This is a genomic window from Leptotrichia buccalis C-1013-b (genome assembly GCF_000023905.1).
In the GTDB taxonomy this organism is placed as follows: domain Bacteria; phylum Fusobacteriota; class Fusobacteriia; order Fusobacteriales; family Leptotrichiaceae; genus Leptotrichia; species Leptotrichia buccalis.
Map to the genome: position 1 here is coordinate 57,672 of NC_013192.1, position 55,959 is coordinate 113,630.

The following is a 55,959-nucleotide window of genomic DNA, read 5'->3' on the forward strand; positions in this document are numbered from 1 at the left end:
GAATGCTCAAGATTTCTATCAAGTAGGCCAAAAGCATTTTCAAGAAGAAAGATAAAGGCAAGAGCGTTATACCACACTTTCTTTGCAAACTATGGAAAAAACAGGGAAAAGGCGTATGAATTGTACTTTAGCGGCAAAAGAACGAGTTCACTAGAAAAGGCAATAGAGATGGAATGCTTGACAGAAATTGTTAATGAAACAGGAAAAAGCACAAATCTGCCATATTTGAGAGGAGGAGAATGTACGCTTAGGGAAGTTTTGAAAGAAGTATCACAAAGTAAAATATTTTAAAAAAAGCAGTCAAAAAAGTTTGTTGTGGTATTTAATGACTGCCCCTATTTTTTTTACTCTGTCTTTTTTTGTAAAAAAATTGAAAAAAGGATACGTCTATGATACAATTTTTGTATAAAATATCGAAGAGAAATCTTAATGATAAATTTCTAAAGAAATAATTAAAAATAATACTCAAAATCAAAAGGAGGTGTAATTTTATGAAATATAATTTAGCATTCAAATACAGAATTTATCCAAATAAAGAGCAGGAATTATTGATAAACAAGACTTTTGGATGTGTTCGTTTTGTTTACAATACAATTTTGTACACTGCGAATAAAATTTATGAAGAAACTGGGGAAAATAAAATAATTACACCTGCCAGATTGAAAAGTGAAAACCAATTTTTGAAAGAAGTAGACAGTCTGGCACTTTCAAATGCTCAATTGAATGTAAAACGATCGTTTACGAATTTCTTTCAGAAGAGAGCAAAGTTTCCAAGGTTCAAATCTAAAAAGAATAATATTAAAAGTTACACGACAAATTGTGTGAATAACTCAATACGAATTGAGGAAAACAAATATTTGGTTTTGCCAAAATTGAAAAGAGTAAAATTGAAATATCATAGAGAAATACCGGGGAATTACAGGATAAAGTTGGTAACATTGACAAATAGTAATGGAAATTACTATGTTTCTGTTTTGACAGAATTTGAAAAAGAAATTCAAAAAAATCCAAGTAATGATAAAGTGATTGGACTTGATTTTTCAATGTCTGAATTATTTATCAGTTCTGAAAACCAAAGGGCTGATTATCCAAGATATTTTAGGATGTTGGAGAAAAAATTGAAAAAATTACAAAAATCATTATCAAGAAAAGTGAGATTTTCTAAAAATTGGTATAAACAAAAAATCAAAATATCAAAATTGCATGAATATATCAAAAATTGTCGAAGAGATTTTCTACATAAATTATCGAAAAAATTGTCTGAAGCGTATAATGCTGTGGAATTGAAATTGATAGAGATTACAATGCGGCATTGAATATAAAAAACATTGGAAAAGAAATGTTGAAATATTAGGAAATAAAAAAACAGGGTAGGAACTACTCAAAGAGCTTGGTAAATATATTTGGCTAACAAAAGCAGATACTTCCCAAGAAACTCCCGCTTCTAAAAACGGGAGTAGTTCACTTTTAGAATTAATTTAATATTATTCCAGCAAATAAAACTAATAATGCTGTAAGTTCCAAAGAAGCTCCCATAGTGTCTCCTGTTATCCCTCCAATTTTTCTCTTTACATTTTGCATAAACCAAAGTATAAATATTATTGCCAGAAGTAATATTGTCAGACCTTTTATTTTCATAATTCCAAAGGACAATACTGCTACTATTATGATAGAAATAATAGCTTCTTTTTTCCCATTCTGGTCGATAATTCCATTACTCATTCCATCTTTTCTTGCATATTCTCCAAATCCTGCATTCATTGATGTTGACAATCTTGAAATTATTGGATAAAGAAGCAAATATCCAGATTTAACTTGAGAAAGAAACACAAACTTTGCTATAAAATATAATATAAGTATTACCGTTCCATTTGTACCAATCCTTGAATCCTTCATTATTTCAAGCATTTTTTCCTTTTTCGCATAACTGAAAAGTCCATCCGCAGTATCTGCCAGCCCATCAATATGAATAAGCCCTGTTATCAAAATTTCCGCTATTATTAAAGCTATTGCAATAATTTGCCTATTTCCCGTAATCTTTCCTGCCAAAAAATTTACAGCAAAAAGAAAAACTCCTATTATTGCTCCAACTAGTGGAAAATATTTTACTGATTTTCCCAGTTTTTCTTCATCATATTCCATATTTACAGGAATTGGCAGTCTTGTCATAAATTGCATCAAAATTATAAATTCTTTTATCATATTTCTTTTCCTTTTTTTTCTTAAAATATAGTTTCATAGTAATGCCACTTTAAAATCAAGCTCAAAGATTATGGCAATCTGATGAAATCTAGATTTATTTAATTTTTTATCATATTTTAGCATAAATTTAAAAAAATTTACAAAAAAATTGAAATTAAATAAAAAATAATGAAGCAAAATAATAAAAATCCTACTTCATTATATATTTTACTGTTTTAAAATTAAATTGATAAAATTGAATAATCTCAACTCTTTAATTTAAATTCAAACAAGTTTTTCTAGTTTTATCCTATACTAGCTCTTTTATTACTTCCAATGCTTTTTCATAATCTGGATGTTCTCCAATTTCAGGAACATATTCCACATATCTTATGATTCCATCTTTATCCACAATAACTGTTCCACGTGATAATAATCTCAGTTCCTTTATTACAAATCCATATTTTGTCCCAAAATCCAGCTCTTTATGGTCTGAAGTTGTCAAAGCATTTTTAATTCCTTTATCTGCGCAATATCTTCCAAGTGCAAACGGCAAGTCAACTGAAATACTTAATAATTGCACATCATCTCCAAAATTTGCCGCTTCCTGATTAAATCTTGACAGTTGTAATGCACACACACCTGTATCTACTGATGGAAATACCGCAATTACAACAACTTTTCCTTTATAGTCGCTTAATTTTACTTCTTTCAGCTCTGCGGACAAAACTGTAAAATCAGGTGCTACATCTCCTGCTTTCACTTCGTTTCCTACAAGAGTTACAGGATTTCCTTTAAATGTTACTTTATTTTTTATTTCTGACATATTTACATCTCCTTTTCTTTTTTGCAATTATAACATATTTAAAATTATTTGTATAGAAAAAATATTTGTATATCAAATAAAAAATAAAAATTATACGATAAAACTACTTTTACACCTATAAAATTAAAAACTTCTTGCTAAATTTCATTCAAATAACATATGTTATATTATTTCACATATTTAAATTTATTTAAAAGTCAGAAATTTACTAATAATGTTGTAAAAAAATACATAAATGTATTAAAATTTGTATAAATTACAAGATTATTATTTTTATAGTAAAAACACTTCAAAATCGAACTTCAAAATCATAACTATTTTACACAAATTCTAAATTATTTTTTAATAGCTTGAATATTAAAAAATTTGAAAACACATTGAACATAAACTTAAATATTATTATGACTGATTTGAAAAAATCGAAAGATAGGGAAGTAAGTGAGATTCTTACACTGTCCCGCAACCGTGAAAAAACTGTATTTTACAGTTTTTAAGTCGGATAACTATCCATAATAATTATTCATTAATTGACTACGGCAGATGGTTAGATGAAATCCCTGAAATTATTTAGTCTTTTTTTAATATCAGTATTTTTCAACCGTTTGTCTTAGAGAAACGGTTTTTTTATTTTTTTGAAGTAATATAAAAATAATAAAAATATAAAATAGAAGGAGAGAAAAGATGAAAAATTCATTCAAAACGATTATCGTCATGTTGATGATGGGACTTATTTTTGCTTGCCAGCCAAAGCAAAAAGATGCAGCAAAAGGAAAAACAGAAAAATCTGGTAAAATTACATTGGCATTTAATCAGGAGCCTACTGGGAACTTAAATCCTCACGAATACTTGCCAAGCCAGTTTATTACACAAGATATGGTTTATGACGGTCTTGTTTCTTATGGGGAAAATGGAAAAATTAAGCCAATGCTGGCAGAATCTTGGGATATTTCCAAAGATGGAAAAACTTATACTTTTAAATTAAGAAAAAATGTAAAATTTTCAGATGGTTCAGATTTTAATGCAAAAAATGTTGTAAAAAACTTTGATACTGTCTTTTCTAAAGAAAATAAATCAAATCACTCATGGTTTGCATTTACTAATCATTTGAAATCATACAGAGCAATTGACGACTATACATTTGAAATAGTTTTAGATACAGCTTATACTGCAACACTCTATGACTTGGCAATGATCCGTCCTATACGTTTTCTTGGAGATGCTGGATTTCCTGACAATGGAGATACTTCAAAAGGAATCAAAAAACCTATAGGAACAGGAGCTTGGGTATTAAAAGAACATAAAAACAATGAATATTCAGTTTTTGTAAGAAATGAATATTACTGGGGAGAAAAACCTGCCGCTTCAGAAGTTGTAATAAAAGCTATTCCTGATAGTGAAACACTTGCACTTCAATTTGAATCAGGTGATATTGACTTGATCTATGGAAACGGGTTAATCAGCCTAGATAGATTTGAAACATACAGACAAGATAAAAAATACACTACAGCCACTTCTGAACCAATGTCTACAAGAATGATACTTTTAAATACTACAAGCCCTATTTTAAAAGATCTTAAGGTAAGACAGGCATTAAGTCACGCCGTAGATAAGCAAAGCATAGCAAAAAATATATTTGGTGGTATTGAAAAACCTGCTGATACGATTTTTGCACCAAATGTACCTCACACAAATGTAGAAGTTACAAAATATAATTTTGACTTGGCAAAAGCACAGGCATTGCTTGATGAGGCAGGATGGAAAAAAGGTGCTGACGGTATGAGAGAAAAAGATGGTAAAAAAATGATTCTATCTTTCCCTTACATCAGTTCTAAAGTTACAGATAAAAATGTAGGAGAATACATTCAAGGAGAATGGAAAAAAATTGGTATCCAAGTTGACTTAAAGGCAATGGAAGAAAAAGCATACTGGGAAAATGCAACTACAAAAAATTATGACTTAATGTCTGACTATTCATGGGGTGCCCCTTGGGATCCACACGCTTACCTGACTGCAATGGCTGATGATTCAGTTAATGGAACAAATCCAGCTTATGCCGCACAGCTAGGCTTACCTATGAAAGCTGAGCTAGACAAAACTATCAGAGCTTTATTAATTGAACCTGATCAAACTAAATTAAACGAAATGTATAAATACGTATTAACTACTTTACAAGAGCAGGCCGTATATATTCCAATCAGTTATCAGGCTTTACTAAGCGTTTACAGAACAGGAGAACTGGAAGGCGTGAAATTTATGCCTGAAGAAAACAGGCTCCCTGTATGGACAACAGTAAAAGTAAAATAAATTACAAATATTGAAATAATAAAACCTCTTTAAAGCTGAACTCAGAAATTACAACTGCTTTAGCCATGCTAAACTACATTTTAAAAATAGAATAATTAGTTTGTTTCATAACAAGGGGTCTTGACCCCTTGCTAAAAAGAATTTATAACAAAACCATTATTTTAACAAGAAATAGTTCGATTTTAAAGAGGTTGAATATATATTCAATTTTAAGGGATGATTTTGTGATAAAAAAATTAATATCATTATTTTCGATTTTTCTGGCAATATCAGTTATCACATTTTTTCTTGTAAAACTGTCGCCAGGAGATCCTGCCCAAAATTATTTAAGGGCATCACATGTAAGCATAACCACAGAAACATTAGCAGCAACCAGAAAAAATCTGGGACTGGACAAACCTTTGCACATTCAGTATTTTAACTGGCTCACAGACATATTAAAAGGTGATTTTGGAACATCATATACAAAAAAAGCTCCTGTTACAGAACTTGTAAATGAAGCTATTGTTCCAACTTTTCAGCTTGGGATTTTCTCATTTGTAATTTTGATTATATTATCTCCTTTATTAGGAATCCTAAGCGCAATTAAGAGAAATACAGCTTTTGACTACATAATCCAAGTTTTATCGTACACAGGAGTATCTCTTCCCACTTTTTGGCTAGGCTATATACTAATTATTTTCTTTTCAGTTTCATTAAAAATCCTGCCTGTTTCAGGAAGAGGCGACTGGAAAAATTTTATATTGCCTTGCATAACGCTTGTACTGCCTTTAATTGCACAGACGACTTTTTTTATAAGAAAAAATATACTTGAAGAAATGGAAAAAGCTCACGTTGAGAATGCGATCATTCGAGGTGTTTCCAAAAAAAGAATAATTCTCAACCACTTACTAAGAAATACATCTATTCCAATTATTACAGTTCTAAGTTCAAATATTATGTATTTACTGACAGGAAGTGTATTAATTGAGGAAATTTTCGCTTGGCCGGGTATTGGAAAATTATTTACTACAGCAGTAAAAACTGGGGATTTTCCATTAATTCAAATTTGTCTTTTATTTTTTGGAGTAATGTCTATTATTGTAAATGAATTTACTCAAGTACTTGTAAAATATATGGATCCAAGATTAAGAATAAAAGAAAAATCCAAAGCTGGAGGTGTATTATAATTATGAAAAAAAGAAAATTATTTTGTTTTTCAGTATCATTACTTGCTGTATTGATTTTCATTGCTATTTTTGCACCTTTACTTGCTCCTTATGATCCGCAGTTCACCGATATTTCACAAAAACTGCAGCTTCCAAGCAAAATTCATAAACTGGGAACAGATCATATGGGAAGGGACGTTCTTTCAAGATTAATTTACGGAACAAGGCTATCACTTATGATTTCAGCCCTAATTACAGTTGTTACTTTATGTATAAGCTTTCCTGTGGGAATTTTGGCAGGCTGGTTTGGAGGGAAACTAGATAAAATATTTTTATGGATTGTAAATGTCTTCATGGCTTTTCCGAGTTTTCTTTTGTCAATGGCATTTGTCGGCATTTTAGGACAAGGAATAGGAAACATTGTAATTGCTGTAAGCGCTGTTGAATGGATTTACTATGCAAGAATTTTAAGAAATACAGTTTCTAGCGTCAAACAGCAGGAGTATGTTCAGGCAGCACAGGCAATCGGAGCTTCGCCCTTTTTCATAATAAGAAAACATATTCTTCCTTTTGTTTTCAAGCCTGTCTTAATTGCAGCGCTAATGAATATTGGAAATATAATTTTAATGATTTCAGGATTTTCCTTTTTAGGAATAGGAGTGCAGCCAAACATATCCGAATGGGGAATGATGCTAAACGACGCAAAGCCTTACTTCAGACGAATTCCAGGGCTGGTACTATATCCAGGACTTGCTATCTTCATAACAGTTTTAACATTTAACCTGTTAGGTGAAACTTTTGATAATAAAGGAATTAAAAAATTATGGAAAAATTAAATATAAATGCACTAAAAGTCAGTATTGATAACAAAACAATCCTAAATGATATTTCATTTACATTACTCAAAGGGGAAACTCTCATTATCATTGGTGAGAGTGGTTCAGGAAAAACAATGCTTTCCAGACTATTAATAGGAATAAAGCCTGATAATGCCAGCATAAATGGGAATATATTTTTTGATGGAAAAGATTTATTAAAAATATCAGAAAAGGAATGGAATGAATACCGAGGTAAAAAAATTTCATATATTTCCCAAAATCCTATGGCTGTGTTTAATCCTTTTCAAAATGTGGAATCTCACGCTGTGGAACTGTTTCAAAGCAGGCTTGGTTTGTCAAGAAAAGAATGTATAGACAAAATGATTGAGGAAATGAAAAAATTAAATCTTCCAAATCCAGAAGCATTAATGAAAAAATATCCATTCCAATTAAGTGGGGGAATGTTACAAAGAATAATGTTTTCAATGATGATTCAACTGGAACCTGAGCTCCTGATAGCCGACGAGCCTACTTCAGCCCTTGATTACTATAATACTGAAAAAGTTACTGAATTACTTAAAAATCTACAATCTCAAAACACTTCACTTATAGTAATTACTCACGATTACAATCTTGCAAAAGAACTTGGTGGAAAAATAATTATTATGAAAAATGGAAATTTGATTGAAAAAGGTAATACTTTTGATATGTTAAAAAATCCTCAAAGTGACTACGGCAAATCATTAATATTAAGAAAACGTTACACAAGATACAAAAAAGAAGGAATTTAATATGAAAAAATTAGTAATTGAAAATGTAAGCAAATACTATGATAAGAAAGCCATTTTGTCCAAAATAAATTTATTTGTTTCACAAAACGAATGTCTTGGTATTATGGGAGAAAGTGGTTCAGGAAAAAGTACATTAGCAAAATTGATTGTAGGACTGGAACCCTTTGATGAAGGAAATATCATATTTAATAAAATATCATACAAAAATATCAATAAAAAGCAATTATCCTTAATTCATCGTAAAATTCAGCTAGTTTTTCAAAATGCTTTTGGTGCAGTAAATCCAAAATATACAGTAGAGGAAGTTTTGACTGAACCTCTAAAAATACACTACAAAAAGGAAATTTCATACGAGGAAATGAAAAAACGTGCAAAAAATTTTTTAAAAAAAGTAGGACTTGACCCTGAATTTATGTCACAAAAGTCCATTCAGCTAAGCGGAGGACAACTACAAAGAGTCTGTATCGCAAGAGCATTAATACTGGAACCTGAAATAATCATATTTGATGAATCTGTGAGCGGTCTTGATCCTATCATTCAGGAGCAAATACTTGAACTGCTTGGTTCACTAAAGGAAACTATGAATTTAACATACATTTTTGTTTCCCATGATTTTGAAGCTTGCTATTGTCTATGCGACAAAATAGCTATATTTGAAAATGGAGAAATAGCCGATATTATTGAAAATCTTGATTCTCCTATCATAGTAAAAAATGAACGGATAAAACGTATTTTGGGAAAAGCTGTAGATTTTATTGAAACTATTCAATAAATTTATCTTTATAGTATTTTTCCATTTGAATAATACAAAAGGCTGTTATCACCTTTGTACAATGTAGTGACTAACAGCCTCTTTTTTTGATTATACTATTTTTTTTATAGTTTCTTCCCAATTTGCAGGATAAATTACATATAAAAATCTTGCAAAGTTAGGAGCACTAAATTTTATTTTTGAACCTTTAGGAATTAAAATGGCATCTCCTCTATTTCCTGTAACTTTATTTCCATCAACTATGATTTCTAATGTTCCATCTATTACATAGTCTATCTCGTCATAGTTCAATTCCCAATCAAATGTAGATTCTTCCATTTCCATAACTCCACAGCTTAATCTTCCACTTTCCTCAATTGAAAATACGTCTGTTAGGAATACTTTGTCATTTGGATTTCCTGTATCAAATTTTTCTGGTTTTACAGTAGGAATTTTAACAACCCCAACTCCACTTTTATCAATATGTTTTTCAAATCCTCCAACTTTTTTCTTTAGTTCTTCTTGTACTACTTTTCTAAGTATTTTTTCTAATGTTTCTCTGTCTAAATTTTTTAAATCCATAGTTTTTTCCTCCCAAATTACTATATTAATTTTCAGGAACGAATAATCCTGTTTGTTCACTTCTTATTTGAATTAATGCTCTTGGATCTTTTGCTAAGTCGTCAAGTTTTCCTTTTCTTTTCATAAGAAGTAAAATTTTTGTACCTTTATATTCAGAAAGCATGTTAGCATCTCCTATACTGTCACCTGCAACTAAAATAGGATCTTTTCCACCATGTTTTGGTTTTAAGTATTTGTTTATTACTTCAACTTTTCCTTTAGTTTGTGTTTGTGGATAACCATGTTTGTATTCAGCTCTATATTTATTTCCATTCATTTCAAGACGCATTCCGTAAACGCTGTCAGGACTTAAATTATATCCATAAGATTTGTCACTTGCGAAAACTTTTACTATATCTTCAAGAGAAGCCTAAACTATATACACTTTTATACCATTTTTTTCAAATTCATGAAATAAATTAGCTGTTTCAGGCTGAGTTCTTAATCCACTCTTATATTCGTATTTTACTTTTCCAGCTTCACCTGTTAACTTGTCACTTGATTCAAGAACATATTTCCCAAGTTTATTTCCTATTCCAAAATCATTAGCTTCTTTTGCCAATTTTTGCACTTCTTCTACAGTCATATTATCAAACAAGTAAAGAACCCATGGATAAGCAATATCATGAGAAAAACTTCCACCTATTGCTTCATAAAGAAATGCCAATTTCCCTCTAAAGTCTTTAAATTCTTCTGTAGCTTTTATTTTTTTCAAAGACATTTTTTTATCTTTTATATAATTATTATAAAGGAAAGTATATCTTTTATCTAAATCATTTGCTATTTTTGTAATATTAATAGCTTGCCCCTTCACATTTGAATATTCCTTGTCAAAATTATCTAATGGAATATCTTTTCTAATTGCCTTTGAAAAGGCAGCAGGTGTCATTTCAAATTTCAAATTATCTATTTGGTATCTAAACAGATTTTCTTGAGTATCTTGATAAATTGATGTATAATCCCAGTCAAAAACAACATAGTTTCCTTTATTCTTGTTTTCATCTATAAGTTTTGATAAGGCTTCCCTATTTTTGGGAACCCACCTTAATTCGTCTAAATTGGCAGCTGATAACACTAATGCCATAAGTAAAAATACCAATAATCCAATTAATTTTTTCACATTAAATTTCATCTTTTCTCTTCTTGGATAATATTATTTTATATTTTTATTTTGCAGATTCTTTTTTGCAGAATAATACTTTTGCTACAACTATCGCTGTTACTCCTGCCACTAATTTTCCAACTATCATTGGGAAAATCATTTGAGTATACTTTCCACCTTCAAATCCAGCTGTAAATCCTAAATGGTCTCCAAAGACGAATGCCGCACTTACTGCAAAAGCAATATTCATAACTTTTCCATTCGCATCCATATCTTTTAAAATTCCAAACATTGGAATATTATTAGCCAAAGTTGCAACTAATCCAGCCGCACCAACTTCATTCATTCCAAGTCCTTTTCCTAATACTTCAAGTGGTTTTCCAAATACTTTTGTAATAAAATGTACCAATGGATATGCTCCAGCTAAAACTATTGCAATTCCTCCAACTGTTTCCAATCCTACATCAATTGATTTCATCCCTGGAATTACAACAAAACCTGTTAATTTTTGAATAATTGCAGCCACTAACCCTATTGTAATTATAATTACCACAGCTTGACCAAAAACTTCAAATCCTTTTGTCATTTTTTCAGGCATAAAAATTAAACCTAAAATAATTAATGTAGCAACAATTATTATTGGTATCAAATTCACTAAAATCAATCCTATCGGGAATCCAGACACTAATCCACCTGCAAGTACTCCTAACGGTATTGTAGTAATTCCAGCTAAAATTCCTTTTGCCAAAAATGGCTTGTCATCTTTTTCAATAATTCCTAATGCTACTGGTATTGTAAACACGATAGTTGGTCCCATCATCGAACCTAATATAAATGCCGCTAATCTTCCAGCTTCTGGATTTTTAGCCATTTCTAATGCAAGTGGAGCTCCTCCCATATCATTTGCAAGAAGTGTTGTTGCAAACATAGCCGGATCTGCTCCTAATGCTGAATAAATTGGTCCTACTATTGGTGTCAAAAGATTTTTTAAAACTGGTGCTAAAGAAATAATCCCGACCATGGCAACCGCAAGTGAACCCATAGCCATTATTCCTTCTTCAAATTTTTCACCATATCCCAGTTTATTTCCAAATATCTTATCTATTCCACCAATTGCCATAAAAATAGTCATAATAATAATTATTATTTTATCTATTCCCATTTTACATTCCTCCCAAATTTTCACTCAAATTTTCTATTTTAAGTGAAAATACTCAAAATTATGTTATATTTTTGTTAATTCCTATAAAATATTTTTTATTTGATTGTAAAAAATTGCAAATAAAATTTATATTTAACTATAAGGTTTTTCACAAATATTTTAGAAAAATATAGAATTGCCTAATCAAAATAATTATTTATTTAATGGAAATAATGTTAAAAATTTACAAGGCAATTCTATTTTATATAATGATGATTTACTCATTAATAATTTAATGGATTATCTGCTACAAATTTTACAGCTTCAGCGAACGCATCACAAGCAGCTTTACATGCAGATTGGCTTCCTGTCAAAAGTCCTCCACCAAAGTTTGTTTCTGAAGGCGGTCCATAAAATGCAACCAATCTCACATCAGCAGCTTTTAATGCGACATCCAGAGCATACATTGCTTCTAATGGCGGTGCTATTAAGTAAGCCAAAGATTCACCTTCTGGAATTCCTGCAGTTTTTGACAAATAAGTTCCTGTTCTTGATATGCAATGTGCAAAATATGCGATGCTGTCATCATCATTTGCACTTATAAACGCTGCTTCATTTTCAATAAAATCAACTGCTGCGGCAAGTCCGCTTTTTACTTCAGCAGGAGTAGGTCCTGATAAAATTCCTATTACTTCTCCAGCCAGTTTTGTATTCGCATTTGCAGCTCCACCGTAGAATGATTTTCCATAAGCTACATCCACAACGGCTTTTTTTGTAGCTTCATCCAAAGCAGTATATGTAACATCATCACAATCTGCCGTCAAAATCCCTATACTTCTATGTTCGTTTGGCAATCCTAATTCTTTAGCCATATCACTATCTACATTCGGAATTAATCTCACAGCTAATACATTAGCTTTTAATCTATCGCCTTTCATTTTTCCTCCTAAAAATATTAATTTTATTTTTATTCTTAAATTTCAACTATTTAAATTATTTTTTATAATTTCAAATCTTGTCCACTTGCTTTTGCGTCAATTATTTTCTTGATTAATGTTGCAACGTGTGCCCCTGCTTCTGCTGATGGAGTTCCATCCTTATGAATATTTGACACAACTGTTCTTTTTGCTTCAGAAATTCCTGGACGAGCCTTGTAAGTAATGTAGGCACTCATACTTTCTGCAGTTGTAAGTCCCGGACGTTCTCCGATTAATATGCACACAACTTCAGCGTTCAAGATTTCTCCAACATGATCTCCCGCTCCAACTCTTCCATATTTGATAAAGAACGGCGTACCAGTATCAATTCCATATCCTTTAAGCCCATTTAACATTGCAGGTATTATATTTTTAGCATTCGCTTCAATCGCAGTTGAACTTAGTCCATCTGACACTACTATTTGCACTGTTGGATTTTTTTTACATTTTTCTTCTATGATTTTTATTCCTTCTTGCGAAATTTTTCTACCCAAGTCAGGACGTGTAATATATTGGTCTCTGCTTTCACATTCAGTAGTAATTTCAAATAATCCAAGTTCATCTAGAAATTCTGTAGGAACGTCATTAAATACAGCATCTTGTGCAGCAGCGTGATCTGCTCTCAATCTTAACAAAACTTCCGTTCTCATTCTTGTTCCAGCTCTTCCGATTCCTAGCCTTGCAGATGTTTTTTGTTTTAATTTCATATATTCTTCCCTGTCTTCAGGATTATCCACAAGCATCTGCTCTTTTACATTTATTTTTCCGATATCCCTTACTTCTCCATTTACAATGTGTGGATTTTCACGTGGGTTTTCATCTTGGTCATAAGTGGAACTTGTGCTGACAACTGGTGTTTTTTCTTCCATAACTGTGACAGGTGTTTCTTTTGCTGGCGTTTCCTCTATTTTTATTTCGCTTATTATTTTTTCAATTACGTCTTTTAGTTCTCTTTCTGATAACATTGATTTTTCCTCCCTATTTTAAGAAAATTGAAGCATCTCCGGCTCTATCTGTAAGTTTTCCATCTTTCATTATTCCCATTTTTTCTAACCATTGTTCAAAAGGTTTTATAGGTCTTCTGTTACATATGTCTCTTAATGTAGCATCATCGTGATAAGAAGATGTTTGATAGTTAAGCATGATGTCGTCTCCCGCAGGAATAGCCATAAAGTAGTTACATCCAGCAACTGTCAATAATATTTTCAAGTTTTCAATATCATTTTGATCCGCTTTCATATGGTTAGTGTAGCAAGCGTCAACTCCCATTGAAATTCCTGTAAGTTTACCCATAAAATGATCTTCAAGTCCAGCTCTTATTACTTGTTTGCTGTTATAAAGATATTCTGGTCCAATAAATCCAACAACCGTATTTACAATAAATGGATCAAATTTTTTCGCAAATCCGTAACATCTTGCTTCCATTGTAACCTGATCGCATCCATGGTGTGCATCTGATGATAATTCTGAACCTTGTCCTGTTTCAAAGTACATTACGTTAGGTCCTGTTGCTGTTCCATGTTTTAATGCCAATTCTCTTGCTTCCTGAATCATATCTCCAGTTATACCAAATGCTTCATTTCCTTTTTCAGATCCTGCAATACTTTGGAAAATCAAGTCTGTAGGCGCTCCTCTTCTAACTGCTTCCATTTGTGTAGTTACATGAGCCAATACACATATTTGTGTAGGAATTTCCCATTTAGTTTTTATTTCATGAAATCTGTGCAATACTCTCATAACACTGTCAACACTGTCATCAACTGGGTTTAACCCTAACAATGCGTCTCCTTGCCCAAAGCTAAGCCCCTCATACGTAGAAAGCATAATTCCATCTGGATCATCAGTTGTGTGATTAGGCTGCAATCTTGTTGCAAGTATTCCATCTCCACCTATTTCAGTATTACAGAATTTTTTAATTCTTATTTTGCTTGCTCCTTGAATAAGATCCATGTTACTCATAAGTTTAGCAACTGCTGCTACCATTTCACTTGTAAGACCTTTACTAATTCTCTTTATGTCGTCACCACTTGTATGAGAGTCTAAAATCCATTCTCTTAATTCACTTACAGTCCAGTTTTTTATTTCTCCATAAATTTTTTCATTTACAGCATCCTGTATAATTCTTGTAACTTCATCTTCTTCATAAGGTACTGCAGGATTATTTCTCAAATCTCTCAATGTTAATTCAGCCAGTACAGCTTTTGCGGCAACTCTTTCTTCCGCTGTGCTTGCACTTACTCCAGCAAGTTCATCTCCTGATCTAAATTCACTTGCTTTATTTTGCACATCTTTTACAGATTTAAATTCATACGTATGTCCAAATAATTTAGTTTTTAATACCATTGTTACATGCCACCTCTCTAAATTTTTTATTTAATAACTGAATACCAATGTTTTTATTACAACAGGCAATACATTTCCATTTCCTAGTGGCGCCCCTATGTCAATATAATCTCCATCTCTCACTTTTACACTGTCTATGCAAATTATATCGTAACCATCAAGCGCAAGTTTCATACATTGTCCCAATACTTTTGCCATATCGTTTTCAACTATAACGATTACAGGATGAGTTTTGTTATGTTTTCTTTTTATAACATCTGAAATTACCGAAGATAGCTCCATTATGTCGGTATATGCCATATTGTGTTTCCCTTTAAAGGCAAGTGCTACATTTTCAATTTCATTTTCAGAATTAAACCAGTTTAGTTTCCCTTCAATAACCTTTCCTAATTCATTATGTGGCAAACTTTCATCCGATTCTGACAGTTTCAATACAGGAATATTTTTTATTGGAAAAATTCCTTCAGTATAAGTTATTGTACTTCCACTTATTTCTGTCGTATGGCTTCCTGCACCAACTACTGTCGCTCCAATTGTTTCACTTAATTTTAGAGGCTCTATATTTAACTCTTTTAGGACTTTTACCAGTTCCTCTCCAAGTACTACCCCTATATCGTTATATTTGTACAAGTCCTTTTCAGTTTTTCCATAAACAAAATCTGCAACTCCTCCAGTAAATGAATAATGCTCAATGTTGTTATTATGTTTTCTGAAATCTTTATATGTTACTATTTTATGGTACAAATCTGTTTTTGGCAAAAGTTCAATACTTTCAAGAACAAGCTGTGCCATTCTTCTCGTTATTTTTCTCAAATCCTGCTCGTTTATTTTTCTGCCTAATTCCAATTTTATATTTACATCATCAGCAATATCATACATTTTTTTGAAAATATAACGTGTATTCCCGTTTTCATCAAATTTTATAAGTCTTCCTCCGATGTCAAGACAAGTGGTATCTTCCACTTCCCCTCTATTGAAAACTACAATGTTTGTAGTTCCTCCTCCGATGTCAAAGTTTACGATACTTGTATTTTTCTGTTCGGAATATCCATAAGCTCCCGAACCTTTTCCAGCAATAATGCTTTCCAAATCAGGTCCTGCTGTTGCAACGACGAAATCTCCTGCCATTCCACTAAGAATTTGCAGTACTTCCTTCGCATTTTCCTTTCTTGCAGTATCTCCTGTTATTATTACAGCTCCTGTCGAAACATCCTTGTATTGTATATTGGCTTTTCTGTATTCAGATTCTATTATTTCCTTAACTTTTTTTGCGTCTATTTTTGTTTCATTTTCTAATGGAGTAATATAAATTTCGCTTCTATATACAACTTCTTTTCCTATTATTTTAAGCTGAGGCGCTGTAAATGCAGTTCCTCTGTTTTCTATATAAATTTTTGAGAAAATAAGCTGCGTAGTAGAAGTTCCAATATCTATTCCCACACTTAATATTTCTTCTATCATTATGCTAGACCCCTTTGTCTTCATTGATATTTAAATACTCACAAATCAATTTTCAAATCCAAAACTTATTTCAGTTCCTTTTTTTCCAGTTTTTATATCCAGATTTCCATAAAGTTTTTCCTTTACAAGACTTTTTACTATTCGTAGTCCAATGCTTCCTTTTTCAAAGTCCTTTTCATCCATTCCAATTCCATCATCACTTATGGAAATATGGGATTTCATCTCTCCTCTTTTCACTTTAATTGTTATATGTCCTTTGTCCCGCTTCTTAAAAGCATGCTTTATACAATTTTCCACAAGTTCATTCACTATAAGGGCAATAGTTGTAGCCTTATCTGAATTAATTTCAAAGTTATCTCCTATTACATCTATTTTCAATTTCAGATGCCCTTCCAGATTTTCTCTCACCGAATTTTTCAGAATTTTATTTATGACTTCCTTTATTTTCAGCTCATCAAGTCCATTTTGAGCAAGCAGCTCGTGAGTTACCGAAATACTCAAAATCCTGTTAATACTATCGCTAAATGCAGCCTTTACAGCTTTATCCTCTGTTTTTCTTGCCTGTATCCTAAGCAAACTTGCTATTGTCTGCAAATTATTTTTCACTCTATGATGTATTTCCTTGATTACAACTGATTTTAAGACAAGTTCTTTTTCCTTGATTTTAATTTCGGTAATGTCCTTAATAAACAAAACTACATTTTTAACATTTTTTGTTTCCTTTACCAAGATATATTCCAGACTTAAAACCATATTTGAGATATTTATATCGGATTTTTCTTTGACTTGTCCACTTAGCACATCTTCAAATTCAACATTGTCAATTACAATATTGTCAAACTTTTCTCCAAGGAAAAAATCCTTATAGCCTATCTTCCTGTACACATATTTCGCTCTAGAATTAGCATATATGCACACGCCTTCTTCATTAAAAATTATAATTCCATCATTAATGTAGTCAATTATTTTTCGCTCCCGCAGCATTCCAACGGAACTCATAAGAATGTCATCAGTTGCATTGTTTAAAAAACTTAGCTCCTTATTGATATTTTCTTCATTCATGCCTTCCTCAACTATAAGAACGGCTATCACTTCTCCATTTGTTCTATCACTTCTTATAGGCACTACATTTTGTGTAACGCTTTTATTTTCTTGCGTTAATGCTTTATAATCTCTTGACGGATGTCCAGTTTCTAGTGTTCTTAATACTGCTGGCTCATTTTTTCTATAAGCAAATTTCCCTACAACGCTTTGGGTGTAACTTGATCCTTTTCTTGGATTTGCTTCAGCAACCACAATCGCCGTATCCCTATTTTCCGTCATACAGTCAATAAATACGTCCGCCTTTAGCAGCTTGCTCATAACAGGCAGCCCTTCACATATTTTTTCCAGCTTTTCAATATCTTTATTTGAAAGGTTTGTATATTGTTTACATATCGTTCTAAGCATTTTCATCTCCAGATAAAATTATAATATCAGATATTTTTCCCATATCGCATCTTTTATTCATGCTAAGCGTCCTTATATACTCGTATGCCTCCTTTTCCGTAAAATCTCTTGTTTTCATCAGAATACTCTTGGCAATATCTATTTTTTTTCTGTCTTCCAGTTTTTGACTCGTTTTTAAATATTTTTTTTCCAGTTCCTCGAATTCTTCTTGCTTGTTAAATATAATTTCAAGATTTGGAATAAAAGATTTTTCATCAATAGGCTTTACAATATATCCTATTATTCCTATATTTTTAGCTTCTTCTATAAAATCCTTACTGGAATAGGCTGTAAGTAAAACAACACCTCTAGACAATTTCTCCTTTGTTATTACTTTCGCTGCTTTCAGTCCGTCCAGTATAGGCATTTTAATATCCATTATTACAAAATCTGGTTTATATTTTCTGCTTTGTTCTATTGCATCAAATCCATCTCCTGCCTCAGCAACTACATCGTAATTTGCTTCCCTAAGTATCTCGCAAATATCCATTCTTGTTATCGGTTCATCGTCTACAACTATTATTTTTCTCATCTTTTTCTCTTTTCCTAAAATTTAATATAAATCTGTCAATAACTGCTTCATTTCAATTCTGCTAAATCTTCGTGGATTTTCTCCTGTACACATATCATTTTCTATTTGATCAATTATGCCTTCCATTTCATCAAAATATTGTTCTTTCGGGATTCCAAGTTCACTTAAACTGTTTGGTATTCCCATTTTAGCTGCTCTCATTTTAATAGCCTTTGCCAGTATCTCCACACCTTCTACATCTTCTTTAGGAGAAAATCCTAACGCTTCCACAATTTCCCTGTAATATTTTGCCGCATTTTTATTTCGTGCATTAAATTGTATAACTTCTGACATGATTACAGCATTTAATCTTCCATGCGGTTTATGAAATCTTGCTCCCAGAGAATGTGCTATGCTGTGATTTATTCCCAATCCTGCATTACTAAATGCAACTCCCGCCATACAAGAGGCAATCTGTAAATTAATTCTTTCTTTTTCCAGTTGCGGATTTTCAAAATTACTTACCAAGTCAGCAAATACTGTCTTTATCGCTCCAATGGCAAATGTATTTGTAAATAAGTTTCTAGATTTTGAAACATATGCTTCTATAGCATGTGTCAAAACATCCATTCCTGTGTCCGCAATTATTGATGGTGAAAGAGTTTTTATAAATTCTGGATTTAAGATTGCTATATCGGGCAGCATTTCGCTATCGCTTAGCGGTATTTTTTTATCTTTCGTTGTAACAACTGCATAAGATGTCACTTCTGAACCTGTTCCGCTCGTTGTTGGAATAGCAATGAATTTTGGCTTTTTATTTTGTCCCATTGCCCTTTTTATCTGATTTGTAAAATAAATCATTGATTTGCAGGCATCTATTGGTGAACCTCCTCCAAGTGCTATTATGCAGTCGGGATCATGTGCACTTAATTCCAGCATTCCCTTTATAATTTCCTCATCAGTGGGATCAGGCTTCACATCCGAATATACTTTGGCTTCTATTCCTCGCGATTTTAAGATATTTGTCACTTTATTTATGACTTTCAGTTTTACCATATTTTCATCTGTAACTAAAAATACTTTTTCCATTTCCAGTGTTCTTAATATATCCAAAGAATTAGCGCCATAATGAATATCCGGTTTTATTTGAAATAACCCCATTGACTCCACTTCCTTTCTTTTTATAGTAATTCTTTTAATTTGGATAATATTTTTTGGACTGTTTCAGAATCCGTTATTTTAAATTCTTTTGTAATTATGTCAATAACTTTTTTCTCAAAATTCTGACAGTCTTTTTTTATTTCATTTTTCATTTTACTTTCTGATTCACAGCAACATTTTTCATATTTTACTCCAATTCCCTTATCCCTTATTATGTCCTTTGCTCCTGGAGTAATAATCATATCAGCTTGAATCACAAGTTCATTTTCTTGAACATATTCAAAAAGATTTTTTACCGTAATCAATCTTTTTCTCATTTTTTTACTCCTTTTCCGATTCCAAACTGTCTATTATTCCTACGATAGTCGCATCTACTGGGGTTTCAGCATCGAATATATGTCTTGCAGAACTTCCTGTAACAATTATCACTTTGTCGTCTTGTCCAGCACCAATGTAATCTGCTGCCACCATTTTTCTGCTTCCACGTCCTTCATCTGTCCCTTCCACTTCAACTACCATTAGTTTTAGTCCTTTCAGTTTTTCATCCTTCCTTGTTGCCCAGACATTATCCACAACTTTTCCAATTAACATATTATTGCCTTCTTTCATAGCATAATTCAATACTATTTTCTTTTATATAATCCATCGCAAGGGAAGTTATTTTAGATTTTGCATCAACTTCAAGCGTCTGATTTTTTAATTTCAGCTTTCTGAGCCTTCTTTCTGTTACCAAGCCTTTCAAATAAACTTTTTCTTTCGTACAAAAAACATTTTTAACTTCCGTTCTTTTTACAACCTTTATTCCAAATTCCCTGACTTTATCAAGATACCCGTCATAAAGATTGATTAATGCAGCAGGTTTGGTATATTTTTTATATTCCAGCCCTTCTTCCACAAGTACAACTTCCCCATCGTTAAAAAGAAATTCCGTTATAACACTTTTTCTCCCTTGTGAAAGCTCAATCAGCTCATTTATCCCAAGAGTTGACACTACAAGTCTTTTTTTATTTTCACATTGTCCGATTTCTTCCCAAGTGCTGTCTAATTTTATGTTTTCCATAAATGATGCTTCTTTTTTCAATTCATCCTTCAAAACTTCATCATTTCCCAAAAAAGCTGTTACTACTGATTTTTTAGAAATAATCTCGTTATTTTCAGATAATTTTTGATTTTCTCTTTTGGCAATTTCCTTTAACACTTCCCTTGCAAGCACTTCTATCAATTTCTGAGTATCCATTTTATCTCCTTACAACGCCTTATTTTTCAATACTTCCAGTCATTCCTGAAGTATACCCGCAGGAATTGGCTTCATCAAAGTCTATGTGCATGCTCAGTCTAAAACTGTCCCTTACTCTTATTAAAACATCATCAAATATTAACGGCCTGTCACTGTGAATTTTCACTTTTACAGTTTCGCCGTCTTTTACAGAAAGTCTTTTTGCATCTTCATTTGTCATATGAATATGTCTTTTGGCAACAATAACACCTTTATCCAGCTGTACATATTTATCTCCTACACCTAGCAGTATTCCCGGCGTTCCTTCAATTTTTCCACTTTCCCTTATCACTCCCTTGACTCCTATTTGACGGCAGTCAGTAAGCGATAATTCCACTTGCGAAAAACTTCTGCAAGGTCCTAATACTACAACATTGGAAAATTCTCCTTTTGGACCAATCACTCTGACTCTTTCCTTTGCCGCAAATTGTCCTGGCTGTGATAAATCCTTTGCTGGAGTAAGTTCATAACCTTTTCCAAAAAGTGCTTCCACATGCTCCTTCGTAAGATGTACATGACGCCCTGAAGCCTCAACCATAAAGGTATCATCCTTTTCTGCACCTAGAATTTCCTGTAATTTTTCTCTTATTATTCTCTCCAATTCATTTCTGTCCATAGCATCTCCCGAAATTTGAGATTATTTATAATCTCCATTATTTGCTTTTAGCATCATCAAGTACAATATACTGCTCAAACGGTTCAATGCTTTCAGCATATCCAGCCTTTCCACTTTTCCTTCCTTGTAAAAAGCTTCCACCGCAGCAAGCTCACATTCCCTTGAAAGAGCTCTCAGATAATTTAAATCTATAACTGATTCATCATAATCTATATTTATTTCAAACAAATGCCCCGTCTTAAAATATTTTACTGTATTATGAGTTATGTCTTTTAATGTATCTATATCGTATCCTAGAACATTCCTTTCCTGAAATTCCATATCTGTCATTTCACTTATGAATAAATCTCTTACAAATCTGTATGTCTGTGCAAAATCACTTTCCAGCTTTTTATTTTTTTCATATTTTTTCCAATATTTTATTATTTCAGCCTGTAAAATATCAAATTTTCCTCTTAAAATAATTCTCTTATGATTTTTTACAACTAGATTGTCTCCAAAAAGCTGAGTCATATATTCAGGTTTTTTGTCGTAAATTGCTCCTGTAAAATAATCTCTGTATTGTCTTTTTGGAGAAATTTTTTCTTCAGATTTCTTGACTTGAGAAACTTCAGATTTTTTTTCATCGTTTTCTTTTTTCTCTATAGCTTTTTCCTGAGATTTTTTAATTCGATAATCAATTTTTTTCACATTTAAATATTCTCTGGCTGATGGTGTAAGGATGTCTTTTTCAGTTATTCGTACTTTTTCAAGATGCCCTTCCTTTTCTAATTTTCTAAGCATTCCTTCTGTTATAACAGGCATTTTTTATCACACCCTATCTATTTTTTATAAATTCCATCCAATACTTGTCTTATGATACTTTCTATATCATTTTCGCTAACTTTTGAATTACTAGTGTCAGTATTTAATTCACATGCACAAGTACAAACACCTTCATTTTTCAATTCTTCCAGCTCTTTTGTCCCATAAGCTACTCTTCTAATATTTATTAGATTTAGAGGTCCTATATTGTCAGAAGTTGCACTTCCTCCAACTGTTCCACATCCTAATGTGAATGCAGGTATAAGATTTGTCGTAGCTCCTACTCCTCCAAGTGCCGCAGGTGTGTTTACAAGCAATCTTGAAACTGGTTTTTTCAATGAAAATTCTCTTATGATATTTTCGTTGTTTGTGTGCATTGACATTGTATGCCCGATTCCTTCGTTTTGAAGAATTTCTATACATTTTTCACATGCTTTTTCCCAAGTTTCTTCTGTATAAAATCCTAGTACTGGACACAATTTTTCCCTTGAATAAGGATTGAAGTGTGAAACTTCTGTTTCTTCAGAAATTAGAACTTTTGTAGTTACAGGAACTGTTATTCCCGCCATTGCAGCTACATATAAGGCTGTTTTTCCTACTATTTTTGGATTCATTGTGTTGTTGGCTCTCATTAGAATTTTTCCAACTTTTTCTCTTTCATCCTTGTTCAAGAAATATGCGCCTTGTCGTTTCAGTTCATCTGCAACTTGATGTTTTATTACTTCTTCTGTAACAATTGACTGTTCTGACGCACAAATTACTCCATTGTCAAAAGTTTTACTGTCTATTATTCTTTTAACTGCTTTTCTAATGTCTGCACTTCTTTCAATAAATGAAGGTCCATTTCCAGGTCCTACTCCTATAGCAGGTGTTCCAGAACTGTAAGCAGCCTTTACCATTGCTTCTCCACCTGTTGCCAAAATCAATGAAGTCTTTTTATGTTTCATAAGCTCTTGTGTAGCTTGTAATGTAGGTGTTTTTATAACTCCAATTAATCCTTTTGGAGCACCTTTTCTTTCAGCAGCTCTTATTAAATATTCTGCGGTTTTTAATATAGAGTCTTTCGCATTTGGATGCGGACTTACAATTACCGCATTTCCTGCTTTTAATGAAATCATTATTTTGTATATTGTTGTAGACGTAGGGTTTGTAGAAGGAATTAATGCTGCGATTATTCCCATTGGAACCCCTATTTCTGTTATTCTTTTTTCTTTATCGTCGTTAATGATTCCTCTTGTTTTTAAATCTTTTATAGTTTCATAAACACCTACTGACGCTAGTCTATTTTTTAGCACCTTATCTTCCCAACGTCCAAATCCTGTTTCTTCATTAGCCAATTTTGCCAGTTCTACTTCGTGTTTTTGAGCTTCTTCACAGATTTCCTTAACTATTTCATCAATCTGGCTTTGAGAAAATTGGCTGTATTCTTCAAAAGCTTTACTCGCAGCAGCAAGCAAATCTCTTACTTCCTGTATCGATTGCAAATCTTTATCCATAATCTTTCCTTTCTGTAAATAACTACTGTTTTAGTTATTCCTATTCTGTTACAGCTTCTTCAACTGTTTTTGCTTTAGGCAATATAGCTTCAATTTCAGTATGAGGTCTTGGAATTACATGAATTGAAATCAATTCTCCTACTCTTTCTGCAGCAGCAGCTCCCGCATCAGTTGCAGCTTTCACCGCTCCCACATCTCCTCTTACCAATACTGTCACTAATCCGCCACCAACATGCTCTTTCCCAATCAATGTTACATTGGCTGCTTTTACCATCGCATCTGCAGCTTCTATTGCCGCTACTAATCCTTTAGTTTCTATCATTCCTAACGCATTTAATGTTGCCATTGTGCTTCCTCCTTATTATTTTTTATCAAAATTTCTATCAGTTTTTTCTTAGGCATTGTTTTTATTTGATTCCAAGTGTAGCCTAATTTGCAGCTATTTACCATTTTTTTTAAATCAATTACTTTCATACCCTGATATTGCTTTTTTAATTTTTCTGCTTCATCATCTTCTTTTTCAACTTCTATTTCGAAAACTTCTATTTTTTCCTGAATATCATTATTTTGATCTAATTTTTCAGCTGGATTTTCAACTTTTTCATAAACTTCAGCTATCTCTGTAACTTTTTCATTTATTTCTTTATTTTGTTCTTCGTCAAAATTTTCATTTTTACTTTCATTTATTATTTCTTCTGTTATTTCTTCGGTTGAAATTTTTTCCGTTGCTTTTTTCTCAATAGTTGTATCTTTAACAACTGATTTGTTTTCAATTTTTTGTTTTTTCTCCTTATTTCCTAAATCACTTATCAAGATTTTTTTTGTTTCCGAATCAATTCTTGCGATAACATTACTGCTCAGGAAATTACCAAGTCTTTTTGCACTTTCCGTAGCGGCATCAACTGCTGCTGTTACAGCCGACACATCTCCTGCTACTTCAATCGTTACAATTCCGCCTTTTACATAATAGCAGTTCATAAGAGTTACATTAGCGGCTTTCAATGCGGCATCCGCTGCTTCTATTGCAGTTACAAGACCTAGTGTTTCTACGTATCCGTATGAATCCATCTATTTATCACCTTCTAACTCTCGGAATCTTCTTCCAGATATTTGACAAGTTCCTCAATTCCTTTATTTTCATAAGCACTTACAATAAAAACTTTTTCCGCTCCCGCCATTTCCAATATTTCTTTTGCTTTTTCAGGATTTCCACCTAAATCAGTTTTGGTTACAATTCCAATTACAGGCTTTGAAAAGGCTGTTGCAAAGTTTGGGGGAAATATATTACGCTCTTCATCGCAGGCTTGCACCATTCCTACAACATCACAGTCATAGGAACTTACAATTAATGCTTTGTAAAGCATTCTATTTTCCATATATTCACCGGGAGTGTCAAGTATATCATTTGAATATGTAAGCATTTGAGTTTTTTCATATTCTATGTCCAATCCATGTATTCTTTGAGTCAATGTTGTTTTACCACACATGGACTTTCCAATTAAAAGTATTTTTTTCAATTTTATGACCTCGTTATTTGAGTTATACTAAATCTTAGTACATTTTGAAAGTATGAAACTACTTCATTTACAGCAGCTTCTATACTTCCAACATCTCCACTAATAACAACAGACCCAGTAAATCTATCGACAAATCCTATCTCCACTTCAGCACTCTTTGTAGCCAAATCTGCCGCAATTATTGCCGCTTCTCCTGGAGTGATTGTTAAAATTCCGATGGCATTTACCTTGTTTTCATGAAGCCCTATTTTTTTTGATAAATCTCTTTGAGGATTTGCAATTATATGAGCCAGTGTCAATTGCCTACCGGGCACATATTCCTGTATCATTCTCTGTTTTTTTTCTTCTTCCATTTGACAAATCCTTTCTAAAATTTTTTCTATCTAGGCAATATTGTTTCAACTTCTGAATGTGGACGCGGAATTACATGAATTGAAATCAGTTCTCCTACTCTTTCAGCAGCAGCAGCCCCTGCATCAGTTGCAGCCTTAACAGCTCCTACATCTCCTCTTACAAGCACTGTTACAAGTCCTCCACCTACGTGTTCTTTTCCAATCAATGTCACATTCGCAGCTTTTACCATCGCATCAGCTGCTTCTATTGCAGCTACTAATCCTTTAGTTTCTATCATTCCTAGTGCATTTAATGTTGCCATAGCTCTTACCTCCCAAAATTTTTTAATTTTCAAATTCTTTAATAATAACTATTTTTTGTTTTTAAAATTATCTTGGTAAAATAGTTTCAACTTCTGAATGTGGACGTGGAATTACATGAATTGAAACTAGTTCTCCCACTCTTTCAGCAGCAGCAGCCCCTGCATCAGTTGCAGCCTTAACAGCCCCTACATCTCCTCTTACAAGCACTGTTACAAGTCCTCCACCTACGTGTTCTTTCCCAATTAATGTCACATTCGCAGCTTTTACCATTGCATCCGCTGCTTCTATTGCAGCTACTAATCCTTTTGTTTCTATCATTCCTAACGCATTTAATGTTGCCATATCTTTCCTCCTGAAATTATTTTTTATTTGACAAATAATTTAACTTTAAATTCACCTCCTCATCTAAAATTATGTATAAACTATTAATTATAATTAGTGAAAAATAAAAAAGGAACTAAAAAATCAAATAATTTTTCAAGCTCCTTTGCTCCAAAATATTATTGTACCATTTTATATTTAATAATTCATATTTTACAATTAATAATGTTTTATTTAAAAAGTTTTCTACATCATTGTAATTAACTTTCACTTTGAGTATACTATGATTTTTAATTTTGTCAATAGCTTTGAAAAAATTTTTTTAAAATTATATTTAAGTTGATATGATTACATTTAAAAATACGTTTAAAATTGAACCGAAACAGCTTAAAGTAATAATATTAAATTTAAAAAAATATAATTGTGGGGAAATATATCTTGACAAATATAAAAAAGAGAGTGTACTAATAGTAAAGAATTATAGGTGTTTTACAAACTTAATAAGGAAATCGGTTAGAATCCGATACAGCCCCCACTACTGTGAAACTGACGAAAGTACACAAAACCACTGAAATATTTTGGGAAGGGTATAAGTAGGATGAAGTTAGTCAGGAGACTTGCCTAAGGTTAAATTAAATTTAGAGAAGGAGAGAAAATGAAAAAGAGAATATTATTGTTTTTAGTTTTAATCAGTATGCTGTTAATAGGTGTAAATGGTTATTCAATGCACATTATGGAAGGTTTTTTACCTTTAAATTGGGTTATAGTATGGTTTGCGGTTTGTATTCCGTTCTGGATTATAGGGATAAAGAAACTTCAGGCTGCCTCTAAAGGAAGCGTGAAGGATAAAGAGCAATTTCGCTTGAGCCGGAGATACTTATATGCGACGAGGCAACTTCCGCGCTTGATGTTTCCATTCAAAAAAACATAGTGGAACTTCTTGTAAGGCTGCAAAAAGAAAAAAACATAACAATGATTTTTATATGTCATGACATAGCATTAATAGAATCTTTTGCACACGAAATTGTAGTAATGTACCACGGAGATGTAGTAGAAGTAATAGAAGGCGGACAAATTTCTGAAAAAGCAAAACATCCATATACGAATCGTTATTAAGCGCAATTTTTCCTGTGCGTGGAGAAATGGTCGAAGTTAAGTAGTTTTACTGTTGTTTATATAACAAAAGTTTTATTTTTTATAATTTTTATGCTATAATAGTTATATATATTTATGTATAGGGGTGATAAAAATGAGTAAAACAACTTATGCATTTAAATTAGACGATAATTTAAAATTTGATTTGGAAAATGTATGCGAAGAATTGGGAATAACACTACCTGTTTTTTTTACAATGGCAGCCAAAAAATTGGTTAGAGAGAGAAAACTGGAAATTGACTTGTCAGAAAAAGATGATTATTTCTACAGTGAAGAAAATATTACAAGACTTCTAAAAGCAAAGGAACAAATTGAAAAAACTGGTGGAACAGTTCACGAGGTGCTGTAATGGTAAAAAGATGGTCTGATGAAGCATGGGAAGATTTTCTTTTCTGGCAGAAAAATGATAAGAAAGTTTTCAAAAAAATATTGGAACTTATAAAAGACATTGATAGAAATGGATATACTGGTATCGGAAAACCTGAAGGCTTGAAGCATGAACTATCTGGCTACTGGAGCAGGAGAATTAATGAAGGAAATAGAATTGTTTATAAAATAGAAAATGGTGAAATCTGGTTTTTGCAATGCGGTTCTCATTATAAGAAAAAATAAAAAGGGTGGAAAAATTTTCTGCCTTTTTTTGAGTTTGGTTTAAATAAGTTTCATTGAATTATTAAATATTTTTGACAAGTATTTTTTGATTGAGTGTGTCACAGTAACACGAGGAAATTTAAAAATATATGAGAAATTTTTTTAAGAAGAAATTGGATTTTGAGCAACTTGGATTTATAAAAAAAAATATTAAAATATAGGAGATAGTCAAAATGAAAATAAAACTACGATTACAATCAGAAATCCTGATGATTTTGAATTAGACTTATTTGAGTCTTTTTGCAGTGTTCCAATTATTATAGATAATAAAATGATTATAGGGACTCATACTACAAATTTAGATTTATCGGATAGCACGTACAATCAATTACCTGAAACTTTAAAAGAAGTGTTAAATCGGCATCAAACTAGAAATTTTTATTTAAAGTCTTCTTTATTAACAATAACAGGATTAACAGCATACAGTAGACCTGTTCGATAACTATATATATTTAGAATTTAATAAAACAAATATTCTAAAGCAAGGGGTCTTGACCCCTTGTGAAAATAAAAAAACTTAGGTTATCGAACACATCTATTGAGATACTCACAAAAAAGTATGTTATTCATATCAAATGAAATAAATGTTAAAATATCAATTAACAGGCAGATAAATAAAAACAAGGAGAAAAAATAAAGATGAAAGACTTAACAAAAGGAAATGAACTGAAAACAATAATTTATTTTTCTTTGCCAATTTTAATAGGAAATTTATTTCAGCAGATTTACAATATTTCAGACACAATCATTGTGGGAAATTTTTTAGGAAAGGAAAGCCTTGCGGCTGTAGGCTCAAGTTATCAGATTAATGTACTTATAATAGCTGTTTCGATAGGAATTTCATTAGGGACAAGCATTCTAATTTCCCAATATTTTGGTGCAAAAGATATGGACAATTTGAAAATCACGGCAAATACAGGATTTATCTTTTCCATAATTTTATCTCTTATTGTTACAACACTAGGTTTTTTACTGTCAAACAATATTTTAATTTTAATTAATGTTCCGCAAAAATTGTTACTGGAGGCAAATATCTATTTAAAAATTATTTTTATTGGAGTTGTCCCAACTTTTGGCTATAATTCCCTCACAAATACGCTAAAAGGCGTAGGTGATTCAAAAACGCCGACTTATATCTTAATTACCGCAGTGATTTTAAATATTATCCTAGATATATTTTTTGTAGCAGTACTAAATTCTGGAGTTGCAGGAGCGGCAATTGCAACTGTTATTTCACAGTTTGTTTCTTTTTTTCTTTGCTTATTTTATATAAAATTTAAATATCCAAATTTAATTTTTCAAAAACATTATTTCAACTTAAATTTTAATATTTTAAAAGAAATACTGATTATTGGAATGCCAGCAATGTTACAGCAAGTTTTAATCAGCCTAGGATTTATTGTTATTCAAATTCTTGTAAATGGATTTGGAACAGACTGTATTGCAGCTTTTATTTCTGCTTCCAGAATTGACTCCTTTGCAGAATTGCCATCCATAAATTTAGGACAGGCGTTGATGACTTTTACAGCCCAAAACTATGGAGCCAAAAAAATGGATAGAATAATTAAAGGTGGAAAAGATAGCCTAATTTTAGGAATCTCATTTTCCATCATAATCTCAATTATTATTTTTATTTTTCCAGCATTCTTTATTTCAATATTTAACCGAAATCCCGAAGTGATTTTTATAGGAAATCAATATTTACGTATAATTTCAGCATTTTACGTAATTTTCTGCACAATGCAAATACTAAATGGATTGCTACTAGGCTACGGAAAATCCTTAGTTCCACTAATAGCCTCTATCACTTCATTTTGTATGTTTCAAGTGCCTCTAGCCATTTTGCTTTCCAAAACATCGTTAGGCTATAACGGAATTTGGATTGCCGCACCGATAGGCTGGACAGGAGGACTGCTAATTCGAGTGTGGTATTTTATAAAAATTTCTAAAAAAATATAGAAAAAATAAAAGAATTGTAGTAAAATCAAGATTATTTGGTGTTTTTTAAAATTTCAAATAATTTCATTGAAAGGAAAATTTATATGGAAGAAAAAATTTACACTTGTCCGCTGGAATTAACTCAAAAAATATTATCAAAAAAATGGACAGTCATCATATTATGGCTTTTAAGACACGGAAAAGTCAGAACAAAAGATTTCAAAAATCAAATAAAAGGCAGCAACGAAAAAATGATTATCAAGCATCTAAACTATTTAATCAAAGAAAAACTTATAGAAAAACGGGAATACAATGTTTACCCAAAAAAGACAGAATATATCCTCTCAGAAAAAGGAAAAGATTTATTGCCTATTTTGGAACTTATGCAAAGTTATGGGAAAAAATATTATGCTAAATGAAAATTTGATAGTATACAAAAAAGATGATAAATAATCAGTTATTTAGACTATTTAATATTATCTTTTTAATTTTATTTTTTATTATTTTTTTGAATAACATATATTGTATGATTATGAAAAATATTTATTAATAATCTATGAAATTTAAATAAAAATCCTTATCTAAACACTTAAAAATTATATTCAAATTTTTTTAACAAGGCTGTAAAATTAATTATTAGACCTGTTCGACAACTAACTATATGTACTTGTAATTTAATAAAACAAATATTCTGAAACAAGGGGGTCTTGACTCTTTGTGAAAATAAAAAACTTAAGTTATCGAACACATATAGTATAGGCATAGATGTCAATAAAAAAGTAAATGCAATACATGGAGGAAAAATTTTTGATAACTTTGATAAAGAAAGAGGGTATACTATGATAACTTGTGCTTGCTATTTTCCATCAGGAAGTATGGCAATACATTTTCAGGCATTGGGAGATATTTTTTTAGAATTTGATTTAAAAGATGTTTTTTTTCTAAATGATGTTAAAGAATTTTATGAAATTTCAGAGCTGGAATATAAAGAAAGTGATGAGATAAATAATCAAGATTATAATGAAATTACAGCAATTATATGTGGTAAAAAGTAATAAAAAATCTTGAAAAATTGAAAATTATCTTTTAACTTAATAAATTTGAATAATAGTTGTAAAAGACAGTGATTATTTTATATATTGACAAATAAAATAACGAGTGATACTATTGTAATATAAATATTACAATTGGAGGGATAAAAAATGCCAACATTATCGTTAAGGATGGAGAAAGAGGATTTGGAATTTTTAAAGGAATATGCGAGCATAAATAACCTTAATATGTCATCTTTTGTTCGGAATTTAATTTTAGATAAAATATACGATGAAATAACTGAAGAAGATGAAAAAAGAATATTGAAAAGATGGAAAAATTCAAAATCTGAAAAAACTGCTTCTGCTGAAGAAGTTTTCAAAAGGCTAGGATTATAATGGAAAAAAGATTTTACGAAGTTAAATTTACTGAATCTGCAGAAAAGGATTTAAAAAAATTGATCAAATCAAACAAAGCCATAGCTAAGCTTATAAAAAAATGGATTTCAGATAATTTAATAGATACACAAAATCCAAAACAAAGAGGAAAAGCATTAACAGGAAACTTAAAAGGATTATGGAGATACAGGATAGGTTCCTATAGAATTGTAGCTGAAATAAAGGGTAAAGTTTTACTAATATTAATTATAGAAATTTCAGATAGAAAGGAAACTTACAAAAATAAAAAAACATATAAAGATAGTAAACTAAAATAAAGCTAATTTGAAGTATTAGTAGATACTCAGTATATTTTGTTATAATGTTTATCTTGTTTATAAAATATTTTTATACTAAGCTTGACAAATATAAAAAATAGAGTATACTAATAATAGAGAAATTATAGGTGTTTTTACAAACTTAATAAGGAAATCGGTTAGAATCCGATACAGCCCCCACTACTGTGAAGCTGACGAAAGTATACAAAACCACTGAGATATCTTGGATATTTTGGGAAGGGTACGAGTAGGATGAAGTTAGTCAGGAGACTTGCCTAATAATTTTTTATATAAAATTTTCTGGGAAGGGAAGATTTAATATACATCAATGTAAAAATAAATCAATGGTGATTTGTTCCATAAGCGTACTATACGATGGTGATATAGTTATTGTTGTGGAAGTTTTGACGTGTATTGGCTTCAGCTTTGGCTGATTTTTTTTTGGAACTTGCCGAAGGTTAAAATTAAATTTAGAGAAGGAGAGAAAATGAAAAAGAGAACATTATTGTTTTTGGTTTTAACCAGTATGCTGTTAATAGGCGTAAATGGTTATTCAATGCACATTATGGAAGGTTTTTTACCACTAAATTGGGTTATAGTATGGTTTGCGGTTTGTATTCCGTTCTGGATAATAGGAATAAAGAAGCTTCAATCTGTTTCTAAAGGGAGCGTACGGGAAAAAATGACGCTTGCATTAGCGGGTGCGTTTATATTTGTATTGTCTGCACTAAAAATTCCATCAGTTACAGGAAGTTCGTCACATCCTACAGGAGTAGGGCTATCTGCTATATTATACGGACCTTTTGTAACTTCCATTCTTGGAACAATCGTATTAATATTTCAAGCAGGATTGCTTGCACACGGAGGATTTACAACTTTGGGAGCAAACGCTGTTTCAATGGCAATTGCAGGACCAATTGTATCATATTTAGTGTATAAAGGATTTGAGAAAAAGAATAAGGCGTTAGCGGTATTTTTGGCAGCGGCGTTAGGAGATCTTGCGACTTATGTGGTAACATCAATTCAGCTTGCACTTGCATATCCATCTCCACAAGGTGGAGTAGTTGCTTCATTTATCAAATTTGGAGCGGTATTTGCAGTAACTCAGGTTCCTCTTGCAGTTATCGAAGGGCTACTTACAAACGTGGTGATGAATATACTTGAAAAATATAACGTAAAAGAGGTGGAAGCTTAATGTCGGAAAATAAAAACAAAAGTGTATTTAAAAAGAATATTATTTTAATAATTGCAATAATTTTAATAGGTGTTATTCCTTTATTTCTCGTAAAATCTGAATTTGGCGGATCTGATGACAAGGGAGAAGAAGTAATAAAAACTATAAAACCTGATTATGAGCCATGGGCTAAAAATTTAATAGAATTACCAGGAGATGAAACTGAAAGTCTGCTGTTTGCATTACAGGCGGCATTAGGTGCAGGAATTGTAGGGTATGTATTAGGCTATTTCAAAGGTGAAAGAAAAAATGCTAATAGATAAGGTATCTTACACAAATCCCATAAAAAATATAAACCCCGGAGTAAAGTTTATATTGTCAATGACGACATTAGTATTTTTACTTTATACTGGAAGTAAAATAGTATTTGTTTTTAATTTTATACTGTTTAATTTACTTCTTTTGTTTGTCGTAAAAGTGAAAATAGGTGACTTGTTAAAGCTGAACTTTATTCCGGCTTTATTTATTTTAACAACTGTAATTTCCTTGCTGTTTATAAAAGCGGATATATGGACATTTTTGCTACGTTCATTTTCCTCGATAGCTGTAGTTTATTTCCTTATTTGTTCTACTCCAATTATAGATTTGGACTATATATTTGCAAAGCTGAAATTTCCTAAAATATTTAGGGAAATGTTTTTACTAATTTACAGATATATATTTTTATTATTTGAAAATAAGGAAAAATTACATAATGCACAGGAAGTAAGACTAGGATACAGCAGTTTTAAAAATGGGATGAAATCATTTCCAATGCTAGTAGTTGCTATATTAAAAAAAACATACTACTATAATCTGAATTCTATAAAGGCTGTGGAATCAAGAATGGGAAAGGAATTTATTTTTTCTCATAGAAAATATAAAAAAATTGGGTTTGAAATAATATTCGTAATAATAATAGTTATAATAAATTTATATTTGGTGGTAAAATACAATGCTTAGACTTGAAAATATAACTTTTTCATACGACGAAGAAACAGAGGCTCTAAAAGATGTGACTTTGAATATTGAAAAAGGGAAAAAAACATTATTTCTTGGGGAAAATGGCTCAGGAAAATCAACATTATTTTTAATAATGAATGGACTTTTGAAAGCACAAAAGGGAAATATTTATTTTGAAGAGAAAAAAATAGAGCATAAAAAGAAAAATCTCGAAGAATTGAGAAAAAAAGTCGGGATAATTTTTCAGGATCCTGAAATACAGATTTTTGCACCTTTAGTATTTCAGGAAGTAGCTTACGGACCTGAAAATCTTGGATATTCTAAAGAGGAAGTAGAAAAAAATGTAAACAGGGCAATGAAAGAAATCAATATAACAGATTTAAAAGATAGACCTTGTCATCATCTGAGCTATGGACAGAAAAAAAGAGTCTCAATAGCTGCAATTACGGCAATGGAGCCAGAACTTCTTATTCTAGATGAGCCAACTGCATGGCTTGATTCTAAAAATACAAAAAGAGTATCAGAAATTCTAGATAATTTTTCCAAAGCAGGAAAAACAATGGTGGTATCAACGCACGATACAGATTTTGCCTATGAATTTGCTGACTATATCTATGTCCTTGAAAAAGGGAGAATTGTACGGCAAGGGAGCAGGGACGAGGTTTTTGAGGATTTTGAATTTTTGAAGAAATTAAATTTGAATATTCCAAATGTACTGAAAATAAAAAGTTATCTCAAGTATAAAAATCTTGATGAAAATGATTATTATAAATTTTTGGAGGAAAAAAACTTGCTATGAAAAAATTACTTATATCAGGAGCAATGAGCGGCAGTGGAAAGACTACGGTAAGCAGCATATTGATGTCAGCTTTTGAAAATGTGGCACCTTTTAAGGTTGGTCCAGACTACATCGATCCTGGTTATCATGAGTTGTTTACAGGGAATAAATCTCGTAATTTAGATGCTTTTATGTTTGATGATAAAACATTAAGACATATATTTGAAACAGGAGCAAAAGGGAGCAATATCGCTATAGTCGAGGGAGTTATGGGACTTTATGACGGAATTGGGCATGAAAAGGATAATTTTAGCACAGCTCACGTATCAAGAATTCTTGATATTCCAGTAATTCTAGTGGTTAATGCAAAAGGAATTTCCACAAGTATAGCTGCTGAAGTTTTAGGATTCAAATTATTTGATGAAAATGTTAAAGTAAAGGGAATTATCTTAAACAATGTTTCTTCTGAGAAACTATATTTAAACTTAAAGGAAGCGGTAGAAAGATTTACGGGAATAGAATGCGTAGGATATTTGCCGAAAAATGAGAAATTATCGGTGGAAAGTAGACATCTGGGATTAAAACAGGCTTTTGAATTGAAAGGCTCAAAAGAACTTGAGGAAAAAAAACAGCTGTTTAAGGAAATTGCACAAAATTGCTTAGATTTAGAAAAAATTTACGAAATAGCAGAAGAATTTGAAACAAAAAGCAGTATGGACAGTTTTGAGCCAATAATGGACTTAAAGAATAAATATAAAGGGAAACGTGTTGGAGTCGCTAAAGATGGTGCATTTTCATTTTACTATGAGTCAAATCTGGAACTGATGAGATTTTCGGGATTAGAAATAGTAGAATTTAGTCCTGTAAAAGATGAAAAAATACCAGAAAATCTTGATATGATTTATTTTGGCGGAGGTTATCCCGAACTTTACTGGAAAGAATTGTCTGAAAATGTTTCTATGAAGGAAAGCATAAGACAGGCTTATGAAAACGGAGTAAAAATCTATGGAGAATGTGGCGGATTTATTTATTTAACCAACAAGCTGAATTTGCTAGACGGAAATAGCGGGAATTTCTGTGGAATTATAGATGTGGAAATTTCTATGAAAAATAGGCTGAATATCGGAAGGTTTGGTTACATAAATATAAAAACTGAAAATGGAATTCATACAAAAGGACACGAATTTCATTATTCAGAAATTTCTGTAGATAATGAAAAAGAAAAATTTTATAAAATAGAAAAAAATGATGGAAGAAATTGGGTTTGCGGATATAGAAAAAATAGTCTTCTAGCGGGTTATCCACACATTTCTTTTTATTCAAATATAAAATTTTTCAAATATTTAATTGAAAAATTGTAAAAAAAGCTATCTAAAATTTAAAAAATAATATATAATTGTATAGTAAAACTATTTAAAAATCGAACTAATCAAAGTTATAGTCAATCCACTTGAAAATTGTTGTAAAACTGTTAAAAAAGCAATGGATTGGCTATAGATATAGCAAAAGATTTATTCTAGTTTTAAACTGGAATTGCTGTATTTAAAATTTAAACTTAAAATATTGTTTGATTTTTTTTTAGTTTAAAAACATAAAAAAATATTGGAGGGAATCAATTTATGTCGTATATTAAGGATCCGAAAGGGATAGAAGTAAGAAGTTTTGAAATGATTACGGAAGGATTAGGGAACAAGGTAGACCACTTTGCTGAAAATGAGAAGCCAATTGTGAAAAGACTGGTGCACACTACTGGAGATTTTGGGTATGCAGATATTACAGAGTTTCATAATGATGCGGTAAATTCGGCTATGGAAGCTATAAAATCAGGGTGCAAGATATATTGTGATACAAATATGATTGTTACTGGATTAAATAAAATAGGTCTTGCGAAATTTGGATGTTCAGCATATTGTCTTGTAAATGATGAAGAAGTGGCAAAAGAAGCTAAGGAAAGAGGAATTACAAGATCGATGGTTGGAATTGAAAGAGCAGTGAAAGATAAGGATACAAAAATATTTTTGATTGGAAATGCTCCAACAGCATTATTTAAACTTCTTGAAGAAATAAGCAAGGAAGGGGCAGAAAAGCCTAAACTTATTGCAGGAGTACCAGTAGGATTTGTTGGATGTCCTGAATCAAAAGCCGCACTTTCAGATTATGATGTGCCATTTATAAGAACTAACGGTACAAAAGGTGGAAGTACAGTAGCTGTGGCAGTATTACATGGAATACTGTATCAAATGTTTGAAAGAGACAGATATTAAAAAAACTACTAACAAAGGGAAGGAAGTAAAAATGGAAGAATACGTATATTTTAACGGTAGAAAACTAAGATATGGCTATACAACGGGAAGTTCTGCAACAGCAGCCACGAAAGCTGCACTTATGTATCTTCTGCAAGATGGAGAACAGGATATACCAGAAGTAACTATCGGACTTCCCTCAGGAAAATCTATAACAATAAAAGTAGATTCATTAAAAAAAGCAGATAACTATGCGCTTGCATCGGTTTTAAAGGATGGGGGAGATGATCCCGACGTTACTCACGGACTTCAGATTTTTTCAAAGGTAAGTTTGCGTGATGATGCAAAAATAAATATTTTTGGTGGGATAGGAGTAGGGAAAGTTACCAAAAAAGGTCTTCCCATCTCTCCTGGAAATTCTGCAATAAATCCTACTCCTTTAAAAATGATAAGAGCGGCGGTGGAAAGTGTTCTTCCAACTGGAAAAGGTGCAGATATAGAAATTTTTGTGCCAAAAGGCGAAGAAACTGCAAAAAAAACATTGAATGCAAAACTTGGAATTATCGGTGGAATTTCAATTCTTGGTACAACGGGAATAGTAAAGCCGATGTCGGAAGACGCATGGAAAGCATCGCTTGCCATTGAATTGAAGATGGCTCTTGAAAATGCTGAAAATGGTGAGGCAATATTTCTATTTGGAAACAGGGGGAAAAAATATTTAACTGACAATTTTGAGGATAATACTTCATTATCTGTTGTAATAAGTAATTTTGTGGGCTATATGTTTGACAGGGCGTGCGAATTTGAGGCAAGAAAAATTTACTTTATTGGTGAACTTGGAAAATTTGTAAAAGTTGCAGGCGGGATATTTCATACACATAGCAGAGTTTCTGATGCCAAAATGGAAATACTCGCTGCAAATGCGCTGCTTGTAGGCGAAAGCATGGAAAACCTTAAAAAGATAATGGCTTCCAACACAACCGAAGAAGCTACAAAATACATTGAAAAAACAGAAGTTTACGATCTTCTGGCAAAAAAAGCCAAACAGAAATGTGAAGAATATTGCCGAAGAAACGGCTGGGATCTGGAAGTAGAAACACTTATTATTTCTGCTGAAAGAAAAGAGCTGGGAAGCAGTAAGAAGTTTTTTGATAATTTTAAAAGAAAAGGGCTTTAAGGATATAGAAGTTGTTACGGTTGTTGTTAGCAGATTGAAAAAATCAGACTATACTATGATGTTTGAAAAAAATACTATTTGTATAATAGACCTGTTAGACAGCCTAAGTTTTTTATTTTCACAAGGGGTTTAATACCCCTTGTTTCAGAATATTTGTTTTATCAAATTCTAAATGCAAGTTTAATTAAATTTATGAAGAAATAAAAGCTGGAAAAACCTCATTGATAATTTTTAAATTATAGGATTACATTCCTTTAAAAAATAAAAATTCCGAAATTTAAGGAATATATTCCTTAAAATTTGTTAATTCATAAAAAAATAGGATTACATTCCACAAAAATTGATTTTTAAATAAAAAAGGGGTATAATTTAAAAGGAAATGAGGTGTTAAAATGATAAGAATAGATCGAAAAGAATATTTAGATTTTTTAGTAAAATCAAAAGACAGACAGATAATAAAGGTCGTATCTGGTGTAAGAAGATGTGGAAAATCCACTCTCTTTGAGATATATAAAGATTTTCTGCTTGAAAATGGAGTTGCAAAAAATCAGATTATATCCATAAATTTTGAAGATATGGATTATGAAGAACTTACAGATTACAAAAAACTTTACGAATATATAAAATCTAAAATGATTAAAGATAAAAGGAATTATATATTTTTAGATGAAATTCAGCATGTGGATAAATTTGAAAAAGTTGTAGACAGCCTTTTTATAAAAGAAAATACAGACCTGTATATAACAGGTTCTAATGCCTATTTTATGTCGAGCGAGCTGGCAACCCTTTTAAGTGGGCGTTATATAGAACTGAAAATGTTGCCTTTATCATTTAAGGAGTATTATCAGGCTAAATTAGAGTATGAAAAACTGGAGCAGAAGGAAAATAGGACATCAAAAACACTTATACAATATTATAATGAATATATAGTAAACAGTTCGTTTCCTTATACTTTACAGTTAGACAGTGATTTGAAAAATATACATGAATATTTAAGCGGAATATATAACTCAGTGCTTTTGAAAGATATAGTTGCAAGATTGAAAATTTCAGATGTAATGAGACTTGAAAGTGTTGTGAAGTATGTATTTGATAATATCGGTAATTTAACTTCGCTTTCAAAGATAGCGAATACCCTAACTTCAATGGGAAGAAAAACGGATGCAAAAACCATTGAAAAGTATATTAGAGGGCTTACTGACAGTTTACTTGTGCATGAAGTTAGCAGATACAATATAAAAGGGAAAGAATTCCTGTCCACATTATCAAAATATTATGTTGCAGATTTAGGACTCAGACAGATGATTTTAGGTAATAGAAATATAGATATGGGTCATATACTGGAAAATGTAATTTATCTTGAACTGCTTAGAAGAAAAGGCAATGTATATGTCGGGCAGTTTGATAAAAACGAAATTGACTTTGTTGTTATTAATTCAAATGAAATTGAGTATTATCAGGTCGCTTTGACAGTTTTAGATGAAAACACTTTAAAAAGGGAACTGGATACCTTTAAAAATATTAAGGATAACTATCCGAAGTATCTTATAACCTTAGATGATGTAATGGTAAATACTGACTATGACGGAATAAAGGTTGTAAATGCTCTGGAGTGGTTGTTGGAAGTTTAATGATGTCTAAAACGTATTTATGCTATTACTGATGTGTTTAATGGAAAATTATATATTGGTTCAGCTTATGGCAATGATTGTTTACTAAATAGATGGAGTATGTTAATAATTTAACTGGAGGAAATGTAGAACTAAAAAAAGTTTTAGAGGAAAAAGGTGAAAAATATATTCAAACTAACTTTAAGTACTCTATACTTGAAATTTTTGATACCAAGACAAAACAGGAATATATATTAGAACGAGAAAATTATTGGAAAAAAGTTTTTGAAACTAAAAAATTTGGAATGAATAAAAATTAGAGGAGAAAAAATGGCTAGTAAATTAGGTAAATTCTATGGAATAGGAGTAGGAGTAGGAGATCCTGAAAATATAACAGTTAAAGCAACAAAAAGACTGCATGAAGTAGATGTGATAGTACTGCCTGAGGCAAAAAGCGGAGAAGGAAGTACAGCCTTTAATATTGTAAAAGAATATGTAAAACCAGAAGTAGAGCAATTATTTCTGGAGTTTCCTATGATAAAGGATGTGGAAGCGAGAAAAGTTTTTAGAAAAAATAATGCGGATGTAATAAGTGCTGAATTGGAAAAAGGTAAAAATGTAGCGTTTTTAACAATAGGTGATCCAATGACTTATAGCACTTATACTTATGTATTGGAACATATTTCAGATGATGTGGAAGTTGAAACTATTGCGGGAATAACTTCGTTTAACAGTATTGCGGCAAGGCTTAATATACCGCTGATGATTGGAGATGAAGATTTAAAAGTAGTTTCTGTCAATAGAAAGACTGATGTTTATAAAGAAATTGAAAATAATCAAAATTTAGTGTTAATGAAAATTAGCCGAGATTTTGAAAAAATAAAAAAAGCGATTATTGAAACAGGAAATAAAGAAAATATAGTTATTGTTTCAAACTGTGGAAAAGAAAATGAAGAAATTATTACAGATATTGAAAATGTTGAAAGTGTACATTATTTTTCTACATTAATTCTAAAAAAATAGGGAATAGATGAATGGAAAAGATTTCTAAAAGCGTAAAAAAGTTAAAACCTAAAATAATAATATTTATAGTTTTACAAATTTTATTATTTATGTATTATTTCTGGATTGGAAAATATGATTGGGATTATGGTTTTGATTTGCCATACCGTATAGTTTTTGAAGGAATATTTTCGGTAGTAGTAGGCGTATTTTTTGGTTTAATATTTTATTTATTAGGAAAAAGTGAAGAATATGAAAATGATAAAATTTTGAAATTGCCAATATTTTTTATAATTTTGTCAATGATATTACTATTTAGAATAGATATTATGGGAGTTATAAAATTATGTTTTTTCAACGGATTATTCATTTTAGGAATATTTAGAAGTAAAATAGAGATTAGAAGTTATTTGTTTAAAGTTTCTAAAATTACATTATGGTTTGTTGTAATGTACTTTTTAATACCAATTTATATATTCTTTTTTCCAAATGCTTTTATGATTTTTTTTGCAATAATAGAAAGTATTTTTGGAATTGATAAAAGCTTTAGTCAATATATAACTTTAATTTCATTTTTTATTACTAATTTCTTTTTTGGATTTTTTATAAAAAAATATTTTGATAAAGAAGAAATTGAAGTTGTAAGAATATTGACAATAGCAGCCTGTCTAATAATTATGGGAATATTTATTTTTATGGGCTTTAATTGGTATAAAGAAGACTATCACGCAATAATTTATACTTTCCCCTACAAAGTTTTGATGTATTTTGAAGAAGGGGAAAATAGTGTCGAAAAATTTGGGATTATAAAGACATTAGAGTCGAGGTACTTTGTTTATGCGATGATTGTTAATATGGGATTTTATTTGGGAACTTTGAAAATAAATAATAAAAATAAAAGGAAAAATTGTGTTGAAAACAAGATTGATGGGGATATTTAATAAGAAGTAGTTAAAATTTAAGAACTAAAAGAAAGAAGGAATTATTATGAAAAAATATTATTTATTTTGTTACTTGGAGTAGCAATTCAAGGACTAGCAGAAACAATTGTAAAAGGAACTTATGATACGAAGAAAAAAAGATACATAGAATTAAGTCAAATTTTTGAAAAGGAAATAAATTTGAGTTATGTATTGCCAAGTGATAAAAAGAATATAGTAACGTATAAAACTGAAAATTATGATATTTTAGTGAGAAAAAGTGATTTATTGGAATTATACAATAAAAATAGAGATAAAAAAGAAAAGAATATAAAAAATAGTATTTCAGATAAAGATAAAAAATTGGATTATGTCCGTAATTATATTGCTGAATTGGTCGAAAACAATAGGGCAGTTATTTATGAAAGAAAAACAAAAAAAGAAATAAAAAATATTGTAAAAGTAAAATACAATAACGATATTTACTATGATGCGGGAAGAGGTTCAAATTACGATGGTTATAAATTTTATACAGATAAAAGTTTGTCGCAGGAAATCATGAAATTTGATATTATAACACAATTTGGAGTTGCACTCCACAGCAGTTTGGGAGATAATCCGTATAATAGGGAATTGACAGAAAAGGAAAAAGAGTATAGAGAAAAAAATGGAAATCATTTTGAAGAATTAAAGGGATTGTATGAGAAAGCCGTTCAAAATCCGAATGTTGAACAAAAAATTAGTTATTAGTTAAATATGTTTGATAAGTTATAAATTATTTTTAGAATTTAATATAAATAGGGGGTTAAAATGGGTAAAATTGAAAAAGGAATTGAGAGTAATATGGTTTATTTGCAAATCAAAGAATTGATGGAAAATGCAAGGAAACAGGTATCTGTAAAGATTAATAATATTCTTGTGCAGACTTATTGGAAAATTGGGAAAATTATTATAGAAGATGAACAGAAAAATAATGAGAGGGCGGAATACGGGAAAAAACTTTTAAAAGAATTGTCAAAAAAATTGACAAAAGAATATGGAAAGGGCTTTTCAAAATCAAATTTATTTAATATGAGAAAATTTTATTTGAAATATCAAAAATTCCAGACAGTGTCTGGAAAATTGAGCTGGTCCCATTATTGTGAGATTTTGAGTATATCTGATGATAAAGAAAGAGCATTTTATGAAAGGGAATGTGAAAATTCAAGATGGTCTGTTCGAGAATTAAAAAGGCAAATTTCAACATCATTATATCAAAGATTACTGCTTTCTTCTGGAGAAATAAATAAGAAAAAAGTTTTGGAATTGTCAAAAGTAGGAAATGTTATTCAAAAACCACAAGATATAATAAAAGATCCATATGTATTTGAGTTTTTAGGACTTCCTGAAGATAAATCCTTATTGGAAAGTGATTTGGAAGCTTCTCTTGTAAAACATATAGAAAAATTTTTGCTTGAACTTGGAAAAGGTTTTATGTTTGTAGGTTCTCAATATCGGATAACTCTGGGGAATAATCATTATTATGCGGATATGGTTTTTTATAATAAAGTTCTTAGAAGTTATGTTTTGATAGAGCTGAAAACTTCTAAATTAATGCCTGAAGCTGTGGGTCAGATGAATATGTACTTAAACTATTTTAAGGCAGAAGTAAATGATGAGTTTGACAATGAGCCAGTTGGAATAATTTTGTGCACAGATAAAGAAAATGGTATTCAGTCTGAATATGCACTAGGTGGACTTTCTAATCAGATTTTTGCTTCAAAATACACGTTGTATATTCCTAATAAGGAAGTGTTTGAAAATGAGGTGGAAAAAGTTTTGAGGGAGTATAATAAGAAAATAAAATTAAAAGGAATAGAGAATGATAATTATGAATAAAAAAGAATTACCGAAGTGTTCTGTTGAAATAACGCTTTCTTTAATTTCTAATAAATGGAAAATACTTATAATAAGAGATTTACTCGATGGAACAAAAAGATTTGGAGAGTTGAGAAAATCTATAAACGGAATTTCTAATAAAGTTTTGACATACAATTTAAGAGAAATGGAGGAGGACAATCTTCTTATAAGAAAGATTTATCCTGAAGTTCCTCCAAAAGTTGAATATTCTCTTACTGAAACAGGGTACAGCTTAAAACCAATACTGGAAAGTATGGATAAATGGGGTATAAATTACAGAGAAAAACAAAATACGAATAACTGAAATTGTATCAAATTAATTATAGTTTTTCAATTTTAAAATTTTCATTGGTATAAGTTTTTAAATCAAAAGTCCTGATTTCTTCTACATTAATATAAAAAAGTTCAAAAATAGGATTGTCAGGAGTTTTAAAAAGTTCTTTTATTGCTGGATATTCATTTAAAACTCTTGTTTTAAGATCAATATCATCAGTAAAATGAATATTTCCATTTACGGATATAAATGATAAATAATCTTTTGAATGAGAGAGAAAAGAAACGTAAGGACATTTTTTTAACTGTTTATAAACGTTTTTATTATTTGTAGTTGCAAGATATACATTATTTTTTTCAGAAAACAGATATTGTAAAATTCTTGTTTTAGGTTTATTATCATTGAGTGTAGCTAAAATTCCGTAAGAGTTTTCTTTTAATATTTTATTATAATCAACCATTTTAATTTCCTCCAGATATATTTTTTTGAGTTAGCTAACTATGTTAATTATAGCTTAAAACAGAAAAATTGTGAAGAAGGCACATTTTTATTACGAAGTAACAAAATGGTAACTTTAAAAAAGGGGAAAGTGCTATATTAAATTTTATTTATCAAATAACAATGTGTGGCTTATGAAATATGCAGGAAGTAAATATTTGATATTTGAAAAGCAAAAATAGTTAAAAATAATAATTTATAATTTGATGAAAAATAAATAACATGAAAAGAGAAAAAAGTTGGAAATAAAAAAAGTCTATGATGATAAGGATTGGTATGAAGAATATATTCAAGTTTTAAAAGACGGAAAAGAAATTCATTATGGTGAAAGTTTTGATTTGCCGAAATATGAAAATGGAAATTATGTGGAAATATAGAGTATTACAAATTTTTTAAAATTTATTTAAAAAAATGGGAAGATAAAATTTATTTTATTCCAAAGTATAATTTTTGTAATGAGAAGGTATACGGATATTCACCGTTGGAATTTTTGGAAAATGATATAAAAGAAATTTTAGAGAATAAGGAAGAAATTAATAAAATCAAGAAATTGACAATAAAGGATATTTTGTGTGAATGGGTATGTAATAGTCAGTTTAGAGAATTTTGCAATAGTTTTGAAGATTATCAGAAAAAATTGGTTAATGAAATTTATTTTGTGGATAACGAGATAATTAATAACGACATTTCAGGAAAATTTGAAAAGATTTTTGAAATAAAAAACAAAAAAATAGAAAAAATAAATGTTGAAGAAGTTGAAAAACTTGATAAAATATCCGTTTATCTTGAAAATGGGAAAGTCTGGGAAGCATTTTTTAAGAAAGATAAAAAAATATATTTGAATACAGAAATATCAGTAAGTTTTGAAATAAATGAAATATTATAAAAATAAAAAAAGAAAGAGGTAATTTTATGAAAAAAGTATACTTCATAGGAGCAGGACCAGGAGATCCTGAATTGATTACAGTAAAAGGGCAAAGAATCGTAAAAGAAGCAGATGTAATAATTTATGCTGGATCATTGGTTCCAAAAGAGGTTATTGATTGCCATAAGGATGGAGCTGAAATTTATAATTCCGCTTCAATGAATTTGGATGAAGTGATGGAAGTTACGATAAAGGCACACAAAAAAGGGAAGCTGGTAGCAAGAGTGCATACTGGAGATCCGAGCATTTATGGTGCAATAAGGGAACAAATGGATATTCTGGATGAATATGGGATTGAATATGAAGTAATTCCAGGAGTGAGTTCATTTGTGGCTGCTGCTGCTGCAATAAAAAAAGAATTTACCTTGCCAGATGTGAGCCAGACAATAATTTGTACAAGACTAGAAGGAAGAACATCTGTTCCTGAAGCAGAAAGTCTTGAAAGCCTTGCTTCACATAAATGTTCGATGGCAATATTCCTATCTGTACAAATGATTGATGAAGTTGTAAAAAGATTATTAAAACATTATGATAAAACAACACCAATTGCAATTGTTCAAAGAGCAACTTGGGAAGATCAGAAAATTGTTATGGGAACATTAGAAACAATTGCTGAACTTGTGAAAAAGGAAAAAATTACAAAAACGGCACAAATTCTTGTAGGAAACTTTATGGGAAATGAATATTCTAAGTCTAAACTTTACGACAAGGCATTTTCGCATGAGTTTAGAAAAGGAATTGAAGAATAATGAAAAAACTAATAACAATAATTCTATTTATATTTTCCATGCAAATTTTTGCAGAGCAGTATCAAGTAATAAAACAAAAAAATGTTACTTTATCAAAAGAGCAGATTGAGGTGGAAAATAAAAAAATTGAAAAAATGTTATATAATTATGATAATGAAAAGCCAAAGAAAATATTAGAATCTAAACTTCCTCAATTAAAAAATAAATTTAATAAAAACGCACCTATGGAATTAAGTGAGTTTTTTCCAAAAATTCAAAAATTCAAAAATTAATAAATGAAATTTTTTTTAATATTGTTTAATGTATAAGGACTTGGAAATATGAAAATTATAAAACTTGAAAATCAGAAAAATGATTCTTTTTTTGAAGCAGAATGTTTTTTGCATATTGGAGAAGCAGAAGAAGATAAAAATTATGTGGCATTTGATTTGAGAAGGGAAGATGATCCGCTGTATAGCTGTTCTTATTATGATTTTGAGAAAGAAAAGGGAGACAAAATATTTCATTGTTTTGATGGGCAGGATTATTCGTGGAAATGTTATGAAAATGAAGTTACGAATGATGAAAAATTGAAAAATGAAATTTTAGGAAATTATGATATTTTGAGAAACAGCACAATTAGATATTTGAAAGAAATAATTCATAAAAATAAAGTTGTTTTTTCAAAAAAATTAATTGAACTTCTTGAGAAAATAAAAGCGGGAGAAAAAATAAACAAGAAGGAATTTCGGGTAGAACTGAAAAAAGTTGGACTGTATAAATCAATTTGGAAAGAAAAAACAGAAATTTTTGATGATGTTGTAAAACGGGAAATTGGTTTTGAGAAGATAATAAAATTTATTGAAAAAAATAATGTGAATAGGATTGTATTTGATAATAACGAGTTTTTAGAAAATGAAGAAATAGGAAAATTTATTAAAGAATATACAATTGTAGAATTTCGTGATTTTAAGCCAATTAAAGATTTTGATATGATAAAAATGACTTTGGAAGAATGGAATAATCTCAAGAAATGGAAAAAATTGGAAGTAGAAAATAATATTATTGAAATTGAAGAAAAAGATTTTGAAAAAGATGTTCCGATTTATAGATTAAACGGGAGAAAAATAAATGCAAAAATAGAAATTACAGATTTTGTGGAAATTAAAAATAATTTTCTTTGTTATTTTAATAAATGGTTTAGCAAGGGAAAAAACGATAATTTAATAGAAAAGGCAGTTATAAAAGGTGTTATACGAGATGGGAGAAAGTTTTATAACTGGATTTTTTTTGATAGAAATAATAAGATTGTAACAAGAGAAGAATATGATGAATTTGGGAAAAGGTGTGATTTGAAAAATAAGAGTTAAAAAATATGTAAAATAGTAAAAAAATAACATGATTAAAGAAACTGATAATAGTTTGATAATCATGTTTTTATTTATATTTTGCTATCGAAATATCTTTGTAACATTTGAAGTTTTAACCGTGAAATTGGGCCTACAATTAGCAATTGCAACGGCAGGGCGGCAATAAAATTCATTCCCCATCCAATAAAATAGGCACTTACAATATTTTGCGGTATTTCAGGACGCATTAACAAGCCAAAAATAGACATAAATGTAACCATTCCTATAACCATTAAAAGCGAAATTGCTAAAATAATCTGTAATTTAATATTTTTATCAATTGGAAATTTGAAAGCAATCTTCTTTGCAACAGGTCCGACGATAACTGTATCAAAGAAAAAAGCAACAATAAATCCTGGAATTAATCCAATCGCAAATTTTGCAAAGCTCAATTTTCCAACAAGGGCCAAATTATAGGCACTCATTCCACAAACCATTAAAAAACACATTGTAACTCCAAAAATAATTCCTTCTTTCTTATTTCTAGGCATTAAATCCTCCTTCAAAATTATAAATTTCCTATATTATATCACATAAATTATTTTTTCGTAAGTTTTTGCGTTTTAAAATAATTTTTAATTTTAATATTTCATAAAAATATGTTATACTCTTGTAAGGAAGCTAAAACATAGAATAAGGAGATTTTATGAAAAAAGTATTGTTTGCACTAATGCTAGTAATAATGGGAAATACTTTTACAGCAACAGTATCAAGAAATTTAAAAACAGCAGCTAGAGTATCAGAAAATGAGAGAAAAGAAATGGAAAATGCAATTCAAAAGGAGATTCAGCCCTTTGTACATTTCGTTATGAATGCTGGAATTTCAGAGGCGAGAAAACAGCTTAGTGAAGAAGCATTTGATAAATTGTTTGGAAAAGATTATGTTATAAGTAATTCCTTGAAAAATGAAATCACAGAAAAATACATTGATGAAATAGTAAAATTCACATTAAAAGGAGTAGAACCAAGAGTTGTAATAAAAAAAATTGATTATGTTTCTCAAAATGAAGTGCAAGTAAATTATGATATAAAAATTAAAAATTTAGAAAAATTTTGGGATATATTAGAATTGGATGATGGAACGGAAAGAAAAATTATAAAAAAAATGGGAATTAAAAATGAAGATGAAATAGAAAGAGTTATGAAAAATAAAGGGAATGACGAATTAAAGAGAAAATATTATTATATATTTCTTGAAGAAATGGTAAATTTCATTAATGAAAAAGCAAAGGGATTCAAAGAGGAAGAAACTTTGCTGGAAGATATGTCAGTTACAGTAAAAAAAGTGAATAACAAATGGAAAATAGAAAATTTAGAAAATAACTTTAATTAAAAAAATATGGTATAATTAAATGAAAACTAAAATAAATGTAAAGTGAGGAGATTTTATGAAAAAAATATTATTTTTGATTATGTTAGTTGTATTAGGAAATAGTTTTGCCGCACCTTCCAAAAATTCTAAGATTGGAAGTGTGTCAAATGAAATAACAGCAAACGAAAAAAAAGAAGTTGAAAGAGTGCTGCAGAAAGAGCTTCAATCTATTATGAACGAAATAGTAGGTGCAGAATTATCAGAAATTGCAAAAATAATTGGTAACCAAATATTTGATAAAGAATCTAATATAAGTGCTTCTGCAAAAAATAGAATTATTCAAAAATTTTCAAAAGAATACATATCAATGGCATTAAATAACATTGATACAAAGATTGATATCAAACAGTTTAAAAATCTTCCAAATAACAAAGTTCAGGTCTTCTATGATATAAAAATAAAGGATATATCAAAAATATCACTTGAAAGCAAAAAGGAAATGGAAGAAAAGGTTTTAAAAAATCTAGGATATAAAAGTCAAGATGAAATAAAGAAAATTTTGATGAGTTCATCAAATGATGCTAAAAAAGAAAAAATTTATGAAAGCATATTACAGGAATCTTTAAAAATAGTAGGAGAAAAAATGAAAAATATCAAAGCTGAGGCATTTTTAGTTAAAGATGCCGCAACTACATTCGTAAAAAGAAATGGTGTATGGAAAATTGAAGGTTTAAATAATTAATTTAGCAAAAAAGTCTGTCTTAGAAATTAAAATTATTATAATAGGACAGACTTTATTCAAATTGCTAGAATACTCTTTAAAAAAAATAATTGTTGCACTTGACTTGACAATATACCTAAAAAAATAATTTTAAAAATTATAAAATAAAGTGTTGACAAATTGAATTTTTTTTTGTATAATAATTACTGTCTTAAGGAAAATTGTTGGGCTGTCGCCAAGCGGTAAGGCACTGGACTTTGACTCCAGCATGCAATGGTTCGAATCCATTCAGCCCAGCCATTTAAAAATAAATTATATGTATAAATATGCTACTGGTTACAGTAGTTTTTTTTTGCTAAAAATTATTATCAAATACTTACACTTAAAATTGAAATTAAATTATATAAAAAAACTATAAAATTTATTAATTTTTGACTGTTGAAAATTCAAAAAAAATGTGGTATACTCAAATTGTAAGAAACAATATATTAATTTATATATTAAAATTTTTAGGAGGTATTATTAAAATGGCAGTTAAAGTAGCAATTAATGGATTTGGAAGAATCGGAAGATTAGCATTAAGATTAATGGCTGAACAAACAGATAAATTTGAAGTGGTGGCAATTAATGATTTAACAGATGCTAAAATGTTAGCACATTTGTTCAAATATGATTCATCTCAAGGAAGATTCAACGGAACTATTGAAGTTAAAGAAGGAGCTTTCGTAGTAAACGGAAACGAAATTAAAGTTTTCGCAGAAGCTGATCCTGAAAAATTACCTTGGGGAGATTTAGGAGTAGACGTAGTATTAGAAGCAACAGGTTTCTTTGCAACTAAAGAAAAAGCTGAAAAACACGTAAAAGCAGGAGCTAAAAAAGTAGTTATTACTGCACCTGGTGGAAATGACGTTAAAACAGTAGTTTACAACGTAAACCACGAAATCTTAGATGGTTCAGAAACAGTTATCTCAGGAGCTTCTTGTACAACTAACTGTTTAGCACCAATGGCTAAAGCATTAAATGACAAATTTGGAATCGTAACTGGAACAATGACAACTATCCACGCTTACACAGGAGACCAAAATACATTAGATGCACCACACAGAAAAGGTGACTTAAGAAGAGCAAGAGCTGCTGCAGTAAATATCGTACCTAACTCAACAGGAGCTGCAAAAGCAATTGGATTAGTAGTACCTGAATTAAACGGAAAATTAGATGGAGCTGCTCAAAGAGTACCTGTTCCAACTGGTTCATTAACTGAATTAGTATCTATTTTAAACAAAAAAGTAACTGTTGACGAAGTAAATGCAGCTATGAAAGAAGCAGCTAACGAATCATTCGGATATACTGAAGAACCATTAGTATCTTCTGATATTGTTGGAATTCACTTTGGATCATTATTTGATGCAACTCAAACTAAAATTGTTCAAAATGGAGATGCTCAATTAGTTAAAACAGTATCTTGGTATGACAACGAAATGTCTTATACTTCTCAATTAATCAGAACTTTAGGATACTTCGCAAGCAAAATTGCTAAATAATTGATTTTAAACCGAAATCTTAAAAATTAACTTTGAAAATCGGCTAGAAATGGTCGGTTTTCTTTTTTGTATTATAAAAAATTAATATATTTATTTTTAAATTTCTATTTTTTTAAATATGTGTTATACTATAATAAAATTATTTTAAAACCAAACTAAAAGGTTACTATTATCTTGTTTAACTATGAATTTTTAGATATTTAAAGAGGTTCAAGTATACTTTATAAAATTGAAAGGAAATATAGTTTATGGAAAAAGGGATTGTTGTTGCAAGTTATGGAACTGTACATACCGAGACATTAAAAAAAACAATTGAGGTTATAGAAAATAACGTAAAGAAAAAATATGGAGAAAAGAATTTTGAACGTGCATTTACGTCTAAAAGAGTATGCCATAAACTGAAAACTGAAAAAAATTATTTAGTCTTTAATTATGAAGAAGCTCTGAATGCTTTAAAAAATAAGGGTTTTAATAATATTGTAACACTGTCACTTCATATTTTGGATGGAGTTGAGTACAAAAAATTGAATAATAAATACGGAAAAATTTCAGAACCGTTATTGTTTGTGGAAGAAGATTATGAAAAAATTGTTGAAAATGAGGAATTTAATGATACAAAAGGCAATGATGCAATTATTTTTGTAGGACACGGTTCAGAAGATATTTCGGATAAAAGTTATGAAAAGTTACAGAAAAAATATGAAAAAGCTGGAAAAAACAATATTTTTATTGGAACAATTGAAGGAAAGATTCAAATTTCAGATATTTTAGAGAAATTACAAAATACAGATTATAAAAAAATACTAATAAAACCTTTTTTAATAGTTGCTGGAAAACATGCAAAAAAAGACATTATGTCAGATACTGAAAATTCATGGAAAACAATTCTTGAAAAAAATGGATATACTGTGGAAACAGAATTAGTAGGAATGGGAGAATATCAATTTATTCAGGAAATGTTTATGAAAAAGCTGGAAAAAATATTATATATAAATAAAGGAGAGATTTATGGTTAAAATAGAAGTTGCAAAACCAATAAACTTTAACAGGCTTATTACTTCTAAAGAAGCTGAAGTGGTAAGTATGCGAATTTTAAATCAGCCAAACAGCTATATTTCTTTATTTTCTTTAGCAAAAGATGAGGAAATAACAGCAGAAGCTATGCTTGGAAACCGTTATTATTATTGCTTTAATGGTAATGGAGAGATTTTTATTGAAAATAATAAGAAAACAATTTCCAATGGAGATTTTCTTGAAATAACAGCAAATCATAATTACTCTATCGAAGCAAGGGATAATTTGAAGTTAATTGAAATTGGAGAAAAGATAGGAGATGGAAATATGGAAAATAAGACATTAAAAATGCTGGAAAGTGCAAGTGCTTTTAATCTTGCTGAAGTTGTTGAATATCAGGAAGGAAAAATTGTAAGTAAAAATTTAGTGGCAAAACCAAATTTAGTAATGACAATTATGTCTTTTTGGAAAGGTGAGAGCCTTGATCCACATAAAGCACCTGGAGATGCTTTGGTTACTGTGCTCGATGGGGAAGGAAAATATTATGTTGATGGAAAACCATTTATTGTGAAAAAAGGTGAAAGTGCAGTTCTTCCTGCAAATATACCTCACGCTGTAGAAGCTGAAACAGAAAATTTCAAAATGTTATTAATACTTGTTAAAGAATAAGAATTTTATCAAAAAAATTATATAATACTATTTCCCGTTTAAATAGCGAATGTTTAATAAATTTTGAATTACATACTATTTAGTAAGGAATTAAAACTTTTTGTCCTTAACATAGTTTCTATTTTATAATGGGATTTAGTATTAGATTATTTTATTTAATATTAGTTTTTACTATTTTTATTAGGTTTTTTTCGCAGGATTGCTCATTGCCGCAAATCCTTATCTTGCAGTAAAGGTTTATCCTGATAATTAAAATTGTGGCAAGATTGCTACGCAATACCTATGGCTAGACTACGACTTTTATTTGCCTAACTCCGAAACTCCTCCTTACAGTCGTCAGACAGTCGTAGCTGAACAAATAAAAGCTCCGTCGGTTTTTATCGTTTGTTGAAAAAGCTTGTAATAAATTCGTTATTTAAATGGGGTTTAGTATAAATTAGACGTATTGACCACAAAAGTCTGGACAAATTTAATTCTTATTTTATAAAAATTGTGATATAATAATCTAAAATTATAACTTTGCTGTTAAAATTCAAAAAATTTTAAAATTTGGAGAAAATATGGAAAATAAAAAAAATATGAAAAAGTTTTACGATACAATCGCAGAAAAATATGATTTTATTTTTTCGCTTTCAGATGTTCAGAAGAATTTTTTTCAAAAATATATTACAGGGAAAAAAGTGCTTGATGTGGGAGCTGCAACAGGTAATTTGTCAAAATTTCTAAAAAATGAAGGATATGATGTAATTTCGATTGATATAAATGAAAAATTGATTGAGCAGGCTAGAGAAAAAAATGTTGATGTAAAAAATTTGGATATGATGAGAATTGATGAATTAAGAAAATTTGACACAATAATAAATGTTGGAAATACGTTACCGCATTTGAATAGCAAAGATGAGATTTTTTTATTTTTAAAAAAGGCTTATTCACAGCTTGAAAATAATGGGAAACTGATTATTCAACTAGGGCGTGTCTGAAAACTATCAAAATGATGAATTTTTAATAAATTTTTCCAAAATCAAAAATAATAAATACTGATTTTATCGTGATTTGTATAATTTATAAAATCAAAAAAACATTAAATATAACATAGATTTTGAGTTTTCAGACACAGTCTAATAAATTTTTATAAATTTTTTGAAAATCAAAAATCTGAATCTGATTTTTTGGGAAATTTACCATTGATTGAAAATGAAAATGTGAAATTTGAGCGTTATTATTACAAAAATTCTGATAATAATGTGATTTTTAAAACTATTTTGGATGATAAGTTTGAAAATGATGAAATTTTAACAAATGTTAATTATTTTGATTTTATGAAATTTTTTGAGCAATTAGGAATAAGCAATGTAAAAGTATTTGGTGGCTTTAATGAATCTGAGTTTATCTTGGAAAAATCACAGCCGTTAATATTTGTGATTACAAAAAAATAATTAAATTTAGTTGGAAATATGTTGTAAATGTATGAATTTTTGTAAGAATTAGATAGGATTTTAAATAAAAAAATAGAGTATAAGTTCTCTTGAAATAATGTAAATAAACAATAAAGGAGGAATTTGTAATAATTAATGAATGTAATTATTATAAAGTAAAAAATAAAAATGATGGAATCTTTTAAAAATTTTATAAAGGTAACTTTGATTGGAGCTCCACTTTTAAACAAAATGATTGGAATATTTCTTATATCAATGCTGCCTATAATTGAGCTTCGTGGTGCAATACCGATTGGAGCGGCTATTGGCTTACCTTGGTATTTGAATATGATTGTTTCGATTATTGGAAATATGCTTCCTGTACCATTTATTCTGCTGTTTTCAGTAAAAGCTTTTGAATTTATGAAAAAACATAATATTATGGTAAAATTTATTGAAAAAATAGAAAATCGTGCGAAAAAGCGAAGTGAAGGACTTGCAACAGGAGAATTTATTGGCTTAATGCTGTTTGTAGCAATTCCATTTCCAGGAACAGGTGCTTGGACAGGTGCATTAATTGCGGCGTTGCTTCAATTTAATAGAAAAAGATCATTTTTTTACATTGGATTAGGAGTCGTAATAGCTTCAGTAATAATGACTTTAGCGTCTTATGGTGTAATAAGCCTTTTTGTACCGAAACATTAAAAAAATTAAAATGGCTGTTGAAAAATAAATGTTTTTATGATAGAATGACTTGAAAATTAAAAATAAATAATTAAGGGAATGTTTTGGTTTCGACAGGATAAAAAGATTATTATTGGCAAGTAAGCGGGAGCTTTAAAATCCAACTTAAAAATAATCGGAAACGATAATTACGCATTAGCTGCCTAAGATAGCAGCTCATCTCTTTTGGGAACGCCATTTTTCCATTAGATGATGTCATTTTTAATGGCTTACTCAAATGTATGATTATGTCATTTGGGGAAATCTTATAATCTCGCCTTTAGACTTTTGTCTGTTTAATATCTAACGGTTAAAGCGTTAAATAGACTAAACTTGTAGAAGATAGTAAGAACTTTTTATTTTGGACACGGGTTCGATTCCCGTCATTTCCACCAAAACAGAAAATAAAAATCGAATTATTAAATAAACTGTAAGCGAGTTGCATAACTCGTTTTTTCTTTTTTGAAAATACTTTATTGAAAAAAATAAAATATTAATATATAATGGATTTATAAAAAGAATTGGAAGCGAAAGGAGAGTGTAATTTTAGGTCAAAGTATTATTTTGAGAATAAAAATTACAATTTATAAATAAAATGAGAAATTATGATGTAATCGTAGTTGGTGCTGGACACGCGGGAATTGAAGCAGCATTGGCATCAGCTAGATTAGGGCTGAAAACAGCGGTTTTTACAATAACGCTTGACAATATAGGAGTTATGTCCTGTAATCCATCAGTTGGAGGACCTGCAAAAAGCCATCTGGCTAAGGAAGTTGACGCATTAGGCGGAGAAATTGGACGAAATATGGATAAAAGCTTTGTACAAATGAGAATTCTGAATACAAAAAAAGGACCAGCAGTTCGTTCGTTAAGGGCTCAGGCAGATAGAAAAATTTACGCAAGGGAAATGAAAAAAACAATAGAAAATCAGCAAAACTTAGATACTGTTCAAGATATTGTTACAGAATTAATTGTTGAAGAAATTGAAATTTTAGAAGGAAATTCTAAAAGAATTGAAAAAGTTATAAAAGGGATAAGAACTAAGACAGGAATGGAGTTTTTTGCAAAGGCAGTTGTACTTGCAACAGGAACATTCTTGAGAGGACTTTTATACATTGGAGATA

Annotated in this window: 69 protein-coding genes, 1 tRNA gene, 1 other RNA gene, 2 pseudogenes and 3 riboswitches (2 of these 76 running past the window's edge); of the genes and pseudogenes, 47 read left to right on the forward strand and 26 right to left on the reverse strand. The window is 30.2% G+C overall.

All coding sequences use genetic code 11. From position 1 onward, the window contains the following. Both LEBU_RS00250 and LEBU_RS00255 read left to right on the forward strand, forming a co-directional pair. Window positions 1-291, forward strand: the 3' end of a protein-coding gene (locus LEBU_RS00250; protein ID WP_012806179.1) for an ISLre2-like element ISLbu1 family transposase. 1,053 nt of this gene lie to the left of the window's left edge; 291 of the gene's 1,344 nt are visible here — the last part of the coding sequence; its start codon lies off the left edge, out of view; it ends in the stop codon at window positions 289-291. 200 nt (window positions 292-491) lie between these two features. After that, window positions 492-1,316: an RNA-guided endonuclease TnpB family protein gene (locus tag LEBU_RS00255; protein WP_012806180.1), complete on the forward strand. Its 825-nt coding sequence runs from the start codon at window positions 492-494 to the stop codon at window positions 1,314-1,316. A 157-nt stretch (window positions 1,317-1,473) separates the two neighbouring features. Here the strand turns inward: LEBU_RS00255 and cobS are convergent, their stop codons facing one another. Beyond that, window positions 1,474-2,202: an adenosylcobinamide-GDP ribazoletransferase gene (cobS, locus tag LEBU_RS00260; RefSeq protein WP_012806181.1), complete on the reverse strand. Its 729-nt coding sequence runs from the start codon at window positions 2,200-2,202 to the stop codon at window positions 1,474-1,476. Between the two features lie 289 nt (window positions 2,203-2,491). Beyond that, the gene (tpx, locus tag LEBU_RS00265) at window positions 2,492-3,007 is read right to left on the reverse strand and encodes a thiol peroxidase (protein ID WP_012806182.1); all 516 of its coding nucleotides are present in this window, start codon (window positions 3,005-3,007) and stop codon (window positions 2,492-2,494) included. A gap of 389 nt (window positions 3,008-3,396) precedes the next feature. Continuing rightward, window positions 3,397-3,532: riboswitch (cobalamin riboswitch) on the forward strand. 156 nt (window positions 3,533-3,688) lie between these two features. On the opposite strand from tpx, the gene nikA reads away from it, so the two are divergent. The 5 genes from nikA (at window position 3,689) to LEBU_RS00290 (ending at window position 8,840) form a co-directional block, all read left to right on the forward strand. Continuing rightward, window positions 3,689-5,311, forward strand: a complete 1,623-nt coding sequence (nikA, locus tag LEBU_RS00270) for a nickel ABC transporter substrate-binding protein (protein WP_012806183.1) — start codon at window positions 3,689-3,691, stop codon at window positions 5,309-5,311. A gap of 224 nt (window positions 5,312-5,535) precedes the next feature. Continuing rightward, window positions 5,536-6,480, forward strand: coding sequence for an ABC transporter permease (locus tag LEBU_RS00275; protein WP_041760702.1), 945 nt, complete (start codon window positions 5,536-5,538; stop codon window positions 6,478-6,480). Between the two features lie 2 nt (window positions 6,481-6,482). Next, window positions 6,483-7,295, forward strand: coding sequence for an ABC transporter permease (locus tag LEBU_RS00280; protein WP_012806185.1), 813 nt, complete (start codon window positions 6,483-6,485; stop codon window positions 7,293-7,295). Next, complete coding sequence (locus tag LEBU_RS00285; protein WP_012806186.1) at window positions 7,283-8,068, forward strand: ATP-binding cassette domain-containing protein; 786 nt, start codon at window positions 7,283-7,285, stop codon at window positions 8,066-8,068. The genes LEBU_RS00280 and LEBU_RS00285 overlap by 13 nt, the downstream gene beginning before the upstream one ends. Window position 8,069: 1 nt before the next feature. Continuing rightward, window positions 8,070-8,840 (forward strand): ABC transporter ATP-binding protein, encoded by a 771-nt coding sequence (locus tag LEBU_RS00290; protein WP_012806187.1) that lies wholly within the window; start codon window positions 8,070-8,072, stop codon window positions 8,838-8,840. A gap of 90 nt (window positions 8,841-8,930) precedes the next feature. On the opposite strand, the gene LEBU_RS00295 is transcribed toward LEBU_RS00290, so the two are convergent. From LEBU_RS00295 to LEBU_RS00400, 22 genes and pseudogenes are all read right to left on the reverse strand, one after another. Then, the gene (locus LEBU_RS00295) at window positions 8,931-9,401 is read right to left on the reverse strand and encodes a cupin domain-containing protein (RefSeq protein ID WP_012806188.1); all 471 of its coding nucleotides are present in this window, start codon (window positions 9,399-9,401) and stop codon (window positions 8,931-8,933) included. Between the two features lie 25 nt (window positions 9,402-9,426). Further along, window positions 9,427-10,524: pseudogene (locus tag LEBU_RS00300) on the reverse strand (HAD family hydrolase). Between the two features lie 82 nt (window positions 10,525-10,606). After that, window positions 10,607-11,704: an ethanolamine utilization protein EutH gene (gene eutH, locus LEBU_RS00305; protein ID WP_012806189.1), complete on the reverse strand. Its 1,098-nt coding sequence runs from the start codon at window positions 11,702-11,704 to the stop codon at window positions 10,607-10,609. Window positions 11,705-11,967: 263 nt separating this feature from the next. Next, complete coding sequence (gene eutL / locus LEBU_RS00310; RefSeq protein ID WP_012806190.1) at window positions 11,968-12,621, reverse strand: ethanolamine utilization microcompartment protein EutL; 654 nt, start codon at window positions 12,619-12,621, stop codon at window positions 11,968-11,970. A gap of 62 nt (window positions 12,622-12,683) precedes the next feature. Further along, window positions 12,684-13,625, reverse strand: coding sequence for an ethanolamine ammonia-lyase subunit EutC (eutC, locus tag LEBU_RS00315; protein ID WP_012806191.1), 942 nt, complete (start codon window positions 13,623-13,625; stop codon window positions 12,684-12,686). Between the two features lie 13 nt (window positions 13,626-13,638). Next, window positions 13,639-15,003 (reverse strand): ethanolamine ammonia-lyase subunit EutB, encoded by a 1,365-nt coding sequence (locus tag LEBU_RS00320; protein ID WP_012806192.1) that lies wholly within the window; start codon window positions 15,001-15,003, stop codon window positions 13,639-13,641. 30 nt (window positions 15,004-15,033) lie between these two features. Then, window positions 15,034-16,464: an ethanolamine ammonia-lyase reactivating factor EutA gene (eutA, locus tag LEBU_RS00325; RefSeq protein ID WP_012806193.1), complete on the reverse strand. Its 1,431-nt coding sequence runs from the start codon at window positions 16,462-16,464 to the stop codon at window positions 15,034-15,036. Between the two features lie 45 nt (window positions 16,465-16,509). Continuing rightward, on the reverse strand, window positions 16,510-17,913 hold the full coding sequence (locus tag LEBU_RS00330) for a sensor histidine kinase (protein WP_012806194.1): 1,404 nt from the start codon (window positions 17,911-17,913) through the stop codon (window positions 16,510-16,512). Continuing rightward, entirely contained in the window at window positions 17,906-18,484 is a 579-nt protein-coding gene (locus tag LEBU_RS00335; protein WP_012806195.1) for an ANTAR domain-containing response regulator, read from the reverse strand. Before LEBU_RS00335 ends, LEBU_RS00330 begins: the two co-directional genes overlap by 8 nt. 21 nt (window positions 18,485-18,505) lie before the next feature. After that, the gene (locus LEBU_RS00340; RefSeq protein ID WP_012806196.1) at window positions 18,506-19,624 is read right to left on the reverse strand and encodes a 1-propanol dehydrogenase PduQ; all 1,119 of its coding nucleotides are present in this window, start codon (window positions 19,622-19,624) and stop codon (window positions 18,506-18,508) included. 20 nt (window positions 19,625-19,644) lie between these two features. Next, window positions 19,645-19,941, reverse strand: coding sequence for a hypothetical protein (locus LEBU_RS00345; RefSeq protein WP_012806197.1), 297 nt, complete (start codon window positions 19,939-19,941; stop codon window positions 19,645-19,647). Window positions 19,942-19,945: 4 nt separating this feature from the next. Next, the gene (locus LEBU_RS00350) at window positions 19,946-20,215 is read right to left on the reverse strand and encodes a EutN/CcmL family microcompartment protein (RefSeq protein ID WP_012806198.1); all 270 of its coding nucleotides are present in this window, start codon (window positions 20,213-20,215) and stop codon (window positions 19,946-19,948) included. Between the two features lies 1 nt (window position 20,216). Further along, window positions 20,217-20,861 carry a hypothetical protein gene (locus tag LEBU_RS00355; protein ID WP_012806199.1) on the reverse strand — a complete coding sequence of 215 codons (645 nt, stop codon included), beginning with the start codon at window positions 20,859-20,861 and terminating at the stop codon, window positions 20,217-20,219. 19 nt (window positions 20,862-20,880) lie between these two features. Further along, window positions 20,881-21,516, reverse strand: a complete 636-nt coding sequence (gene eutD / locus LEBU_RS00360) for an ethanolamine utilization phosphate acetyltransferase EutD (RefSeq protein ID WP_012806200.1) — start codon at window positions 21,514-21,516, stop codon at window positions 20,881-20,883. 21 nt (window positions 21,517-21,537) lie between these two features. After that, window positions 21,538-22,320 carry a cobalamin adenosyltransferase gene (locus tag LEBU_RS00365; RefSeq protein ID WP_012806201.1) on the reverse strand — a complete coding sequence of 261 codons (783 nt, stop codon included), beginning with the start codon at window positions 22,318-22,320 and terminating at the stop codon, window positions 21,538-21,540. Between the two features lie 17 nt (window positions 22,321-22,337). Beyond that, window positions 22,338-23,816 (reverse strand): acetaldehyde dehydrogenase (acetylating), encoded by a 1,479-nt coding sequence (locus LEBU_RS00370; protein WP_012806202.1) that lies wholly within the window; start codon window positions 23,814-23,816, stop codon window positions 22,338-22,340. 40 nt (window positions 23,817-23,856) lie between these two features. Beyond that, on the reverse strand, window positions 23,857-24,162 hold the full coding sequence (locus tag LEBU_RS00375) for a BMC domain-containing protein (protein ID WP_012806203.1): 306 nt from the start codon (window positions 24,160-24,162) through the stop codon (window positions 23,857-23,859). Further along, window positions 24,150-24,884 carry a BMC domain-containing protein gene (locus LEBU_RS00380; protein ID WP_012806204.1) on the reverse strand — a complete coding sequence of 245 codons (735 nt, stop codon included), beginning with the start codon at window positions 24,882-24,884 and terminating at the stop codon, window positions 24,150-24,152. The genes LEBU_RS00375 and LEBU_RS00380 overlap by 13 nt, the downstream gene beginning before the upstream one ends. A 14-nt stretch (window positions 24,885-24,898) precedes the next feature. Then, window positions 24,899-25,333: a EutP/PduV family microcompartment system protein gene (locus LEBU_RS00385; protein WP_012806205.1), complete on the reverse strand. Its 435-nt coding sequence runs from the start codon at window positions 25,331-25,333 to the stop codon at window positions 24,899-24,901. A 2-nt stretch (window positions 25,334-25,335) separates the two neighbouring features. Continuing rightward, the gene (gene eutS / locus LEBU_RS00390; RefSeq protein WP_012806206.1) at window positions 25,336-25,686 is read right to left on the reverse strand and encodes an ethanolamine utilization microcompartment protein EutS; all 351 of its coding nucleotides are present in this window, start codon (window positions 25,684-25,686) and stop codon (window positions 25,336-25,338) included. Between the two features lie 26 nt (window positions 25,687-25,712). Further along, window positions 25,713-25,988, reverse strand: coding sequence for a BMC domain-containing protein (locus LEBU_RS00395; protein ID WP_012806207.1), 276 nt, complete (start codon window positions 25,986-25,988; stop codon window positions 25,713-25,715). Between the two features lie 67 nt (window positions 25,989-26,055). Then, a complete protein-coding gene (locus LEBU_RS00400; RefSeq protein WP_012806208.1) occupies window positions 26,056-26,331 on the reverse strand; it encodes a BMC domain-containing protein in 276 nt (91 codons plus the stop codon). A gap of 444 nt (window positions 26,332-26,775) precedes the next feature. After that, window positions 26,776-26,949, forward strand: a riboswitch (cobalamin riboswitch). Window positions 26,950-27,043: 94 nt separating this feature from the next. Between LEBU_RS00400 and LEBU_RS00405 the strand changes: the two genes are divergently transcribed. From LEBU_RS00405 to LEBU_RS00515, 24 genes and pseudogenes are all read left to right on the forward strand, one after another. Beyond that, window positions 27,044-27,241, forward strand: a complete 198-nt coding sequence (locus LEBU_RS00405) for a hypothetical protein (protein WP_420805369.1) — start codon at window positions 27,044-27,046, stop codon at window positions 27,239-27,241. Then, window positions 27,160-27,470: pseudogene (locus tag LEBU_RS00410) on the forward strand (ABC transporter ATP-binding protein); the annotation flags it as partial. The gene LEBU_RS00405 and the pseudogene LEBU_RS00410, both read left to right, overlap by 82 nt. A gap of 89 nt (window positions 27,471-27,559) precedes the next feature. After that, on the forward strand, window positions 27,560-27,814 hold the full coding sequence (locus LEBU_RS00415; RefSeq protein WP_012806209.1) for a type II toxin-antitoxin system RelB/DinJ family antitoxin: 255 nt from the start codon (window positions 27,560-27,562) through the stop codon (window positions 27,812-27,814). Beyond that, entirely contained in the window at window positions 27,814-28,077 is a 264-nt protein-coding gene (locus LEBU_RS00420) for a Txe/YoeB family addiction module toxin (RefSeq protein WP_012806210.1), read from the forward strand. Before LEBU_RS00415 ends, LEBU_RS00420 begins: the two co-directional genes overlap by 1 nt. A 678-nt stretch (window positions 28,078-28,755) precedes the next feature. Beyond that, window positions 28,756-30,075 (forward strand): MATE family efflux transporter, encoded by a 1,320-nt coding sequence (locus tag LEBU_RS00425; protein ID WP_012806211.1) that lies wholly within the window; start codon window positions 28,756-28,758, stop codon window positions 30,073-30,075. Between the two features lie 83 nt (window positions 30,076-30,158). Beyond that, on the forward strand, window positions 30,159-30,473 hold the full coding sequence (locus LEBU_RS00430; RefSeq protein ID WP_012806212.1) for a winged helix-turn-helix transcriptional regulator: 315 nt from the start codon (window positions 30,159-30,161) through the stop codon (window positions 30,471-30,473). 288 nt (window positions 30,474-30,761) lie between these two features. Continuing rightward, complete coding sequence (locus LEBU_RS11935) at window positions 30,762-31,109, forward strand: hypothetical protein (protein WP_012806213.1); 348 nt, start codon at window positions 30,762-30,764, stop codon at window positions 31,107-31,109. 147 nt (window positions 31,110-31,256) lie between these two features. Next, a complete protein-coding gene (gene relB / locus LEBU_RS00440) occupies window positions 31,257-31,484 on the forward strand; it encodes a type II toxin-antitoxin system RelB family antitoxin (RefSeq protein ID WP_012806214.1) in 228 nt (75 codons plus the stop codon). After that, complete coding sequence (locus LEBU_RS00445; RefSeq protein WP_012806215.1) at window positions 31,484-31,801, forward strand: type II toxin-antitoxin system RelE family toxin; 318 nt, start codon at window positions 31,484-31,486, stop codon at window positions 31,799-31,801. The genes relB and LEBU_RS00445 overlap by 1 nt, the downstream gene beginning before the upstream one ends. A gap of 109 nt (window positions 31,802-31,910) precedes the next feature. Further along, a riboswitch (cobalamin riboswitch) is annotated at window positions 31,911-32,094 on the forward strand. Window positions 32,095-32,288: 194 nt separating this feature from the next. After that, complete coding sequence (locus tag LEBU_RS00450; protein WP_012806216.1) at window positions 32,289-32,996, forward strand: energy-coupling factor ABC transporter permease; 708 nt, start codon at window positions 32,289-32,291, stop codon at window positions 32,994-32,996. Further along, a complete protein-coding gene (locus tag LEBU_RS00455) occupies window positions 32,996-33,298 on the forward strand; it encodes an energy-coupling factor ABC transporter substrate-binding protein (protein WP_012806217.1) in 303 nt (100 codons plus the stop codon). The genes LEBU_RS00450 and LEBU_RS00455 overlap by 1 nt, the downstream gene beginning before the upstream one ends. Then, the gene (locus LEBU_RS00460) at window positions 33,285-33,977 is read left to right on the forward strand and encodes a CbiQ family ECF transporter T component (RefSeq protein ID WP_012806218.1); all 693 of its coding nucleotides are present in this window, start codon (window positions 33,285-33,287) and stop codon (window positions 33,975-33,977) included. Before LEBU_RS00455 ends, LEBU_RS00460 begins: the two co-directional genes overlap by 14 nt. Continuing rightward, window positions 33,970-34,776 (forward strand): energy-coupling factor ABC transporter ATP-binding protein, encoded by an 807-nt coding sequence (locus tag LEBU_RS00465; protein WP_012806219.1) that lies wholly within the window; start codon window positions 33,970-33,972, stop codon window positions 34,774-34,776. Before LEBU_RS00460 ends, LEBU_RS00465 begins: the two co-directional genes overlap by 8 nt. After that, complete coding sequence (locus LEBU_RS00470) at window positions 34,773-36,116, forward strand: cobyrinic acid a,c-diamide synthase CobB (RefSeq protein WP_012806220.1); 1,344 nt, start codon at window positions 34,773-34,775, stop codon at window positions 36,114-36,116. Before LEBU_RS00465 ends, LEBU_RS00470 begins: the two co-directional genes overlap by 4 nt. Before the next feature lie 258 nt (window positions 36,117-36,374). Then, the gene (locus LEBU_RS00475) at window positions 36,375-37,019 is read left to right on the forward strand and encodes a precorrin-8X methylmutase (protein WP_012806221.1); all 645 of its coding nucleotides are present in this window, start codon (window positions 36,375-36,377) and stop codon (window positions 37,017-37,019) included. Between the two features lie 31 nt (window positions 37,020-37,050). Continuing rightward, complete coding sequence (gene cbiD / locus LEBU_RS00480) at window positions 37,051-38,175, forward strand: cobalt-precorrin-5B (C(1))-methyltransferase CbiD (protein ID WP_012806222.1); 1,125 nt, start codon at window positions 37,051-37,053, stop codon at window positions 38,173-38,175. Continuing rightward, on the forward strand, window positions 38,147-38,308 hold the full coding sequence (locus LEBU_RS11940; protein WP_162009826.1) for a hypothetical protein: 162 nt from the start codon (window positions 38,147-38,149) through the stop codon (window positions 38,306-38,308). The genes cbiD and LEBU_RS11940 overlap by 29 nt, the downstream gene beginning before the upstream one ends. A gap of 259 nt (window positions 38,309-38,567) precedes the next feature. Then, window positions 38,568-39,806 (forward strand): ATP-binding protein, encoded by a 1,239-nt coding sequence (locus tag LEBU_RS00485; protein WP_012806223.1) that lies wholly within the window; start codon window positions 38,568-38,570, stop codon window positions 39,804-39,806. A 92-nt stretch (window positions 39,807-39,898) separates the two neighbouring features. After that, window positions 39,899-40,105: a GIY-YIG nuclease family protein gene (locus LEBU_RS00490; protein WP_238974492.1), complete on the forward strand. Its 207-nt coding sequence runs from the start codon at window positions 39,899-39,901 to the stop codon at window positions 40,103-40,105. A 10-nt stretch (window positions 40,106-40,115) separates the two neighbouring features. Continuing rightward, on the forward strand, window positions 40,116-40,808 hold the full coding sequence (cobI, locus tag LEBU_RS00495) for a precorrin-2 C(20)-methyltransferase (RefSeq protein WP_012806224.1): 693 nt from the start codon (window positions 40,116-40,118) through the stop codon (window positions 40,806-40,808). An 11-nt stretch (window positions 40,809-40,819) separates the two neighbouring features. Next, the gene (locus tag LEBU_RS00500; RefSeq protein ID WP_012806225.1) at window positions 40,820-41,728 is read left to right on the forward strand and encodes a hypothetical protein; all 909 of its coding nucleotides are present in this window, start codon (window positions 40,820-40,822) and stop codon (window positions 41,726-41,728) included. A gap of 66 nt (window positions 41,729-41,794) precedes the next feature. Beyond that, entirely contained in the window at window positions 41,795-42,457 is a 663-nt protein-coding gene (locus LEBU_RS00505) for a hypothetical protein (RefSeq protein WP_012806226.1), read from the forward strand. Window positions 42,458-42,517: 60 nt separating this feature from the next. Continuing rightward, window positions 42,518-43,585: a PDDEXK nuclease domain-containing protein gene (locus LEBU_RS00510; protein ID WP_012806227.1), complete on the forward strand. Its 1,068-nt coding sequence runs from the start codon at window positions 42,518-42,520 to the stop codon at window positions 43,583-43,585. Beyond that, complete coding sequence (locus tag LEBU_RS00515) at window positions 43,578-43,910, forward strand: winged helix-turn-helix transcriptional regulator (protein WP_041760710.1); 333 nt, start codon at window positions 43,578-43,580, stop codon at window positions 43,908-43,910. Before LEBU_RS00510 ends, LEBU_RS00515 begins: the two co-directional genes overlap by 8 nt. Window positions 43,911-43,926: 16 nt before the next feature. Here LEBU_RS00515 and LEBU_RS00520 read toward each other — a convergent pair whose 3' ends face one another. Beyond that, window positions 43,927-44,340 carry a pyridoxamine 5'-phosphate oxidase family protein gene (locus LEBU_RS00520; RefSeq protein ID WP_012806229.1) on the reverse strand — a complete coding sequence of 138 codons (414 nt, stop codon included), beginning with the start codon at window positions 44,338-44,340 and terminating at the stop codon, window positions 43,927-43,929. A 277-nt stretch (window positions 44,341-44,617) separates the two neighbouring features. Between LEBU_RS00520 and LEBU_RS12085 the strand changes: the two genes are divergently transcribed. The 5 genes from LEBU_RS12085 (at window position 44,618) to LEBU_RS00540 (ending at window position 47,401) form a co-directional block, all read left to right on the forward strand. After that, on the forward strand, window positions 44,618-44,755 hold the full coding sequence (locus tag LEBU_RS12085) for a hypothetical protein (protein WP_012806230.1): 138 nt from the start codon (window positions 44,618-44,620) through the stop codon (window positions 44,753-44,755). Window positions 44,756-44,859: 104 nt separating this feature from the next. Further along, the gene (locus LEBU_RS12090; RefSeq protein ID WP_012806231.1) at window positions 44,860-45,264 is read left to right on the forward strand and encodes a hypothetical protein; all 405 of its coding nucleotides are present in this window, start codon (window positions 44,860-44,862) and stop codon (window positions 45,262-45,264) included. Between the two features lie 26 nt (window positions 45,265-45,290). Beyond that, on the forward strand, window positions 45,291-46,052 hold the full coding sequence (gene cobM / locus LEBU_RS00530) for a precorrin-4 C(11)-methyltransferase (protein ID WP_012806232.1): 762 nt from the start codon (window positions 45,291-45,293) through the stop codon (window positions 46,050-46,052). After that, window positions 46,052-46,324: a hypothetical protein gene (locus LEBU_RS00535; protein WP_012806233.1), complete on the forward strand. Its 273-nt coding sequence runs from the start codon at window positions 46,052-46,054 to the stop codon at window positions 46,322-46,324. The genes cobM and LEBU_RS00535 overlap by 1 nt, the downstream gene beginning before the upstream one ends. 48 nt (window positions 46,325-46,372) lie before the next feature. Then, complete coding sequence (locus tag LEBU_RS00540; RefSeq protein WP_012806234.1) at window positions 46,373-47,401, forward strand: hypothetical protein; 1,029 nt, start codon at window positions 46,373-46,375, stop codon at window positions 47,399-47,401. Between the two features lie 71 nt (window positions 47,402-47,472). On the opposite strand, the gene LEBU_RS00545 is transcribed toward LEBU_RS00540, so the two are convergent. Continuing rightward, window positions 47,473-47,931, reverse strand: a complete 459-nt coding sequence (locus tag LEBU_RS00545) for a DUF2798 domain-containing protein (protein WP_012806235.1) — start codon at window positions 47,929-47,931, stop codon at window positions 47,473-47,475. A gap of 155 nt (window positions 47,932-48,086) precedes the next feature. Here LEBU_RS00545 and LEBU_RS00550 point away from each other — a divergent pair, with 155 nt between their 5' ends. The 11 genes from LEBU_RS00550 to mnmG form a co-directional block, all read left to right on the forward strand. Next, window positions 48,087-48,773, forward strand: a complete 687-nt coding sequence (locus LEBU_RS00550; protein WP_012806236.1) for a hypothetical protein — start codon at window positions 48,087-48,089, stop codon at window positions 48,771-48,773. 55 nt (window positions 48,774-48,828) lie between these two features. After that, a complete protein-coding gene (locus LEBU_RS00555; protein WP_012806237.1) occupies window positions 48,829-49,494 on the forward strand; it encodes a hypothetical protein in 666 nt (221 codons plus the stop codon). A gap of 204 nt (window positions 49,495-49,698) precedes the next feature. Beyond that, window positions 49,699-49,773 (forward strand) — tRNA-Gln (locus LEBU_RS00560). 227 nt (window positions 49,774-50,000) lie between these two features. Further along, entirely contained in the window at window positions 50,001-51,014 is a 1,014-nt protein-coding gene (gene gap / locus LEBU_RS00565) for a type I glyceraldehyde-3-phosphate dehydrogenase (RefSeq protein ID WP_012806238.1), read from the forward strand. Window positions 51,015-51,262: 248 nt separating this feature from the next. After that, window positions 51,263-52,030: a sirohydrochlorin cobaltochelatase gene (locus tag LEBU_RS00570; RefSeq protein ID WP_012806239.1), complete on the forward strand. Its 768-nt coding sequence runs from the start codon at window positions 51,263-51,265 to the stop codon at window positions 52,028-52,030. After that, on the forward strand, window positions 52,023-52,697 hold the full coding sequence (locus LEBU_RS11640) for a cupin domain-containing protein (protein ID WP_012806240.1): 675 nt from the start codon (window positions 52,023-52,025) through the stop codon (window positions 52,695-52,697). The genes LEBU_RS00570 and LEBU_RS11640 overlap by 8 nt, the downstream gene beginning before the upstream one ends. A 560-nt stretch (window positions 52,698-53,257) precedes the next feature. Next, window positions 53,258-53,677 (forward strand): class I SAM-dependent methyltransferase, encoded by a 420-nt coding sequence (locus LEBU_RS00580; protein ID WP_012806241.1) that lies wholly within the window; start codon window positions 53,258-53,260, stop codon window positions 53,675-53,677. A gap of 204 nt (window positions 53,678-53,881) precedes the next feature. Continuing rightward, entirely contained in the window at window positions 53,882-54,133 is a 252-nt protein-coding gene (locus tag LEBU_RS00585) for a hypothetical protein (RefSeq protein WP_012806242.1), read from the forward strand. Window positions 54,134-54,301: 168 nt separating this feature from the next. Further along, a complete protein-coding gene (locus tag LEBU_RS00590; protein WP_012806243.1) occupies window positions 54,302-54,817 on the forward strand; it encodes a COG2426 family protein in 516 nt (171 codons plus the stop codon). A gap of 74 nt (window positions 54,818-54,891) precedes the next feature. After that, window positions 54,892-55,230: a transfer-messenger RNA gene (gene ssrA / locus LEBU_RS11645) on the forward strand. 200 nt (window positions 55,231-55,430) lie between these two features. Further along, a protein-coding gene (mnmG, locus tag LEBU_RS00595) for a tRNA uridine-5-carboxymethylaminomethyl(34) synthesis enzyme MnmG (RefSeq protein WP_012806244.1) crosses the window boundary here: on the forward strand, window positions 55,431-55,959 show its 5' portion. 1,394 nt of this gene lie beyond the right edge of the window; 529 of the gene's 1,923 nt are visible here — the first part of the coding sequence; its start codon is at window positions 55,431-55,433; its stop codon lies beyond the right edge, outside the window.

Excerpts from the sequence above, each read along its gene's own strand:
- LEBU_RS00450 (WP_012806216.1), top strand. The coding sequence starts at position 32,289 with ATGAAAAAGAGAACATTATTGTTTTTGGTTTTAACCAGTATGCTGTTA.
- LEBU_RS00350 (WP_012806198.1), bottom strand. The coding sequence starts at position 20,215 with ATGTTAATTGGAAAAGTTGTGGATAATGTCTGGGCAACAAGGAAGGAT.
- LEBU_RS00320 (WP_012806192.1), bottom strand. The coding sequence starts at position 15,003 with ATGGTATTAAAAACTAAATTATTTGGACATACGTATGAATTTAAATCT.
- gap (WP_012806238.1), top strand. The coding sequence starts at position 50,001 with ATGGCAGTTAAAGTAGCAATTAATGGATTTGGAAGAATCGGAAGATTA.
- relB (WP_012806214.1), top strand. The coding sequence starts at position 31,257 with ATGCCAACATTATCGTTAAGGATGGAGAAAGAGGATTTGGAATTTTTA.
- eutC (WP_012806191.1), bottom strand. The coding sequence starts at position 13,625 with ATGTTATCAGAAAGAGAACTAAAAGACGTAATTGAAAAAATAATAAGC.
- LEBU_RS00425 (WP_012806211.1), top strand. The coding sequence starts at position 28,756 with ATGAAAGACTTAACAAAAGGAAATGAACTGAAAACAATAATTTATTTT.
- cobS (WP_012806181.1), bottom strand. The coding sequence starts at position 2,202 with ATGATAAAAGAATTTATAATTTTGATGCAATTTATGACAAGACTGCCA.
- LEBU_RS00290 (WP_012806187.1), top strand. The coding sequence starts at position 8,070 with ATGAAAAAATTAGTAATTGAAAATGTAAGCAAATACTATGATAAGAAA.
- LEBU_RS00335 (WP_012806195.1), bottom strand. The coding sequence starts at position 18,484 with ATGAGAAAAATAATAGTTGTAGACGATGAACCGATAACAAGAATGGAT.
- LEBU_RS11640 (WP_012806240.1), top strand. The coding sequence starts at position 52,023 with ATGGTTAAAATAGAAGTTGCAAAACCAATAAACTTTAACAGGCTTATT.
- eutH (WP_012806189.1), bottom strand. The coding sequence starts at position 11,704 with ATGGGAATAGATAAAATAATAATTATTATTATGACTATTTTTATGGCA.
- LEBU_RS00370 (WP_012806202.1), bottom strand. The coding sequence starts at position 23,816 with ATGGATAAAGATTTGCAATCGATACAGGAAGTAAGAGATTTGCTTGCT.
- eutA (WP_012806193.1), bottom strand. The coding sequence starts at position 16,464 with ATGATAGAAGAAATATTAAGTGTGGGAATAGATATTGGAACTTCTACT.
- LEBU_RS00475 (WP_012806221.1), top strand. The coding sequence starts at position 36,375 with ATGTCGTATATTAAGGATCCGAAAGGGATAGAAGTAAGAAGTTTTGAA.
- LEBU_RS00465 (WP_012806219.1), top strand. The coding sequence starts at position 33,970 with ATGCTTAGACTTGAAAATATAACTTTTTCATACGACGAAGAAACAGAG.
- LEBU_RS00445 (WP_012806215.1), top strand. The coding sequence starts at position 31,484 with ATGGAAAAAAGATTTTACGAAGTTAAATTTACTGAATCTGCAGAAAAG.
- LEBU_RS00255 (WP_012806180.1), top strand. The coding sequence starts at position 492 with ATGAAATATAATTTAGCATTCAAATACAGAATTTATCCAAATAAAGAG.
- LEBU_RS00550 (WP_012806236.1), top strand. The coding sequence starts at position 48,087 with ATGAAAAAAGTATTGTTTGCACTAATGCTAGTAATAATGGGAAATACT.
- LEBU_RS00285 (WP_012806186.1), top strand. The coding sequence starts at position 7,283 with ATGGAAAAATTAAATATAAATGCACTAAAAGTCAGTATTGATAACAAA.
- LEBU_RS00380 (WP_012806204.1), bottom strand. The coding sequence starts at position 24,884 with ATGGATTCATACGGATACGTAGAAACACTAGGTCTTGTAACTGCAATA.
- LEBU_RS00555 (WP_012806237.1), top strand. The coding sequence starts at position 48,829 with ATGAAAAAAATATTATTTTTGATTATGTTAGTTGTATTAGGAAATAGT.
- LEBU_RS00405 (WP_420805369.1), top strand. The coding sequence starts at position 27,044 with ATGGAAGGTTTTTTACCTTTAAATTGGGTTATAGTATGGTTTGCGGTT.
- LEBU_RS00340 (WP_012806196.1), bottom strand. The coding sequence starts at position 19,624 with ATGGGGTTATTTCAAATAAAACCGGATATTCATTATGGCGCTAATTCT.
- LEBU_RS00375 (WP_012806203.1), bottom strand. The coding sequence starts at position 24,162 with ATGGCAACATTAAATGCGTTAGGAATGATAGAAACTAAAGGATTAGTA.
- LEBU_RS00535 (WP_012806233.1), top strand. The coding sequence starts at position 46,052 with ATGAAAAAACTAATAACAATAATTCTATTTATATTTTCCATGCAAATT.
- LEBU_RS00515 (WP_041760710.1), top strand. The coding sequence starts at position 43,578 with ATGAATAAAAAAGAATTACCGAAGTGTTCTGTTGAAATAACGCTTTCT.
- LEBU_RS00510 (WP_012806227.1), top strand. The coding sequence starts at position 42,518 with ATGGGTAAAATTGAAAAAGGAATTGAGAGTAATATGGTTTATTTGCAA.
- LEBU_RS00590 (WP_012806243.1), top strand. The coding sequence starts at position 54,302 with ATGATGGAATCTTTTAAAAATTTTATAAAGGTAACTTTGATTGGAGCT.
- tpx (WP_012806182.1), bottom strand. The coding sequence starts at position 3,007 with ATGTCAGAAATAAAAAATAAAGTAACATTTAAAGGAAATCCTGTAACT.
- eutD (WP_012806200.1), bottom strand. The coding sequence starts at position 21,516 with ATGGACAGAAATGAATTGGAGAGAATAATAAGAGAAAAATTACAGGAA.
- LEBU_RS00395 (WP_012806207.1), bottom strand. The coding sequence starts at position 25,988 with ATGGCAACATTAAATGCACTAGGAATGATAGAAACTAAAGGATTAGTA.
- LEBU_RS00365 (WP_012806201.1), bottom strand. The coding sequence starts at position 22,320 with ATGCCTGTTATAACAGAAGGAATGCTTAGAAAATTAGAAAAGGAAGGG.
- cobM (WP_012806232.1), top strand. The coding sequence starts at position 45,291 with ATGAAAAAAGTATACTTCATAGGAGCAGGACCAGGAGATCCTGAATTG.
- nikA (WP_012806183.1), top strand. The coding sequence starts at position 3,689 with ATGAAAAATTCATTCAAAACGATTATCGTCATGTTGATGATGGGACTT.
- LEBU_RS00545 (WP_012806235.1), bottom strand. The coding sequence starts at position 47,931 with ATGCCTAGAAATAAGAAAGAAGGAATTATTTTTGGAGTTACAATGTGT.
- LEBU_RS00520 (WP_012806229.1), bottom strand. The coding sequence starts at position 44,340 with ATGGTTGATTATAATAAAATATTAAAAGAAAACTCTTACGGAATTTTA.
- LEBU_RS00280 (WP_012806185.1), top strand. The coding sequence starts at position 6,483 with ATGAAAAAAAGAAAATTATTTTGTTTTTCAGTATCATTACTTGCTGTA.
- LEBU_RS00490 (WP_238974492.1), top strand. The coding sequence starts at position 39,899 with ATGGAGTATGTTAATAATTTAACTGGAGGAAATGTAGAACTAAAAAAA.
- LEBU_RS00430 (WP_012806212.1), top strand. The coding sequence starts at position 30,159 with ATGGAAGAAAAAATTTACACTTGTCCGCTGGAATTAACTCAAAAAATA.
- cbiD (WP_012806222.1), top strand. The coding sequence starts at position 37,051 with ATGGAAGAATACGTATATTTTAACGGTAGAAAACTAAGATATGGCTAT.
- cobI (WP_012806224.1), top strand. The coding sequence starts at position 40,116 with ATGGCTAGTAAATTAGGTAAATTCTATGGAATAGGAGTAGGAGTAGGA.
- eutL (WP_012806190.1), bottom strand. The coding sequence starts at position 12,621 with ATGAAAGGCGATAGATTAAAAGCTAATGTATTAGCTGTGAGATTAATT.
- LEBU_RS00460 (WP_012806218.1), top strand. The coding sequence starts at position 33,285 with ATGCTAATAGATAAGGTATCTTACACAAATCCCATAAAAAATATAAAC.
- LEBU_RS00345 (WP_012806197.1), bottom strand. The coding sequence starts at position 19,941 with ATGAGAAAAAGATTGATTACGGTAAAAAATCTTTTTGAATATGTTCAA.
- LEBU_RS00295 (WP_012806188.1), bottom strand. The coding sequence starts at position 9,401 with ATGGATTTAAAAAATTTAGACAGAGAAACATTAGAAAAAATACTTAGA.
- LEBU_RS00540 (WP_012806234.1), top strand. The coding sequence starts at position 46,373 with ATGAAAATTATAAAACTTGAAAATCAGAAAAATGATTCTTTTTTTGAA.
- LEBU_RS00420 (WP_012806210.1), top strand. The coding sequence starts at position 27,814 with ATGGTAAAAAGATGGTCTGATGAAGCATGGGAAGATTTTCTTTTCTGG.
- LEBU_RS00455 (WP_012806217.1), top strand. The coding sequence starts at position 32,996 with ATGTCGGAAAATAAAAACAAAAGTGTATTTAAAAAGAATATTATTTTA.
- LEBU_RS00580 (WP_012806241.1), top strand. The coding sequence starts at position 53,258 with ATGGAAAATAAAAAAAATATGAAAAAGTTTTACGATACAATCGCAGAA.
- LEBU_RS00355 (WP_012806199.1), bottom strand. The coding sequence starts at position 20,861 with ATGGATACTCAGAAATTGATAGAAGTGCTTGCAAGGGAAGTGTTAAAG.
- LEBU_RS00500 (WP_012806225.1), top strand. The coding sequence starts at position 40,820 with ATGGAAAAGATTTCTAAAAGCGTAAAAAAGTTAAAACCTAAAATAATA.
- LEBU_RS00485 (WP_012806223.1), top strand. The coding sequence starts at position 38,568 with ATGATAAGAATAGATCGAAAAGAATATTTAGATTTTTTAGTAAAATCA.
- LEBU_RS00570 (WP_012806239.1), top strand. The coding sequence starts at position 51,263 with ATGGAAAAAGGGATTGTTGTTGCAAGTTATGGAACTGTACATACCGAG.
- eutS (WP_012806206.1), bottom strand. The coding sequence starts at position 25,686 with ATGGAAGAAGAAAAAAAACAGAGAATGATACAGGAATATGTGCCCGGT.
- LEBU_RS00470 (WP_012806220.1), top strand. The coding sequence starts at position 34,773 with ATGAAAAAATTACTTATATCAGGAGCAATGAGCGGCAGTGGAAAGACT.
- LEBU_RS00415 (WP_012806209.1), top strand. The coding sequence starts at position 27,560 with ATGAGTAAAACAACTTATGCATTTAAATTAGACGATAATTTAAAATTT.
- LEBU_RS00330 (WP_012806194.1), bottom strand. The coding sequence starts at position 17,913 with ATGCTTAGAACGATATGTAAACAATATACAAACCTTTCAAATAAAGAT.
- LEBU_RS00400 (WP_012806208.1), bottom strand. The coding sequence starts at position 26,331 with ATGGCAACATTAAATGCGTTAGGAATGATAGAAACAAAAGGATTAGTA.